Genomic DNA, 41648 nt, shown 5'->3' with positions numbered 1-41648 from the left:
TTGCCCTCTGTCCATTCCCCCCCCTTACCTTTTACAGTAAACCCCCCCAAACCCCACGCGGGTCCGGGCCGGTTTGGGGGGGGTTTTGTGCGGGGGGCTTTCCCCCCCCAAACCCCCACGACGCCAGAGCAGCGGCTGGCTTACCTTGCGAGTTCGGCCGGCTCGTCCAGTCTCGTCAGCTTCCGCGGGTTTCTCACCAAGTAGACCCGGGTGACCTGCCCGTTCTCCACCACGAAGCTCACCGCCGTGGCCAGCTCGCCGTCGATCTCGATCCGGCCCGCAGGTGCGCCGTTGAGCCACACGGCCGTCGTCGCGAGCGCGGCCACTTCCACCCGCCTCGCGCGCACGAGCACCTTCGCCACGAGCTCGACCCCGTGGATCGGAGCCAGAGCGGCGGCCGCCAGCCCGCCACCATCGGCGATCAAGACCACGTCCGGCGCCATGACCTCCACCAGCTCCTGCAACTGCCCAGTGCGCAAAGCGAGCAGGAACCGCTCCACCACGGCCTGCTGCTCCGACCGGCTCACCTGCACCCGCGGCCGCCGGGCCGCCACATGCTCGCGTGCCCGCCGCGCGATCTGCCGCACCGCGGCGGCGGACTTCCCGATGGCCTCGGCGATCTCGCCGTACGGCAGCTCGAAGACCTCGCGGAGCACGAACACCGCCCGCTCCGTCGGCCCGAGCGTTTCGAGGACGGTCAGCATCGCGATCGAGACGCTCTCCGCGAGCTCTACGTCCTCGGCGACATCAGGGCTGGTCAGCAACGGTTCCGGCAGCCACTCGCCGACGTAGTCCTCGCGGCTGCGTGCCAACGTACGCAGCCGGTTGAGCGCCTGCCGCGTGACGGTCCTGACGAGGTACGCCCGCGCGTCGCTCACCCGCGACCGGTCGACCTCGGCCCACCGCAGCCAGGACTCCTGCAGCACGTCCTCCGCGTCGGCCGCGGAGCCGAGCATCTCGTAGGCGACCGTGAACAGCAGGCTGCGATGGGCGACGAACGGGTCCTCGGTCATGCCGTCGACGCTACGCCGGACGTCTCAGGACGCGCAGCCAGCGGGATCTCGCAGGCATCGGAGTAGCCCTGCGAGGTGATCCCATGTGCCGTGTTGCACCTGGCCGCCAGGTTGGCGAAGCCGATGAACACGGTGAGCTCGACCAGCGCCGCCGGGCCGAGCCGGCCGAGCAGACTCGCCGACAGCTCATCGGTGACGGTCGTCGGCGTGTTCGTCATGGCCTCGGCGTACTCCATCACCTCCCGCTCCAACGGCGTGAACACCTCCGACTCCCTCCAGCGCGGCACCTGGCTCGCCTTGGCCAGGTCGAGGTTCTGGTTCAGTGCCGCGAAGTAGTTGATGTCGAGGCACCAACTGCAGCCGACCTGTGCCGCGACGGCCATGTGCGCGAACGTCTTGAGGCTCGCGTCGACCGCGTCCCAGGTGCTCACCTTGGCTGAGAACTCCTGGTTGGCCTCGGCGAGCTTGGGGTTGTGCCACAGCACCTCGTTGGGCTCGGGCACGGAACCGAGCTGCTTGATCAGGTTTTCGCGCAGCTCGGCGGGGAGCTCGGCCTTCGGGACGCGTAGCGCCATGGTGTTCTCCTTGGACGTTTGCCTGTTTGGCATGAAGACACCACCGGGCCCGCGAATGTGACAACCACCATCGCCACTGCGCATGGATCGTCAGCGCGCACAGGCCAAACCGCGGCCGCTCTCAGACGACGGTGACCGGAAGGTCATTCCTCCTCGCCGGCGCGTCCGGGCCAACGGCTGCCTCGCCCCCGCTGGCAGACACCACCGACCTCGCCGAGCTGGACCTCGACATCCAGATTTCGGAGACCGAGGGCGAGGGCCCCGCGTTCGCGTCCGGTGGCGCCACCTCGCCAAGCACGTTCGGGTCGCCCTGCGGAGGATCGTCCGCGTACTGGACGTACGTGGACGACTCCGACAACGCGGCGAGCGCGCGTGCCGGGCGTCACAGGCCAGGCGGGACTTTCGAAACACGCCCTAGTGAACGGGAGGTCGCCCCGCGGTTCAGGGTGACCCGGATGTCGGCGAACCGCCGGCGGCGGACGTTGGCGTCGGGCGGTCGGCAGGCCCTGGTCTCCAAGGGCCCTGGCGGCGCCCGCTGCAAACTCGACGCGGCTGCGCAGTGCCTCCGTCGTCCAGGAGGCGTTGCTGCCGATCCTCACGGCTGTGGATCCGGGATCAGCTGGTACTTGCCGGCCGTGGCGCCGGATCCGCTGCGAGGTGGCCAGACGATTCCATTTCGTGCGGGGCACCGGAGCGGCAACCGCCCAGGCGACCGCGGTGCGCATCGAGGGAGGCGCTGGGACCTTCAGGTGACTTCTCGGACGATCGGCTTGAGCGCTCGACGGGCAGGGCACCTCTGTCTCCGGCCGGGCCGGAACACACGGTTTCGGTCGGCCCCATCCACAGCTGAGGTGTTTCGTGTCCACGGAGAATCGAGAGAATTCAGTCGGCGCCGCTCCGCTCACGGACGATTGCGGCGGCCCGTTGGACGAGGTATGGCTCTGGAAGCAAGTTCAGAGGTGCGTCAAAGAAAAGCCCGGTCCCTGCGAGGAGGTTGACAGCGGTTACGCGGTGATGCGTGGCAAATCTGGAAGCAAGGTGCACTATCTGCTGGTTCCCACCGAGCGAATCAAAGGAATCGAGTGCCCCACAATCTGGAAGCCTGGGGCCACGGACTACTGGCTTGCCGCCGCTAATAGGGTCCCCACTTACTTCCACGGGCAAGGGATGACTGTGGGGCTGGGCATCAACTCCAAGTACAGACGGGATGAAGAGCAACTGCACATTCACATGGTGGCGTTCGCCACCAATGCGGCACAGGACCTCAAGGAAAAGGACAAGAGCATTCCGACGAGCGCAAGCCAATGGAAAAGTGCAATTTTCCCGGTGAGGGGCCATGCCTCGTCTGATACGCGCAACTACCGGGTCCTGCGGGTCGACAATTTTGCCGACAACCCGTTCTCGCTACTCAGGAATCACGTGCTCACGGCCGACAGTCAAATGCAGTACCAGATGATGGTCATGATCCCACGGGCAAAGGGCTACTACATCCTGAACAGTGAGAGCTCTCTTTCCGGCGGCACCGACTCCATCGACCACCTCCTCAAAACCGGGACATAGCCTGGGCGAGGGCGGCGAGCCGCAGGAAAAGGCGGCACCCTTCCAGCCCGGCGGCGACCGGTCCCGCTGACCCGGCGTCGGCGATCCGTCACCTCACGAACCGCATTTCGGCGCTTGCCCGTCCGAGGCGGCAATGTCCACGACGACCAGTCCTGGCACCGCGATGTGTGCGCCCCTGATCGGCCTCATGTCCTGCTCGACACCCCGATTCCCGGACCGCCGCCGTGCCGAGTGCCCGCAAGAGGAGTACCGCGAGCTCACCGAGCAGGAATGACACGCCTTCCAGCAGCAGTTCGAGCCGTTGGAAGGTCTCTCTCGGCACCTGCGGCCGGACCTACGGCACTCCCTGCAAGGGCTCAGGCCCGGTTCTGGCCGAGTGGGACGCCCACATTGCGGCCCACGGCAAGGCCACCCCTGGTGAGGCGAAACGCGATGCCGCCATCGCCGACCTCAAGAAGCGCCTGACCGCGAAGACCCAGGAGTGCACGCTCCTGGAGAAGAAGCTGAAGGCCGCCCAGACAGCGATCGCCGCCCTCTTCCATGACAACGAGGCCCTAGGACAGCAACTCGCCAAGGACGCCTCATCCACCGTCACCCCTTTCCGCCCTCGCGGCCCCCACTAACGCATCAGGTCACATGCACGGATCGCTGCGTTCGGGCACCCCGGCCTCCACCGTCCGAGCGCGCGAGAAGTGCGAGGATTTTTTCCTGTTCCAGTGCGTCGCAGGTCAGCTGCGGGGGAGCGCGCCCAGGAGGGTTGCCGTCAGGGCCAGCTTCAAGTAGTCCTTCAGCTCCAGGTGGAAGCGGGCGAGGTCGGGCTCGGCCTGGTAGGCCGCCTGCAGGCTGGGTGGGGGTGTGCTGTACGCCGGCAGCGCGCCGGCCATGAGCATGGTCTGCAGGCTGAACAGCGTCGCGTTCTCGCCCAGCTCCGGCAGGTACTTCAGGAGCAGGGCGGTCATGGTTGTCAGGCGGTCCAGGGAGGCGCGCTTGTAGCGTGCGACGACCGCGACGGAGACGTTGTGCTCCAGGACGCTGCTCTGTGCGCCGAAGAGGTCGCACAGCACCACTCGGCCGGAAAGTGAGCGACTGAGAATCTCGGCCACCGCTGCCGCTCGCTCGGCCATGGGCAGATCCTCGTCGATGCCGGCGGCCAACTCGCCTGCCAGTTCCGTCAGCCACTCCCGCAGGAGGCGGTCCAGCAGTTCCAGCAGTACCGCCTCGCGAGACTCGAAGTAGCGCAGCACGTTGGGCTTCGCCAGTCCTACGCGGCGGCTGAGCTCGTTCAGGGTGACCGCGGCCACGGGCATCTCATCGAGCATCGCCGACGCCATGTCGAGGATCGCCCGTCGGCGGATCTCCCGCTGCTCTTCGGTTCGCGCCCGCTGGAAAGTCACGATCACCATCGTAACTTAAGTACCTGCGGTACGTTGACAGCGTACCGCGGGTACTTTATCGTCGTGACCACAAGATACCTCCGGTACGTAATTGGATGGGAGTCCGACATGAGTGAAAAGTGGACGACGGCGAATATTCCCGACCAGCGCGGGCGGGTGGCCCTGGTGACCGGGGCCAACACCGGACTGGGGTACGAGACCGCCAAGGCGCTCGCCGAGCGCGGGGCCTCCGTGGTGCTCGCCGTGCGCAACGTCGAGAAGGGCGAGCGGGCCGCAGCGCGCATGACCGGCGACGTGACCGTACAGGCGCTGGACCTGACCTCGCTCGACTCCGTCCGGACCGCGGCGGCGGCGCTGCGGTCCCGGCTCGACCGGATCGACCTGCTGATCAACAACGCCGGCGTGATGTACACCCCGAAGCAGACCACCCGGGACGGCTTCGAGATGCAGTTCGGCACCAACCACCTCGGCCACTTCGCGCTCACCGGGCTGCTGCTGGACCTGATCCTGCCGGTGCCCGGCTCGCGCGTGGTGACGGTCAGCAGCACCGGCCACCGCATCCGGGCCGCGATCCACTTCGACGACCTGCACTGGGAGCGGTCCTACAGCCGGGCCGCCGCCTACGGTCAGTCCAAACTGGCCAACCTCATGTTCACCTACGAGCTACAGCGACGGCTCGCCACGCACGGCACCACCATCGCGGTGGCCGCACACCCCGGCATGTCCAGCACCGAGCTCGCCCGCAATAGCCCCGCGACCCTCCGCCTTCCGCTCACCTGGCTCGCGCCACTGATCACCCAGACGCCGGCGATGGGCGCGCTGCCGATCCTGCGCGCCGCCACCGACCCCGCCGCGCTCGGCGGCCAGTACTACGGCCCCGGCGGACGCAACGAGGTCAAGGGCCACCCCCGGCTGGTCACCTCCAGCCCGCAGTCGTACGAGGTAGCCGTCCAGCAGCGGCTGTGGGCCGTCTCCGAAGACCTCACCGGGGCGAAGTTCCCCATCGCCGAGTTCAGGCAGAACCCGCTTTCCTCCGGATCGGCCGCCACCCCGTAGCCCGCGCTGGTAACAGGCGCTGACCCGTCCCGGCGCAAGCGGATGGTGCCAAGGCCGACGAGGCGCACGCACTCCGCTTCGTGGGCGGCCATCCGCCCGCGTCGCCGTGCAGGCCGCTTGCGGCGCATACGTCCAGGTGGGCAGTACATGGTGGTCTTGCCCTCGGGACCCTGCTGAAAGAACCGCTGCATCAGATGATCGGTCAGAAGTGGCCTAACCGGGGATGTCTCATGAGACATGCTGAGCGCGCAGAATACGACCAGGCCGAGGCGTACGGGAAGTTCGCCGAGGAGCCGGCCCGCCCTGAGCTGGAGCGGTTCTTCTTCTTGGACGACGTCGACCGCGATCTGATTGCGTTGCGGCGCTCCACGCATCACCAACTGGGCTTCGCGCTCCAGATGTGCACCGTGCGCTACATCGGCCGGTTTTTCCCGGACGATCCACTCGACGCCCCGTGGTCGGTGGTCGAGCACTTGGCCGCGCAGCTCGGCATCGAGGACCCGTCGGTGGTGAAGCGGTACACCGAGCGGCCGAAGACGGCCTACGAGCACGCGTGGGAGATCCGGGACGCCTACGAGTACCACGAGTACGAGGGCTCGGAGTGGTCTCGGCGGTTCCGTACGTTCCTGCACGGGCGGGCCTGGACGCACGCCGAGGGGCCGAAGGCACTGTTCGGCAACGCGGTGGGGTGGCTGCGCCGCAACCGGGTGCTGCTGCCGGGGGTGAGCGTGCTGGCCCGGCAGGTGTCGGAGGTCCGGACGGTCGCGGACAAGCGGTTGCACGCCACCGTCGCGGGAGCCGCACGCCGCGTGGATGCGGCGCTGCCCGGCGATCTGGCGGAGACGCTGACGACGCCGGAGGGCTCGCGGTTCTCGGAGCTGGAGTGGCTGCGCCGGCCGCCGACGCGGACCACCGGGACGGCGTTCGCCCGCGCGCTGGAGCGGGTGGACGAGATCAGCACGTACCGGCTCGGGTGGTTGAAGCTGTCGCAGATCCCGCCGAACCGGATGGCGGCGCTCGCCCGGTACGCGTTGGGGTCGAAGGCGGCGTTGCTGGAGCGAGCGGGCGGCGGAGCCGAAGCGCACGGTGATGCTCACCGCGGTGATGCGGCACCTGGAGGCGAAGGCGATCGAAGAGGCTCTGGACCTGTTCCAGGTCCTCATGGCCTCCCGGCTGCTGAACACGGCGAAGCGGAAGACGGAGAAGGAACGGCTGTCCACGATGCCGCAGCTGGAGAAGGCGTCCAGCTTGGTCGCCCGCGCGTGGGAGATGCTGGTCGAGGAGCTGGAGACGGTCGAGGAACACGGCACCGACGTGGACGTGACCGCGCTGTGGGCGGCGCTGGAGGAAGTCGCCCCGCGCGCCGCCGTGACGACCGCCGCGGCCACGGTGGTCTCCCTGGTGCCTGAGGGTGAGGACGCGGCCGGGATCGCGATGTGGGCCGCGCTCGTGACCCGGTACCACACGGTGAAGCCGTTCCTCGCCCTGCTGGGCGAGTCGAAAGCGCTGTCCGCGGCCAGTGGCGGCAAGCGGGTCCTCGCCGAGGTCCGGGCGCTTCCGGTGCTGGCCCGGCGGAAAGTGAGCGTGAAGCCGCCGCTGCCGCGCGAGGTCGACGACAAGCTGATGCCGCCGGCCTGGCGCAAGGCGGTCTGCGCCAACCCCGATCTGCCGCAGGGCGCGGTGGACCGGGACGCGTACGTGGTCTGCGTGCTGGAGCAGTTACACCGGGCCCTGAACAACCGCGATGTGTTCGCCGCCCCTTCGCACCGCTGGTCCAACCCGCGGGCCCGCCTGCTGGAGGGCCCCGAGTGGGAGGCCGTGTGCAAGGACGTCCTGGCGGCCCTGAGCCTGGACTTGCCCGTCGAGGAGCACTTGGCGGAGCTGGTGCGCGGCCTGGACGCGGGGTGGAAGCAGCTCCTCGAACGCCTCGAAGAGGCCGGACCGGCAGCGAAGGTCACCATCGAGGTGCAGGACAACGGGCGGGCGAAGCTGAACGTCGACAAGCTCGGCGCCCTGGGTGAACCGAAGTCCCTGGCCTCGCTGCGCAAGCGGGTCGAGGAGATGCTCCCGAAGATCGACCTGCCGGACCTGCTGTTCGAGGTGCACTCCTGGACCGGCTTCCTCGACGCCTTCGTCCACCTCGGCGACGGCACCACCCGCAGGAAGGACCTGGCCACCTCCCTCGTCGCCCTGCTCGTGTCGGAGGCGTGCAACATCGGCCTGACCCCGGTGGTGAACCCGGCGCACGAGGCCCTCACCCGGGCCCGACTCGTCCACGTCGATCAGTACTACCCGCGCGCCGACACCATCACCGCGGCAAACGCGAAGCTGATCGAGGCCCAAGCCCAGGTGCCCATCGTGCAGTTCTGGGGCAACGGACTACTCGCCTCGGTCGACGGACTGCGGTTCGTCGTCCCCGTGCGCACGATCAGCTCGGCGCCGTCACCGAAGTACTTCGGCTTCAAGCGCGGTATCACCTGGCTCAATGCCGTCAACGACCAGGTCGCGGGCATCGGGCAGATGGTCGTGCCCGGCACCCCGCGCGACTCCCCGCACATCCTGGACGCGCTGCTGAACCTCGACGGCGGAGTCAAGCCCGAGGTGGTGGCGACCGACAACGCCTCCTACTCCGACATGGTGTTCGGCCTGTTCAAGATCCTCGGCCGCAACTTCAGCCCGCGGTTCGGGGACCTGGACGACCAGCGGTTCTGGCGCGCGACCATGCCCGGGGCGGAGACCGGAGTGTACGGAGTGCTGGAGGACCTGGCCCGTAACCGGGTCAACCTGAACAAGGTGATCACGCACTGGCCGGACATGCTGAAGGTCGCCGGCTCCCTGGTCACCAACCAGGTCCGTGCCTACGACCTGCTGCGAATGTTCGGCCGCGAGGGACGCCCCACCCCGCTGGTGCAGGCGTTCGCCGAATACGGGCGCATCGCCAAGACCGAACACCTGCTCCGCGTGGTCGACCCGGTCGACGACACCTACCGCCGGCAAATGAACCGCCGGCTCACTGTGCAGGAGTCCCGCCACAAGCTCGCCCGCGATGTGTGCCACGGCAAGCGCGGCACCATCCACCAGGCGTACCGCGACGGCATGGAGGACCAGCTCGGCGCGCTCGGTCTGGTCCTCAACGCCATCGTGCTCTGGACGACGCGCTACATCGACGCCGCCGTCGCCCAGCTCCAGGCTGAGGGCCACGAACTCCGCGAGGAGGACATCGCCCGGCTCTCCCCGCTCAAGCACCGCAACCTGAACCTGCTCGGCCGCTACAGCTTCACCGCCTCGACCCCCGCCGCCGGCGTCCTGCGCCCGCTTCGGGACCCTGATGCGCCGGAGCTGGACGAGGACGAGACCGGCGGGGAGTGAGTCGGGACCGTCGCTGCCTGCGTCTCTACAGGCCGTCGCCCGGTCGCTCAGAGGAGGGCGCCGCCGGAGACCTCAATGCGCTGGGCGGTGACCCAGCGCAGGCCCTCGGAGGCCAGCGTGGCGATGGCGTCGCCGATCTCCTCAGGTTCGCCGACGCGGCCGAGCGCGGTCTGTCCGGCCAGAACCTGGCGCATCTCGGCGTCGTCCCGCATCGCTCCACCGTTGAAATCGGTGGCGGTCGGTCCCGGGGCGATGGAGTTGACCCGGATTCCGCGCGGGCCGAGTTCTGCGGCGAGGGTACGGCTCAAGGCTTCGACGGCGGCCTTCGAGGCGGAGTAGACCGAGGTGGCGGGGCTGGTGTGGCGGGTCAGTGACGTCGAGACGTTGATGACGCGGCCGCCTCGGTTCAGCAGCGGCACAAGTGACTGGATGAGGAAGAACGTGCCCCGGACGTTGGTGCCCATCACCGTGTCGAAGTCGTCGATCGTGACGTCCTCCAGCGGTCCGAAGATCCCCACTCCCGCGTTGTTGACCAAGATGTCGAGCCGCGAAGTACCCCAGCGCTCCAACTGCTCGCTCAGTTCGGAGGTGAAGGACGCGAAAGAGGAGACGTCGCTGATGTCGAGCCGGAGAACAGCGGCAGTCCCACCCACCGCCTGCACCTGTTCCACCGTCTTCTCAGCCCCGGCCGCATCACCGCGGTGGGTGACCAAGACCCGCATCCCGCGTGTGGCCAGAGCGATGGCCGCGCCACGTCCGAGGCCGCGATTCGCACCGGTCACCAAAGCGATCTTATCGATCGTCATGAACTGTTCCTCCACCGCGCGGCTACCGGAATTCACCCGGCGCCACAGATAGGATGCGAGTCACTCGACTCGCCTTGCTCTCGTACCGTAAGCAGGACCATTGAGGCGAGTCAAGTGACTCGCCTCGGGTCTGCGGCATACTGTCCGCATGGCAGCAGAACTCTCCGCACACCACCGCAGACTCGCTCAGCAGAAACGCGAGGCGATCACCACCGCAGCCACAGAACTGTTTTTGGACCGTGGCTACGACGGCACCTCACTAGCCCGGATCGCCGAAGCGGCCGGGGTCTCGAAGTCCACCCTGTTCAAGCGGTTCCCCACCAAGGCGGCCCTCTTCGAGGCCATCGTCACCGAGTCCTGGCAGCGTGACGCCGGCGACGCTGCCGCGCGGCCACAGACCGGAGATCTGCGCTCCGGACTGACAACCGTCGGCCACCGCTATGCCGACCTGATCGGCCGGCCCGGCATGACAGCCCTGTTCCGGATCGTCATCGCCGAACTGCCTCGTTTCCCCGAACTGGGACGGATGCAGTTCCAGCTCGGCAAACTGCCCTACTTCACCTCAGTTCAGCACTACTTGGAATCCGAGCACGAGGCGGGCAACGCTGATGTCCCGGACGCGGCGAGCGCCGCGAACCAGTTCCTCGGCATGATCGCCAACTACGTCCTGTGGCCCCGCATGCTGCTGACCGACTGGAATCCCGCAGCCTCCGACATCCACGACGCCGTCGAACAGGCCGTCCAGACCATGCTCGCCAGATACACCCCGACCCGCCGGCCTGACCCGAAGCCGGAACGTTGACACTGGCGCGCAATGCTCAACATCCGCGACGCCTCCACTCAGCGGCGCATGTCGGTAAACGATCGTTTGCCGACAGGCGGCCGACGCGTCCAATGAACCCGTGCAGTCCACGGGTTCGCGGCGGCTCGAATCCCATCAGATCCGATGATGATCGCTGACAGGGTTTGACGACAGGTAAGGTCCGATCCTCCCTACGGAAGGGGCCCGCAGTGGCGAACCTGGTCTACAAGCGGGTCTCGACCGACCAGCAGTCGACCGCCCGGCAGAACCTCGTCCCGGACGAGGCCGGGATCGAGGACCCGGTCGTCTTCGAGGAGGACCCGGCGGGCACCTCCAGCCGCCTCCACCCGCTCCAGCGGCCGAAGTTCCGCGAACTGCTCACCTACGCGAGGCCGGGCGACACCGTGCACATCTCCGAGATGTTCCGCCTCGTACGAGACACAGGGCACATCCTCGACGTGCTCGACATTTTTCACCGCGAGCAGGTGGCCCTGCGCATCCACGACGGCGCGTTCTCCGCGATGGACCTCACCGCCCGCCACCCGCGCACCGGTGAGCTGCTGTCCACCGTGAAGTTCATGGTGCAGACTCTCGTCGCCGCCGGCGAACTCCAGCGCGACCTACAGCGGGACCTGACCCACGACGGGCTGCGCGCCGCCGAGGCCAAGGGCAGCAAGGGCGGACGCCGCCCTGCCGTCCCGGCCGACAAGACCGACGCCGTGCGCACCGCGTACCTGGAGAACCGCTCCGTCGCCGCCCTCGCCCGCGACCACGGCGTCAGCCGCGGCGCGATCCGCACGGCCGTCGCCGACCTTCTGCCCGATCACACCGGCGTCGAGGAGGACATCCCCGCCCCGGAGTTGCTGGTCACCCTCGATATGCCGGGCAAGGTCGCCGACTTCCTTCGCTCGGCCGACCTGGAGCCTGCCGAGCGGGCCGCGCTCGACGAGGGGGCGACCGTACGGCGAGGCCAGGGCTACACCCTGCGCGTGACCGCCATCCCGCCGTGCACCGTCAGCTCCTCGACCGCTGCCGGCCGCTCGACGGCGGCCAGGGTGTCCCGGCTGTTCCGGCCCAGCGCAAGGCCCGTCGCGAGTACGAGAACCGCGTCAGCACGCTCGCGCCGATCGGACCATGATCGTTCTCAGCGCCAACGGCTGTACCGATGTTCCTACCGACGCCAATTGCATCGGATGCGAATACGCGACACCCGACCTGGAGGCGGACCCAGAGCCCGCACAGAAACCGCCCACCGGGGGTGTTGGCCTCGCTGACCATGTCGGTGAGCGGCTTGAGCGGCTTGAGCGGCTTGAGCGGCCCCGGCCGCGGTTGCGGTCAAGTTCAGGCCGTTGAAGAGCACCAGCAGCGTCCACTCAAGACCCGCGGGTCGCCCGCCGGTCTCGACGTCCGGTCCTCGTCCCCATGCGGTTTGCCCGACCCCGGACGCCCCCAGCGCGACCGGATATCGCTGGCCAGGGCCAGGGCCAGGGCCAGGGCCAGGGCCAGGGCCAGGGCAACGATGGCGAGAACGAACCTGCCAAAGTCAAACGCAACCAGTCGATGCGGCAGCGACTGCCGGGCGAGCAGCCCGATCAGGACGAGCCCGACCCCCGGAGCAGCCGTCCCCGCCCGCAGCCCGAACGCGGTTCAGCGGGTCAGCGCGAAGCCGGCGAGCAGGACGGCGACCACGCAGAGGGTGAGGAAGACCTGGTGCCGACGCGGGACCTTGATGTTGTCCGTGGCCTCACCTCTGCGCCAGCGTTCGAGCACCTCTTTGAACAGCTTCCGCTGGGGGAGCAGGCCAAATGTCAGGCCGATGTGCGCGCACGAGTACATGACGAGCGATCTGGTCAGGTCAATGCCCTTCAACCGGCAGACATCGACGGGACCGAGGTCCGGGTGCGCCGCCCGGCCGCCGGGCGCAAGCGGGAGAAGTTCATCTCCGGAAAGAACAAGCAGAACGCCGTCAAGTCCGTGGTGGTCACCGACACTGAAGGGCGGCTGCTGTACGCCGCATCAGAGTCGAGCACGGCATCGGCAATCTGAGAGTCCACGGCCCGGATGTCCACGCCCTCACCCAGGACGCGGCAGTTCGAGAGCACGGCCCGCTGGGCGGTGGAGCCGAACTTGCCCAGCACCTCCCGCCGGCGCTCCGGGACGTGCTCACCCATCAGCCAGTCCGCCCAGATCTCCGCCGGGTACTTCTCCGGCTGGTCAGCGTGCAGCCGCTTGGCCACGCGCTCCAGGCCCTCCGCGTACGCCGCGGCCTCTATGGTCCGGTGGTGGAAGGTGATGCAGGTCTGGAGGTTGTGCTGCTCCATCGTGTGCAGCAGCGCGGCCTGGAGGGCGCCCAGGCGCTGCCCGCGGACCTCCTCGGTGTGCCGCTCCTCGCCCATCAGCCGCTCGGGCGTCACCACCGGGTCCTGGAGCTTCAGGGCGATGATCTGGTACCGCGCCAGCAGCTTCCGCGACACCGCCGACGCCAGCGACAGCTTGTAGAGGACCGGCCCGAAGACCTTCTCATCGTCCATCGAGGCCGCCATCTCGCGCGGCAGCGGATCGCGCACCCCCTCGGCGACCTCGCGGTTCAGCCGCTCCTCCCAGATCCGCGGCGTCGCCGTCAGGTACAGCCGCCGGTGCGCCGGGATCTTCGTCTGATCGTGAATGTCCGCCCATGCCTTACCCATTGACCCACTGGTCCGGTGCGCCTCATCGACACAGTGATGGTCTGCAGGGGAGTGGCAGTAGAGAGTCGTCATTTCGATGTCAGTGGCGTAGCCGTAGTGACCTGCTAGATGCCACTGACGGGCCGTGACGGACTAGTGCTGACACTAGTGACGAATGGCCGTGTCATTTTCATGCCGACTCCAACGGCATCGGTGGAGTTTGCGCAGGCCAGAGGTTGTCCGCTTTTTAGTCTCGTGTTCGGCGGACCGAGGAACGCTGGACTGCCCGGATCAATGCCTCGAGAGTGACTCCGTGCAATCTACCCACTACCGCGTACTGGTGGCTGTCTTGGTCGGTCTGCTCGCGGCTGCCGCAGCCGTGATCCTTGCCCACGTCGACTCCGAGCCGGTCACGCAGGCCGTACGGGATGCCGCTGTGGCGTTCGGCGGGACAACAACTCTCGGTCTGCTGCTGATTGGTGAGCTCCGCAGAACTTGTGGTGGAGGAGCCGAGTGAACCGGGTGCTGGGCGGAACACGTCTGGCTGCGCCAGTCCACCGCCGTGCACCGGCACCTGGTGCTTGAAGAGGCGTGGCAGATTCTTCTGTCCCCCGCCACCAGCGAACTCATCCAGCGGCTCCTGAAGAACTCCCGCAAGGCGGGGTTGTCGCTGGACGTGGTGATGCACACGCTGTCCGACCAGGGTGACGGAAGGGCCCGGGATCTGGCGCGTCTGTGCGAGGTTGCGCACGTCGGGCGCCTGGGTCCGGAGGAAGCGGCGATCGTCGGCGCGCTGCTCGGCTTGCCGGCCTGGGCCATCGCCAAGATTCCCACCCTGGATCCGGGGCAGGCTGTGTGGAAGGTCGGCCCCGGCTACGTCGACATCGTCCAGACCATCATCACCGAGGAGGAAGCAGGACTGACCGACACCTCGTCACGGCGCCGCAAGGCGCAGGAGGCCCAGGAAACAGTCAACGCGGCGGACCTCGAAGACGCCGACGAAGGCGTCGATCCGGACGAGGATGCCCTGGCCACGGTTGAACACGACTTCACCGAGCCCGGTGGTGACTGGGACTGGGACATGCCGCCGAATGTCATCGACGGCCGGCACCAGGACGTCCTCCAGGCCGCCAGAGAGGGCCGGTGCGGCGAGGCCGCCGATCTCGCCGCCCTCGGAGAGCGTGAGGACATCACCGTTCACGGCATCAACTCCGATGAGGCAGCGGCCCGGCTGTCCACCCGGGCCCAGGTCGCGGACCTGTGCGGAAGCCCCGCCCAGGCAGCGGGGCTGCGCGCTACCGTCACCCGCATGGGCAAAGACACCTCATGGTTCGAGAACAGTGAGAGCACCACACCGGAGTGGCACCGCGGCCCCGAATCGCCCACCGTCCTGCCTCCCGACGACGAGCCCACACCGACACGCCGACGGTGGCCCTACGTTGCAGCCATCGCCGCCCTGTCCATCGCCGTCGTGGTCGTGTGGCAGACCGCCAACAACGAACAGCACGAGTAAGAAGCCGACCAGAAAACCGCCGCGTACAAAGGCAGGTCGGAAGCGGCCCTCGACATCGACGGCGTCGACACAAACCTGGTCGCAGAGTGGGCCGAAAACAAGAAAAGCGTCATCCTGGAACTGCGGACACCATGGGAGCCGAACGCCAAGTACCTGCGCATCGATGCCTCAGGGCAAACCGCCAGCACCGAGCGCTCCGAAGACGAATCATTCGTCCGGACGCCCGAGGTAGTGCTACCCGTCACCGATCCCTTCGCCGAGGTAACGGTTCGGGTAGCGGTGGGCGGCAAAGGCTGGACGGAAGGAACGCGGGCGCCCTCCCGCACCATTCGACTCTCCCCCACCGGCAAGGCGATCGACGCCGAGACCGGAAAGCAACTGCCCAACTGACCTGATCCGCTACGGCTGATGGCCCGCATCCCCAGAACCCGGGGGTGTGGGCCATCAGCACGTAGCGGCCTCCGGACGCTCTGCCTGGTCCTTGTGTCACCGCCTCCGCGCGGCGGGCGGGGCCGAACATCTGGCGCTTGAGCATCTTGATTCGGTTGACGTGCCCTTCCACGACGCCCGAGCTCCAGGGCAGAGTCAGGCTGGCGATGACGGCGTCGCGGTCGCGTTCGATGCCTGCGGCGAGGGTGTGGAGGCTGGGCAGGTCGTCCCGCCGGACGGCATCGAGCCAGTCGGGCAGGCGCTCGCCCTGGCGCTCGGTGAGTATGGAACCGCCCTGACCACGGCTCATTTTCGGGCGACTTCACATGCTGCCCGGAGAAGCTCAGCCGTCACTCGGCGTGCCCGGAGCACAGAGGTTGAGCCAGAACCCAATCTCGTGAACAAAGCCAGGGGCGGTCATAGCGCCTCGGCGCATTCGTCGACGAACGCGCAAAGCCGACGAATGAGGCTCAAGAAGAAGGGGGTGGGGTCCGAGTCGCCCTGCATGTGAGGTGCATCCTGGAGCCACCGCTGCCACAGGCCACCCGGTTCCCGGAAGCGGTCGGCTTGACCACCTTCAAGGTTCAGGTCGATGAACTGGAGAGCGCCCATGACGATGGTTTGGTCGTATGCGAGGTCAGGGCGGCAGAGGTAGCGATCAAGGTAGGCGGCGAGCAGATCAGCGTCGCGCGCCGTTCCGAAACTGGCCAGGGCCACGCTGTAGGCCAGCCCGACACAGCAGACCTCGCTGGCCAGCAGGAGCTCCCCGAGGCGCTCACGGAACTCGGTCCGGCGGGAGACAGCTATGAGCCAAGCCGCAGTTCTCCGTTCTCTCCAACTGCCCTCAAGAAGCGTGGCGATCTCATCCGGGGTGATGAGTCCCGCGTCCTCACAGAGATCTCGCATGAATCGGTCGTACTCAGGACTTTGCATGCGCAGCAAGCTGCCGCCGAGCTTCAGATAACGCCGCTCGGGTGTGACATAGCGGCGAACCAGGGCCAGCAACTCGGCATCGTCACGAGGATCGCGTATCACACGACCGATCTTGCCTCGCTGATGCGGAACGGAGCCAGCCCGTTGCATGACGGCCCCGGCCTCCGCCGCTCACCGGCTGGCCGCGTGAGCCGAACCCCGTCCCGACCCCAAAGGCGGGGACGGGGCCCGCACAACCCGGGCGGCCGCAGCACTGGCAAAGGCCAGGCCGCCCGCTCTCACTCCTTCGAGATCAGGAGAAACCCAGCATGACGCATCGCTCCGCTCTCTTCGCCGCCGTGCTCGGGCTCGGCCGCGCCGGGTCGAACATCGGCGATCACCCGCTCGGCTCCCCGGACGAACCTCCGCTCTGACGGTCTCCCGTGCCGTCCCGGCCACCATGCGGCGGGGCGGTGCGGAGGGCCGGACAGCCCGGCCCGGTCATCGACGGGAGACGACGTGACGACCACCACCGACACCGACAAGAACCTGGACGCCGCCTGCGCTGCGGTCTCCAGCGAGATCGCCCGCACCGACAGCAAAGCCTCGCTCCTGCTCGCCTTCGCCGGCGCAGTCCTCGCCGGTCTCGCCAGCCTCGCCGACAACCAACTGCCGCTCGCCACGAAGATCTTCGGCGCCCTGGCTGTCATCGCCCTGGGCGTGGCGGCGGTGCTGCTCCTCCTGGTCGTCCGGCCCCGGCTGCACGGCAACGACCGGGCCAGCTTCCCGTACTGGGCGCGCCTGGACGAAGACGAGATCCGCGCCTGTATGCACGGCGACACCCGGGCGGCCCGGGTCCGGGTGCTGTCGAGCATCGCCCTGCGCAAGTTCACGCAGTTACGGCGTGCCGTCGACAGCATCCTCACCGCCCTGGCTCTGCTCGCCATCGCCGCAGCCTGCGCCCTCTGAACCGGCGGCACGCCCGCCCGGCTCCCGGCGCCTCCGCGTGCAGCGGCGGCTCCGGGGCCCGAACAGACCGATCGGCCACTCCCGCCCCTCCCCAGAAGGGACCCGTCCTTGCGTTTCGAACCCGGCACCCTCGCCGTCCTGATCGGCGTCTCCGGATCCGGCAAGTCCACCTTCGCCGCCAGCTACCCGTCCAGCTGGACTCTCTGCCTGGACGCCTACCGGGAGATGGCCACGGACGACTTCTCTGTCAAGTTCACGTGTTGAGCTCAAGTTGATCATCCTGCCCCGGCCCACCATCTAGGAGAACCTCATGCATGGACCTGCCGTGACGGCCTTCTCGGAGACTGCCGCCCTGTACGCCATCGTCAACGAGGACACCGAGGAAGCTGAACGCATCGTGTCCGGGATGCTCCAGAACGAGCGCGCCGAGTTCGCCCGCCAGCTGGACCAACTCCGGGGCATGCTGACCGACCGTTTCGGCAACGACCAGGGAGGCAGTCCCAACCTCGACGAGGTGCCGACCGGACTGGCCAAGGGGGCACCTCACCTGAGCCTGACGGAGGCGTAGGGCGGTTGGAGGGGGTCAGGGTCGCGCCCAGCAGTGTGGCGGTCCTCTTGCGGCCGGCGACCCGCAGGTGTTCTGGATGGCGGGCACCCAGCGCGGGTGTGGAAGACGAGGGTGGAGATCTTCTCCATCGTCTCGATGGCTGCTGCTCTCCGTGTTGCGATGCCGGGTAACCGGCCTGGTGGCAGGCTCGTGGCTTCGGACGGCTCGGGGGTTTCCCTAGGCAAGGTATACGTATAACGTGGTGTGCACTGGTCTTCGTTACATGCCACCGCGCGGAGAGGAGGGTCTCGATGAACGCGTCGCACGGGCCCCTCCAGCAGTACCTCTTCGGTGACCATTCCTTCCGCAGCGATTTCTACGGCTAACGAGCTGATCCGAGTCAAGGGCACCTCTGTGTCCTTTCCCGGCTTCATGGCACGTGTTGTGCCCACTCGTCTCTTCAGCCAAGGAAATTCGTCATGTCTCAGCTTGTGCATGCCCGCTGTCCGATCCTTCACGACGGAACCCAGTGGGCCGCCCGTCACATGCCGCTGCTGGCGGCCACCATGCAGAACGAGGCGTCGGCGTTCGCCGGTCGCCGTATCGGAATCTGCCTGCACATCGAACCCAAGACGGCGGTTCTCGTCGGCTACCTCGCCCAGGCAGGCGCCGAGATCATTTTGACCGGTTCTCCTGGCACCACCCAGGAGGACACCGCGGATGCGCTGCGTGACTACGGGATCACCGTCGTCGGCCACCGCTCCGACGATCTCGCGCAGCACCGCGAGAACATCACACGGGTCCTGGACGCGCAGCCCGACCTGATCCTCGACAACGGCGCCGATCTGATCGAGGGTGTCCATGCCCGCGGAGGGATGCCCGGCCTCATTGGCGCCACCGAGGAGACCACCACCGGTGGCCTGCGCATCCGCTCCTGGGACAGTCAGCCGGAATTTCCTGTGGTCGTCATCAACGACAGCCGGCTCAAGCTCCTCGTCGAGAACGAGTTCGGTGTCGGCCAGAGCGTCGTGCAGGGTTTCATGAACGCCACCAACCTCATGATCCCTGGGGCTCACGCCACTGTCGTCGGCTACGGTCCCTGCGGACGTGGTGTCGCGGACACCCTGGCCCGTCTCGGTGCCCGCGTCGCCGTGGCCGACACAGACCCCTACCGTGCCCTGGAAGCGGTGATGGCAGGCCACCAGGTCGGTGAACTCACCGATCTGCTGCCGCGGACCCAGCTGCTTTTCCTGGCCACCGGCCATCCTGGGGTGATCGGTGCCAGGGAGATCGGTGCCCTGCGCAATGGCACCGTCATCGCCGGTGTCGGGCACATGCCCTGGGAGCTGGACGCGAGCGCGCTGGCCGAGCACACGGCCTCTGTGCACCACTCCGGCCCCAGCGGGCAGGAACGTGCCGTGCACCGGCTGCATGACGGCCGCGAGGTCATCGTCCTCGCAGACACCAAGATGATCAATCTGACTGCGGCGAAGGGCAACCCGGTCCAGGCCATGGACCTCGGTCTGACCCTCCAGGCCCGCAGCCTGGCCGCCATGGCCTCCGACCACGACGGGACCATCCCGGCCGGTGTGCAGGCCGTCCCCGGGCCTATCGACCGCCAGATCGCCTCCGACCTGGTGCACGCCCTGAGCCGTATCTGAGTCAGTGCCCGCCCGCGCGTGGCTTGCACACGCCAGCCCCGGTTCCGTTCCGTGCGGAGCCGGGGCCCCTCCGGGCAGCGTGCTCACCTTGCTTCGGGCCGTGCCGCGAGGGCTCCATGCCGCGCGTGCCTGCCCGTGTCCGTACGGGGCCGCCGTGTGAGGGCGACGATGTCGCTCAGCACAACGATCACAGCGGCACCGGTCAGGGACGCCGCCTTCTGCGGGGCGGCTACGGCGCGGCAGGCCCGAGATCACAGTCCCCATCTCCATTTGCCCAGCCCTCGGCTGGACCGACCAGAACAGGCGCTTACTCATGCCGACCATCGACTTGCACCGGCACCTTGAAGGATCCATCCGGCCGTCCACTGCCCTGGCCTTGGCCCGCAAGCACCAGCACTGGCTTGCCGCCGACAGCCGTCCGCTGCACCGTCTGGTGGCCCCTGTCAGGACAGCCGGGCTGCTGGACTACCTGGAACGTATCGACGTCGCCTGCTCCACGGCCCGCGCCGTGGAGGACTGGTCGCTCATCGCCCAGCAGGCGGTCCAGGACTGCTTCGACGAGGGCCTGGACTACGCTGAGATCCGTTTCAGCCCCTGGTTCATCCACACCCAGACCGGCCTGGACCCGGCCGAGGTCATCGACGCCATCACCGATGCGGCCCGCGATGCCTCCGCCCTCCTGAACCTGCCGGTCGCCTTCATCGGGATCATCGTTCGAGACCTCGGTCCCGATACCGCCATGCGGCAGATGAACACGATCCTGAGTCGCAGCGGCCGATTCTGCGGCGTCGACCTCGCAGGTGACGAGGCCGGTTATCCGCCAGCGCTGTTCACCCCTGCTTTCGCCCGTGCCCACGACGCCGGACTGCGCGTCACAGCCCATGCAGGTGAAGCCGCCGGACCGGACAGCGTGCGCGCCGCCCTCCAGGCGCTGCGCCCCGACCGCATCGGCCACGGCGTCCGCGCCGCCGAGGACCCGCGGCTCATGGAGCAGCTGGCCGACGCCGGCATCACCCTCGAAGTCGCCCTCACCAGCAACGTTCAGACCAGAGCCGCCGCCTCTCTTCGCGAGCACCCCATCAAGCGGCTCCTCCAGGCAGGGGTCCCCGTGTCGTTGAACACGGACAATCCGACTCCCAGCGCCACCGGTGTAGCGGCCGAGTTCCGGCGTGCCGCAACCGAAGTAGGGCTGTCGGAGGCGCAGTTGCAGCTCATCGTCCGCGACTCCGCGGCGGCGGCATTCACCGAGGCCGGTCGGCAACTGGCCCGCACGCGTTCTGCGGCAGACAACTGACCATCACCTTGCGGCAGGCAGCGGCAACACGCCTGCCCAGCTCCTTCTCAACCGCCAGCGACCCGTCCACACGTCACACACAGAAACCAGGGTTTGGACATGGGAAACAACCATTCGACATTGGCCAGGCGCAGCGTGGTCGGCGGCGCGCTCGGGGCAGCTGTCACCTTGTGGGCCGGGCCGGCCGCAGCGGGGGCCGGGGCGGGTGCACAGCCTTCCTGGGGCAGCTACCCCTTCACCCTCGGAGTGGCCTCCGGCGCGCCCCGCCCGGACGGCGTGGTGCTGTGGACACGTCTTGCGCCCGCCCCGCTGCAAGCCGACGGGGGAATGCCGCCGCACACGGTGACCGTGAAGTGGCAGGTTGCCGAGGACGAACACTTCACCCGCATCGTCCGCCAGGGCCGCGCCCTCGCCCGGCCGGACGACGCCCACAGCGTCCACGTCGATGTGCACGGCCTTCGTCCCGACCGCTGGTACCACTACCGCTTCGGCAGCGGTACGGCCATCAGCCGGACTGGCCGCACCCGAACCCTGCCGGCCCCCGGGGCCCGGGTGTCCGCCCTCCGCCTGGCTCTCGCCTCCTGCCAGCGTTACGAGCACGGCTACTACAGCGCCTATCGGCACATGGCAGCCCAGAACCCCGACGTCGTCGTGCACCTGGGGGACTACATCTACGAGAACACTCTCACCGGGCCGCGCCTTGAGGCCATGCCCACTGCCTTGCGTACCACCGCCACGGACCTGACCGCCTACCGGCTTCGGCACTCCCTCTACCGGCTTGACCCGGACCTGCAGGAGGCCCACGCCGCCGCTCCCTGGCTGCTCATCCTCGACAACCACGACGCCGTCGAGGACGGGACCACCACGGCGAGCATGCTGGCCCGCCGTGTCGCGGCCTACCGCGCCTACTACGAACACCTGCCTCTGAGCCCCCAGAGCCGGCCCAACGGCCCCTCCATGCGCATCCACGACAAGATCGACTACGGTCGTCTGCTGCGTCTGCACCTCCTGGACACCCGCCAGCACCGGGACACCGAGCAGATCTGCGGCGGATCCTCCATCGTGGGCGAGGCATGCCCCGCCATCTCCGCCCAACAGCGCACGATGCTGGGTGCCCAGCAGGAGCGCTGGCTCCGGCACAGCATGGGATCCTCCCGCACCACCTGGAACGCCCTGACCCAGACCGTGCTCTTCGCGCCGTACAAATTCCGCTCAGGCGACGACACCAGCAGCATCTACTACGCCTCCTGGGACGGCTACACGGCAGCCCGCCGGCGTCTCCTGGACGACATCGCCACCCAGCGCCCCAGCAATCCCGTCATGCTGTCCGGAGACTGGCACACCGCATGGGTCAACTCCGTCCCCGCGCAGATGCAGGACCTCGACGGACCACCGGTGATGACCGAATTCCTCACCACTGGCATCAGCTCCAACCCGGCCTACACCTCAGCGTTGGCCAAGCCGTCGCTGGCCGGCAACCCCCAGGTCCACTACTACGACGAGCACTGCGGATACACCCTGTGCACCGTCACCCCGGGCACCTGGGAGACGACCTTCGTGACCGCAGATACGACCGCGCGCACCGCACCCGTCATGGCAACAGCCTCATGGACAGTCGAGTCCGGCCATCCGCAAGCCCACCGTGCCTGACTTCAAGGCCCGCCGCCGAGACCGCCCTCAGTGCGAGCCCGGCCCGCGCCGGCCCCTTCCACCGCGCCCTTCGCGAAGGCCGCATTCATGACCGCCGACCCCCTTCCCTCCCCACACCCCGCCGGACGTCCCACAGGACGGGACGTCGCCCGGCTCGCGGGAGTCTCCCAGGCGACCGTCTCCCTGGTCTTCACTTCGCCGGACAGCAGCAACCGCGTCTCAGCCGCGACCCGCGCGAAGGTGAAGGCAGCAGCCCGCCGCCTCGGCTACAGACCCCAGCGCGCTGGCCGACACCTCCGCCTCGGCCGGGCCGAAATGATCCTGCTCGCCGTGCCCGACCCGCTGGCCCCGTTCTTCAGCCGGGTCCTGGACGGAGCCCAGAAAGAAGCCGCCACCCGCGGCCTCGCCGTCGTCGCCAGCGGGACCGCCGACTCCACGGCGCTCGACGACTTGGTCGACGCCGGCCGCTTCGACGGCCTGCTGATCTGCTCTCCCGAAGACGGCCTCACCCCCGGTATGCCGCCTCAGATCGCAGCCGTCTACCTCGACGCCGACCCGGCCAGGGCAGCCGACAGCCCCGTGATCGAGTTCGACTTCGCCCCCGGCATGCAGCAGACCGTGGAGCACCTGCGCGAACTGGGACACCACCGCATCGGCCGGCTGTGCATCACACACCCCTCGTACACCTTCCGTGCTCGGCAGGCCGCATTCACCAAAGCCGCCATCGGATTCGACGTCACGTCCCTGGCAATCCCCCTGTCCAGCGGAGGAACGGAGGCACGCTTGGCAGCACACCGCCTCCTCAGCACCCCCGACCGGCCCACCGTCGTCGTCTGCGACGACAGCGTGGCCACCGCAGGGGTCTACCAGGTAGCCGCAGACCTGGGCCTGCGCATCCCCGACGACCTGTCCGTGATCGGCCTCGACAACGGGTCTTTGGCTGCTCTCGTGACGCCCCCGCTCACCACCATCGATCTACCCGGAGAAGAACTCGGCCGCCAGGGCATCCAGCTGCTGGCCTGCCTCCTTCACGGCACCCCACCGCCGCCAGCATCGACACTGGTCACCTCGTTGAAAATGCGGGCATCGACCCGTGCCCCGCACCGGCACATGCCTCGCAGGTAGCTCTCCCTGGGAGAACCGCAGCAGGGCGACGTCATCACCGGCTCCTCCGCGGGTCCGCCGGACCCGCGGGGAGCTGAGAAGGCAGCGGGCGGAGCACGGACGCACGGTCAGCCAGTTGTCGGCGCAGGAGCTCGTTCTCGGCGGTCGCTTGGTGCAGGGCCCCGACGAGTGCTTCGACGTCGGCCTTGAGCTGGGCAATCTCCTCCGCGTCAGCAGCGTGCAGCTCCTTGAGCCGACGGACCCGCTGACGCAAGCGCTGTTCGCTCTCATCAGGGGTGCCGCCACGCGTGCGGACCACGCCATAGAACTCGTTCTTCAGATCGGGGTGCCGCTGGGTGAGTGCGTTGCGCGGGACACCGGCTTCGAGTGCGAGGGCGACGATCGTCAGCGAGCCGTTGGAACGCTCGGGCGTTCCGCCCAGGATGCGGTCCATCGCGGCACGGATGAGATCGCGCTCGTTGGGGGCGGGGCTCATGACGTCGGCTCCTGGAGGTCGATGCGGCCGTCGTAGTGACGACCGGCCAGGTCACGGAGATGGCTGGCGCGCCAGGCGAGCCGGTCGGCGAGGGGGCCGGGCACTGCCTCCGAGGCGGCCTGTTTCTCCAGCACCTGCGCGTACTGCACGAGTTCGCTGGCATGGCGGTCGGTGCGCGCGATGTTCGCGCATGTCGGCTTGCATCGGTCCAGGCTCGGCGCGTCGCTGGCATCGAGCCGATGACACAGGGCGCGCTCCCGGCGGTAGACGCACATCAGGAACGAGTGCGGGTTGTCGTAGACGGTCAGAGCCGGATTGCCGAGGATGTCCCGGGCCTGCCGGTGCGTGCGAATGGATCCGGCGAAAGTGGGGGCCTGGGCGGCGGCGTGGATCGCCCGCCGTGCGGCTGGCCCTGAGATCCCGGTGCCAGCGGCAAGGTCGTCGTGGAGGGTGGTGAGGGTGTCGGCGGTTGCCCGGGCGGTTTCGATGTCGAGCAACTCGTGGATGCAGCCGCGGCCGCGCGCGGCGTAGCCGGCGCTCACCGCGGTGCGCATGTGCCCGTACTGGATGGCCAGGGCCACCAGCCCACCCGGTCGGCGGGCGATGTGCCAGGCCAGCGACCGGCGAAAGCGTGCCACGCCCAGCGCCCCAAACGGATCGTCCGGGACGGCTTCATGGGGACGGCCAAGGCGTACAGCGAGGTTGGAGGCCCATGTGATGAAGTCCTCGACGCGGTTGCGCATCGCCTCGAAGCCGACGACGCGGCCCGTGGAGATGCGGCCGCGGGGGATGGAGTGGACGGCACTGTCGAAGAGAAGCCCGTCCGGGGCGATGCGTTCCAGCACGCGGATCGCGCTCACCACCGGCGCAATGGCGACCCAGGGAACGTCCCGCACCTGCCCGGCGGAGTAGTGGTTGCCGTCCTGGTCGTGGACGCCTTTGAAGACCCGGCCGTAGATCAGGTGCCGTCCCGGCGATGGTGGTTCGGGGCAGCAGCCGCTCTCCAGGCCCATCACCTCTGCGGGCCGCATGCCGGTCAGGTACGCCAGGACGATGAAACAGGCGACGCTCAGATGCCGCATCAGCTGCGGGACCTCGGTGAAGTCGATCGCTTCGGTCCACGGCTGCCCGGCGACGCGCCCTGTGATCGGTGTGGCGAGCGGGCAGGGGCCGGGGTGGCGCCGGGCGTAGACGCGGAAGCCCTGCCGCAGTTCGGACCGCAGATGGCCGTTGACCTGCTTCGGGGAGCAGCCGACCAGTGCGGCCAGGTAGGTCATGCTGATCTGATGCTCGCCCTTGTGCCAGCGGGTGGGCACGGGTGCACCACGAACTGCGCGTGGTAGTCCTCCCGCTGATCCAGGGTCCATTCCTGGTCGCCGGCGTCCCGTGGCGGGGCGTGGGGTGTGTCGACGAACTGCTGCCATCCGTCCCATGTGGTCAGCGGACTGAACGTGCTCGTGGTGGCGGGCTGGGCCGCTGTCACCATGTCTGGGCCTCCTGGTACGGGTCGTAGATGCGCATGCCGCCCGCCCCGGCGGTGTCCGGCGTCTGCTCGGCGGCCTGGTCCCGGGCTGTTTCGGCCGTCGGCACGGATGCTTCGGCCTCATCCGCGTGGCCTGCCGCGGCGTCTGGGCCGTCGGCGAGGGCGGCGAGAAGGTAGTCCTCGTCGTCTTGGTTGTCCTCGATGTCGTCCAGGCTGTCGTCGGCGTCCCAACCGTCAGCGTCCTGAGGCGGGACGGTGAAGGAACCGGGCAGCCCGAACGAGGCCCCCGGTGCGAGAGGTGCAGGCCACTGCTGCGGGGCGGTGGCGGGGGAGGGGTCGGTCATCTGCGCGGCCGCCTGGGCCCGGGCGGCTACCGTCCGCTCTCGCCTGCTGCCCACTCCCTGGCTGGCACGGCGCAGCAGCGCATCGAGTGCCTGGGCGATCGCCGCCTCGTGCTCTTCACGGCCATGCCGACGTTCCACGGTGCGGCGGACGTGGTCGAAGGTGAACGCGGTGAACGGGCGCCTCACCGCCGCCGCGTGGGCCCACGGCACTTCGAGCCATCCCTCGGGCAGGCGCACCCACACCCGGTTCGGATCGTAGGGGTTGTGGTGGACCTCCCAGCGTCCGTTCTTGTCCGCCCGCGGTGAGCGGCGCCGCCGGTAGGGGTTCAGGCCGGGGTGGTCGTAGGTGCGGTAGCCGAAGCGGATGCCGTAGTCGTTGATCGCCTGCCACCGCACCGGCAGCAGCTCGACGTAGTCGTCGGCGGACAAGGGCACCGGTACATGCCCCGTCACCGCCACGAGCGCCGCCCACATTTCGTTGGGTGAGACGGCGACCCGCGGCATCATCGGGTGCCGCAGCGCCTCGTGCCGGCGCTCCTGCCATCCGGCGATGACCCATTCGTCCAGCAGTTCCTGAAGCTGCGTCAGGCTCCAGCATGCATCCTGCTCCGTGGCCGTGCCGCGCTGGGAGACGTCCGAGCCGGTGTGGCCCGGCAGGTACTGGCTGAACCCGTCGGCGATGGCGCGGAAGGTCCGCTCCACGTTCCCCTTGGCCGGGCCGTTCGCCGGGGGCACCGGCTGCACCGACACCCCCAGGCTCTCGCATGCCGAGACGAACGACGCCGACACATACACCCTGCCCTGGTCCACGACCACCGTCTCCGGCATGATCACCGGCCGGGCAGCAGCCCCCTGAAGGCGCGCGTCCAACGCGATCAGCCGTTCGTAGGGGATGACCGATCGCTGCATGGACAGTGCCGTATCCCAGCCCGGCCGCATCGCCGTCGGCACCACCATCTGCGCCAGAAGCATCGCCGCGTCCACCGACGTCGTGCCCACCGGACGCACCACCGCCGCGCAGATGCTGCGCGTTGCCACGTCCAGCGCGATGCACAGTTCAAGACGGCCGGTCACACCGTCGTCCAGGACTGCCAGTACATCCAGCGGCGTGCTGTCCAGCATCACCAGCTCACCCGGCCGCAGTGCCACTGTCGGCGTGAAGGGGGGTGCCGGCCGCGACGCGTGCCACCGCCGCTGCGCCGCCGTCCCCAGCAGCCCTTGCCCGTTAGCCACCGCATGCACCAGCCGGTTGAACGTCGACACGGGCGGCAGGATCACTACCCCCGCGCCGTACTCCTCCTCCAGCAGCCACCCCACCCGGCGGCGCAGCCGCACCAGCGTGCCCGTCGACCGCTCCCGCTGCCCCTCCAGCACTGTCCGGACCGCCGCGACCACCCGCTCATCGGCCCGCCCCACCGCCGACCGCTCCCGCACCGCCCGGCCGTCCACCAGCCCCCACAAGCCCTCACTGCGGTAGCGGGCCCGCATCCGCCGCACCGTGGCCACACTCGCCGTCCAGCCCGCCGCCGTCAGCTCCTGTCCTGAGCCTTCGCCTGCTCCCGCTGCGCCAGGCTCTGTGTCGCCGGATCGAACTCCTCACGCGGACGGCTTTGCCCGACCGCATCCGGGAAGCCGGTCTCCACCTCCCGCACATGCCGCTGCCACGCCAGAGCCCGCTCCCGCACCTCGACCGGCAGTGCCTCCAGCAGCCCGAACGGCGGCACTCTGGCTGGCGCCGGTCCGCCTTCCACCTCGAAGGACGGATCGGCGAACAGGTAGGGCAGCAATACCACCGCCGAGGTGCCCTCGTCACTCACCAGCGTGGCCCGGGCGCCTTCCAGCACGGCGAGCGTCCATACCCGTCTGTCGTAGCGAAGGCGCGTCCCGACTTCGACAATCGCCTGCGTCATGCCGCGTCGGCCTCCTGTCGTGCGACCGAGACGACGGCGCGCTCGTGCAGCGGTTCTTCCAGCCGTACCCGCAGCACACCGCTCCACAGCGCGTGAAAGACCGCAGGCCATACGGCGATCGGGTCACCCAGCCCCTGCACCGCCTCCACCGCCGGCCGCGGACTGGCGAACACCTCCGCCAGAGCCGGCATCCACGGCCCGGCGGCGTACCGGGGATGCCGGTAACCCGCCAGCCACCGCACGTTCGCCACCACCACCGGATCCGGCGGTCCCGCGAGCCGGTAGGACCAGCCCGCTGCCTTGGCGGCAGCCGCCACAACCCGTGCCCGCGCCGCCAGCCGGGCAGAGGGCCCGCTGCGTCCCGCGCAGTCGAGCAACAGGCCGCTGCCGTCCTGCAGCCTGGCCATCAGCTGCGGCGCATGACCGACAGCCTTGCCGTCCTCACGCCACACCAGTTCCACCGGCCGGCAGGCCAGCGCCACCACCGCCGGATCCCGGTCCAGCAGCATGAGCTGGGTCCGCATGACACCGGACCCGTACGCCACCAGCCGCCCGCTGGTCGACGACCACCACCAGCCCGGAGCCACCCGCCGCCCGGGCCGGACGGGGAATGGCCGTACCACAGGAGAGTCCTCGAAGGGGACGTCCTGAGCAGCCTCAAGCCACGGGACCTGACGCGAGCACCCCAGAGGGTCTCGAAAGCGCACATCGATCAGGCTGGCATCTACAGCCGCAGCTTCTTCGCGTCGAACAGCACCACTCGTACTGTGCGGCTCGGGGATGCGGCACCCGGCGCCGGGCACCGCGGACGATGCGGCCTCCTGGCTGCTGTCGATGATCACGTACTCCACACAACGCCATGCCTGACCTGCCGCGCAGGAGAACCGGCCGGTAACCGCAACATCGGTGCAACCGCCGGATGTTGGGCTGCGCGCGGCACCCAGGGTGCCGCGCCCGGGCACCGGTGTCAGTGCAGAGTCCCGCACTTTCACGTTCCACTGCAGGCCGTTGGGTCAGTCCTCGCCCTCACCCAGGGCGAACACCGCGGCCAGGTCCTCGGCGGGCAGACGGGACCACTGAGCCACCTCCTCCAGCGTCACCCCGGAGGCGACGGCTGCGGCGGCGGTATGCACGAGGGCCTGGTCGATCAGATCGGCACTGTGGCTGAGGTGCTCCAGCAGGGTGCGGGCCACCTCGGCGGTGGTGCCGCTGTGCATGCCGCGCAACTCCACCAGCTGTTCGCGCGCCTCGTCGACCAACTGCGTGATGCGGAACCGTTGTTCGGCAGGAACGGTGGCCCGCCACCGGGTTCCCGAGCCGCCCGATTGGGCTTCTGCCGCCATGACGCGCAACTGGCCGGCCATCGTGGCGGGCTGTTGTTCCCGCTTCAGGTGCCACGGATCCTCCCGCCAGCCCGGCGGCCCCGTCTCGTGGCGGCGGGCGCGCACGATCGCGCCCTTCCAGCCGTTCAGCGGGTTGCCGTGGTCGGCCGCAAGTTCGGGGCCCAGCCAGGTGCGGTCCAGCCGCTCGCCCAGCCGGCGACAGAACGCATCGTCGGCGCCCCGCACCCGAGGCCGCATCCCGCCGCTTGCCTGCCAGGCCACCTCGGCCATGGCCGGCTCCAGCAGCGCCTGCGCCACGGCCACCACCTCCGGGAAGATCGCCGCGTCCCGGCCCACGATCCGCCACCACGCAAGCCGTGACCCCGCGTTGCCGCCCGCCAGCTGGTGCAGACGGCGTGGCCAGATCTCCTCCTGCTCCCAGGACAGGGCCTGCTCCCACCAGCGGGCCACCACCGCATGCGCCAGCGTGAACGCCTGCTCCGGCTCCACCCCGGCGCGCACCGCACGCCGTGCCACGCCCGGCCACCGCCGCTGCGCGGCCACCACCTCCGGCAGCCGTCGCAACTCCAGGTGCTCCAGCGGTTGGTCGGCATCCGCGTCCAGCAGCCAGCGCCCGTGCCGCAGACAGGCCCGCTGCCAGTGCGGTACGTACCGCACTGTCCGCAGCGCCTGCCCGGTACGCCGCGCGGTGCACAGCCGGCAGCCGTACGCGGCCGGACCCGCCACCGCGCCCGCCACCCGCCACCGCGCCTGCGCCACCCCGGCCTCCCGGCCGGTGCTGATCTTGGGGTCGTCCATGGTGAAGGCAGGCAAAGCGCGCGCCAGTACCCTGGGCTCCACCCTGCACAGCTCGGCGAGCACCCGCCGCCCGTCCCCGTTGAGGACGACCTCCGCGTCCGCCCGTGCACCGCCGCCGTCGTGCCGGGCGGGGGAGTTGCGGCATGTCCACAGCCGCAACACACCGGCGGTCGGGAGACCGTAGCGGGCCGCCACACGGCTGATCAACGACGCGGTCAGCTCCCCGGCCAGCGGTACGGTCCGCAACACCCCCGCTGCCACACCACACCCCCGATGCCGTCTCCTGCTCAGCGCCAGCCCCACACGCGCCTCACAGCCAGCCTGCGGCTCCTGCCTGGGTGGCTCGCGCCCGGCGGGCTGGCCGGGTTCCGAGGGCCGACTGCACAAGGCTAGAGGTCACCGCCCAACTTCAGCTGCGGAAGGCCCTCGCTGAGTCACTGTGTGCGCCAGCGTCAGGTCAGTAGTCGAGGTCGAGGTAGTCGATGTCGTTGAGGGTGACGTCGGAGAGTCCCAGAGCGCGGTTTCCGCTGTCCTGGAAGTAGATTGCTTTGAGTCCTTCGGCGATGATCTGGCGCATCTGCTGGTCGTCGGCGCCTGTGTTGCGGGCGTCGAACAGGCGTTGGGCGTACGCCGGGGGGAGATGCACGGTCAGGCGCCGGAAGCGCCCGTCGTCGGTCGTGCCGATGGGCGCGGTGTACCCGAACCGGGCCCGTGTCTCCACCGTGATGCCGCGCGTGGTGGCGGCCTGCTTCTGGCGGCGCTTGCGGACCTGCGGCTGCCACCGCTGCCGTACCGCGTCGTCGATCCGGTCCGCGATCGCCTTGGGCGGGTGCTTGCGTTCGCCCTTGCGATAGCGCTCCACCGACCGTTGGCTCACCCTGAGCTCCGCTGCGACGGCTTTGGTCGTCTTGAGCTGCTTTATCAGGAAGTTGATGCGTGCTTGGAGTGTCTTGGGCGGCTGGCGGGTGAAGCCCTCCCGGTCGGCGCGTTCGATGGCGTCGTCGATCTCTCCCACAGCGCCTACTCTCCTTCGTCGAGGATGGCGTCGCCGCCTTTGATGTGGCGGGCGGGGTTGTATCCCTGTTCCATGAGGTCAACTGCCCACAGCATCGACTGGACGCCCTCCAGCTTTGCCAGACCCGGCGTGGGCCCGAGACGGAACCCGCCCGGCTGCGGCTTGCCCGACGCGGCGTAGGGGAGGAAGTCCAGCGGGCTCTCCCCTGGAGAGGGGTAGACGACGCAGTCGGAGAGCACGGCGAGCGGGTACAGGCCGGTCATGGTGGCCATGTTGCGCAGTTTGCGGTGCATGTTGACCCGGGCCTTGGAGATGACGGCGGCGCGGATGTCGGGGCGCCAGGTCGGCCGCTGGAGGGCCGGCCACGGCTCGCCCTCCTTGTACTTCTTGCCCTGCGGGCGCTCGCGGAGCTTGCCGATGCCGCCCTTGACGGTGGCCTTGATGGCGGCCAGGACGGCCGCCATGCCCGGGTCGGTGTCCTTGTGTCGTTCCATCGCGGCGAGGAAATCGGTGTCGGACAGGTCCCGGGTGACGCCGAGGTCGGCGAGGGTGTCGACGTAGGCGGTCTTGAGGTGGTCGTGCCACGGGTCCAGGTACGCGCCGGTTTCCCGCCGCAGGTATCCCTCGAGGGGGGCCACGTTGTAGCCCAGCTCCTGGGCGTAGGCGACGGTGTGTGTCTGGTACCAGGCAGGTTCCGTCGGCCGGGTGCCGTCCGGCGTGAACGGCGAGGGTAGGCGCGCGTCGACCTCGACGTGGGACAGGTCGACCAGCCAGCTCCCGGGGATCTTCGGGTTGAACTTCGGGCCCACGAAGTGGTCGGGGGCGGACAGGCCGACGACCAGGCGGGCCGCGGCGGCGAGGAACGCGGTGTTGAGGTCCAGGCCGACTGCGAAGGGCAGCGTGCACTCCTCATCGGTGAGCAGGTCCACCGGCCGCACCCACTGGTACGCCTCTTCATTGATGAAGCCACCGGTCCAGCCGCTGTCCACGACGACGGGGTGCTCAGCGGTGGCCTCCGGCGGCGCCGGGTCCATCGGCTCCGTGCCCAGCGAGCCCGGGTTGTAGGCGGACACCCAGTTCCCGGTAGCTTCGTCGCGCACTGCACGAGTGGGCGGGCGCAGCGCCGTCATCAGCTCCAGCCCCGAGACGGCGGTGGAGCCGCGCGGGGTGATGACCCGGGTGGCGTAGACGCCGAGGACACGGGCGATGTCGGCCGGCTCCATCTGGCTCACGCCGGGCCAGGACCGCTCATCAAGGGCGTCCCAGGACAGGACCGCCAGTTGTACGCACTGCCGCTCACGCCCCTGCGCCTTGCGGTAAATGCGTGCCCACGGGCCGAACCCCCGCTGAGTGAGCCGCCACTTTGCCTTCACCACCTGCTTGACCACCGGATGATCCTCCGGCAGCCGAAGGGACCGGCGCTGCTCATAACCCTCGAGGCGCTCAGGCAGTCCGAGCTTCACGGCGGCTGCGGCGGTGAGGACGATCAGCGGGTCGCTGTCCTTGCCGTTGCGGTGCAGGCGCGGCGCACCGAGGCCGGACTTGCGCAACGTCCACTCCACCAGCTCCACCACCGTGGTCGCCGGGCAGTCGAGCACGATGCCGCCGACGCCATACGCGCAGTCGTCACCGTCCAGGACCGCGAGCGGCCCGTGCAGGAAGCGCGGGTCGGCCGCGGGCTGCGCCGCCGTCTTCGTGGCCGGACGCCGCGGTGACGCAGTGGGTCGGAAGGGCGGGCGCGCCAGCGCCTCAGCTGTAACGGCGGGAGCCTGCGGGGCATCTGCCGTCTCCACCCGGGACGCAGCCGGTCCGGTAGACGCCGCGGGCGCCGTTGCGGCAACCGAGGCTGTCGGAGCCGCGCCGGGAGCGGGGTACTTCGCCGCCCACCCGTTCAGCAGCCGCTGGTATGCGTCCAGGCGCGGCGATTTCGGCTCGCTGCGGCCGTTCTCCCAGTTCTTCACCGACTGGGTCGTCGTCTTCAACGCGGTGGCCAGGCGGGCCTGCGTGATGCCGGCGGCCTCCCGCAGCCGGGCCCGCTCCGCCGGAGGCGGCAGGTGCGGCTCCTCGTTCAACAGAGCGTCGACGGACGCGAACAGCTCTTCCTCAGATGCCATGCCTGCACCCTCACCTCGATACTGCTTATCCAACAACTTATCCCAATACTTAACCCTATCCTGTGCGCAACCCTGGCGCGGCGAACGGCGGCGGTAAGTCAGCGCCCCCGCGCTGCGTCACCGTCAGACGCTTCCTCACGGGCTCGCAGGCGTTCCCTCACCAAGCCGTTCTGTGCGGCGGGTTTCATGGTGCTGCACTTAGGGCAGTACATGTGCTGTACTTATCTACAGCAACTTCAACTTGAGGAGTACAGCACGATGTATCGTCTTGAGCCGGTCGCCAACGGCCTGCACACCGACCACCCCGTCCCCGGGCTGCCGTTCGTCGACGACAGCCACATCCCCCTCGACGACCCTGCTGCGATCGAGGCCATCGGACGCCACGAGGAGGCAGGCACGTGGGGACGCTGGGATCGGGTCTCTGGTACGCAAGGTTCATGGCTTGCCTTCACGACCGACCCGATCCGCCACGATCTGGCCTGGGTCGTCCGCCATCACCCTGAGCACGGCCGCACCGTGCTCCTGGTTCCGGACAGTGACGCTTCCCCCTGGCACAGCAACTGGTGGGGCCCCCAACTCCTGTTCAGGCAGGGCGGCTACTGGTGGGACGGCACCACCTGGTACCGGCCCGACCAGGTGTGGGACGTCCCCGGCGAGCGTTTCGACCACCGGCCCGTCAAGGCCGCGACCACCATCACCGCCGCAGACCTGCTCGACGACAACGCCCACCCCGGCGGCGGCCGCCTGCTGAAGGTCGCCAACTTCGACCCGGCATCCGTGCCTCCCGACCCCTGGAACGACCATCTAGCACTGTGGGCTTCCCACCGGCCTTCCGACACACGCCCTCTAGAACGGTGCGTGGTGCGGTTGTCCGCGCCTGAGCTGGCCGCAGACCAGCTCATCGGAGTGCCGGAGATGGCGAAGATCGCCAACATCGCGGCTTCCACTCTGCGCGCCTACATCGCCCGTAACCAGCGCGACGTACCCCCGCCCCAGGCCACCGTGAACGGCCGCAGCCTCTGGGCGCGCCCGGTGGCACAGGACTGGGCGGAGGAACGCGACCGATCCCCCGAGAGCGCGGCCGCCAAGCTCGATTCCGGCGACGGTGATCTATCGATCGGCCTGTCCGAGCTGCGTCAGCGGCTCTCCCGCCGGTTCTTCGGTGCACTGTGGGAGCGGCCTGACTGGCGCAAGCGATGGGCGCTGCGGTTCCGCACCGAGAGCGCCGTCCACGAGATCGCCGACGATCTCGCCCTCAGCGTGGCCACCGATACCGACAGCATCATCGACGTGCACGACCTGGCTGTCACCGTGCGGCACGCCGTCCTCGACGAGTTCGCCTACGGCAAGAAACTCGACGAGTCCTTGGGCGACACCGGACCGACGACCTTCTACGGCATCACGACGCCAGTGACGAAGATGCTCGACTGGATCATCCGCCACCACCCCCGCACCGCCCACCATCTCATCGGTGAGATCATCGGTGACGCCGAACAACGCCTTGAGATCCCGCGTGATGCCAGCGCCGACTCCATCCGCACCGCTCTCGGACTCGACAGCGCACTGCCCCGCCAGGCCCGGCTCGACTTCCTCGAACGCGCACTCCCGCCTGCCTCACGCTGACCACACATGGTCGTGATGTCCGGTCCCTAGCCGCAGGCCGACGGGCAGCACAATCCGGATCGGGACGTTGCACGCCTTCGCGCTCCGCTCGTCAGCGGTCACGTGGTGGCCACCTACCGGGACGGCCGAGGACCCGCCATGCTGAAGCGGGGCGAACCAGCACACACCACGTGACCGAACTTGCGTGATCAGCACGAATCACGCTCCGCCCTAGCTCTAGCCCCAGCGCCGCCTGGGCCGCAACGGCAAGGCCACGATGCTCGCTGAAAGGAGCAGAGCCGTGCTGGACAGTCACAGTGAAGACGATATTGAGCCCGAGAGCGATGAAGAGCTGTTTCGAAACCCCGTCTGCTACGAGCCGGCGGGACGCGACCTGGACCTTGAGAGGGACGATCTTGGGATCCCTGAAGTGCCGGGACTGCTGGAGACGCTTCTGAGTATGCGTGGACGGGTCCCCGTCGACCGGCGGGGACTCATCTGCCCGGACTGCCGGAAACTTCGAGGCAGACGTGTTGCCATGTATCTCGTCCAGCGTGACGGCGTGTGGCTGGCATCCCACTACCGGAAGCCAGGCGAGAAGCCCATCAGCCACGAGTCCGACGAGCATCTGGCCAGGAAGGAACGGGTTGCCAAAGACTCAGAAGACCATGGCTACCGAGCCGATATCGAGTCGGCCACACCGGACGGTCGTGCTCGGCTCGACGTTCGCATCAAGGGGGACAACGGAATTGTCCTGGGCTACGAGCCCCAGCTGAGCCTTCAGTCCGCCCGCACCATGCGTCGCCGTGAGGGTTTTCGCCGCCGCGCCGACATCCGATCCGTCTGGGATTTCGCGGACCCCGATCACGACGGCCTCGGCACGGTCCCATACGTGCGCACGCCCAACCTGCCGGCATCCGTCATACGCGTGCAGAAGAACCCGATCGAGATCCGGGACGGGAACTATGTGATCGAAGATGTGCGATGTAGCCCTACCGGAGCCATCGCCCGTTGCCCAGAAAAGCCGTACGACCCGCAGAACCCCCTGTCCGACGCCTACTGCGGTCGTCAGCACCTGATCCTTACGCCTCAGCACCAGTCCAGCGCCGCCTACGAAACAAGCAAATCGGCACTGACCCTCACCCGGTTCATTGTCGAAGCGGCCGGCGGAGCGCGCGTGCCCTTTCGCCGAAACGGCATGTACGGCTGGCTCCCCTCCGACCAGTGGGACCGATATCTGTCAGCGAACGGGCCGGAGGAGCAGTCTTCGAGCGAGGACCGTAGCGCAGTCCGCCGTGGCGACCGGCGAGCCTTGTGCACGGAAGACCGGCCAGCCACGGAAGTCCGCAACGAGCCCAAGCGGCGTTACGAGAGTCGCACCGTCGTCCTGGATACCCGCGAGGTGACACCCCAACCCGTCCGGCCCGCGATCGACGCCTCCGGCCAGCTGATCCCGCCTTGCCACATCTGCGGTCAACCGGCCAGCCTCCGAAACGCAGAAGACAAGCCCGAGCACTATTCGTGTCGGCAACGGCAACGTGCTCCCTCCTGAGACTCCAGGACGCACGCCCAGAACGAAACGACAGCTGCGCCCAGAGCCGCCCTGTCTCGTGCGGGCCCTTCACGAAGGACCGCCTCACAGAAGCCGGAGGGGGCCACCTTTGCCGTCCCGTTGCCGCAGAAACGAACACGGCGCCCGCCCCGGGTCAGGCAGCCCAGTTGAGTCCGAGGTCGGCCAGTAACGGGAGTTTGCCGGCGCTGAGTTGGCGCGGCGGCTCTTGCTCTTGGAGAGGAATACCCAAGCCGGACCTCGGTACCGCCCGCCATCTACCTGGGTCCTGGGGTTTTCACAGAGCCCGTCCGGGCCTCGCCTGCGCCGGGGCCGCCATACCCCACTCTCGGGACGGACACAATCACAATATATATACCTTTTGTTCCTTCCTTCGGAAGGCTGATGTCAGTGGCATGGGGAAGAATCTATGGCAGTGGAGGGAGGCTTTGATGTCTGCACCAGACAGTAGTTCTGACCTGCATATACCTTTGCCGAGTGGGTGTCGCTGGTGCGGGGTGGACGAGCGGGAGCACATGCAGCGGTACAAGCCGCCGGTGGGCTGGCACAAGTGGGAGCCGCCCACGCTGGAGCAGCGCAAGGAGAGGATGCTGGCCCGGCGGCGTCGTGCGTCCGGTAACCAGCTTTTGCGTTTTGCGGCTATGCCGCTAGCTTCCTGAGCTGGCTGAAGACGAGACGCAGCTGCTCCGGGACGTCCTGAGGGTCCTCGAGCGCTGAGGCGAGCTGATACATCATGTCGGGCTTGCCTCCAGGACCGCTTTCGCTCTGCTCCCGCAGCGTCTGCTTGACCGCATCACTGAACTTGCCCCCGCGCAACTGCAAGAAGTCCTCGGGTGCCCAGAGTCCTTCGATCCTGGGCCAGATCTTGTTGGCGACACGAGCCCAGACCTCGTCGGTGAAGGCCTCCTCGAGCTCGTTGAACTTCTCCCCGCCGGGGAGGTTCGGGTCGGGCTCGCCGATGAACTTGACGTAATCAGCCGCGCGCGGACCGAAGAACTGGGTCAGCTTAGCGGGCTTGAAAATGCTCTTGGGTAGATTGCGGCTGTCGGCGTCGACCACCAGCATGAAGGACCGCTCGTGCTCGGCGAGGTAGCGTGCCAGATGCAGCGCTCCCTCATTGTTGAAGCACGCCCACAGGGCGATGCCGGCTGCCTGGAGCGACAGCCTCTCGCAGAGCTTGAACAGCAGCGGGAAGGCGCGCTGCTCGGTGTCGCCTTCCACTGCGAGGAAGCAGCGTTCGTGTAGCAGCACGGAGTTCCGCAAGCCGAGTCCGGCAGCAATCTTCCAGAGGTGCTGCTCGAGCTCGTCGCCGACCACTCCGGCTCCGATCCGCTCGATGACGGTGCGGTGGTTCTCCAGCTTGAGGTGGACGACGTCGGAGATCTCGACACCGTCGATCAGGTTCAACGAGTGGGTGGCGACGATGACAGAGACGTGTGACAGCGCGCTCTGGTCCTGGATGAGCTGCATGACGCGTCGCTGGTGGTGGTAGTCCAGGTGGGTGTCGGGCTCGTCGTAGATGACGATCGTCTGCACCGCAGGGGGCTTGGCGTCTTCTTCTTCGGTTGGGACCGCGGGCTGCTCCTCTTCCTCCTCGGCTAGCAACTCGCTGGTCCACTCCCACACGGCCAGGGCGACTCGTCTGCTGCGGCCGAGCCCCGAGCCCTCCAGTCCGACGGACTCGCCGGCAGCACGGGCCACCCGAAGCGGGGCGCCGCGAAAGCCATGCTCGAACGAGACGTCCGGATCTACGTATACGTCAGTCAGGTCCGGGCAGCGCAGCTGGATGTGATCGCAGAGAGACTTGGCTTCGGTCCGAAGACGATCTTTTACCTGGTCTTCCAGCTCACTCAGCTTGCCTCTGAGCTGCGGATCCTCCATGTACTGCTTGAATCGGCCGCTCAGGGCACTCTTGATCTCCGCATCAGGGTGAGCGATCTTGCCGTCAAAGGGCAACAGCCGTGGCATCCGCTTATCGAGCAACGAGGGCGCGGGGAGCCATGTCTCGCCACTGGAGTGCTCACGCGCGTAGGCGCGCAGTGCCTTCTGCAGGTCTTCCTTCTTGCCGCTCGCCGGGTCTAGCTCGTACTCCTTGACCAATGCCTTCAGCGCCGGGACCAGAAGCGACGACAGGTCACGCAGTCGCTCGTCATCAGGAAACGAGCCCCAGTACTCAAGGTGCCCTACACGGTCTTGACCGGCCCGGCGGCGAATCCGTACCAGTGCGGGCAACTCAAGCTCCACCCGCTCCCACTCGTCGAGCTGGAACTCCCCGACCACCACGGTCTCTTCGCACCGCTGAGGAGGAGAGCCAGCCTTCAGCTCCTGTCCGCCGGGCTGCGCCACGAACGTACGGTCGTCTTCCTTGAGCTTCTGCGATCCGGTGAGAAAATGCAGGGAGTCGAGCACAGCGCTCTTGCCACCGTCGTTGTGGCCGGCCAAGATCGTCGGTTTGCGGACCGGGATCTCACGGACATCGGTCAGTGAGCGGAACCCGCTGACGGAGAAGCTCTTCAGGTACAACGCGCCTGCTCACTTTCCTGACGTACGCCACCGCAGGCAGCCAGTCAGCAAATGACCGCGGTATGCCACCCGGCGCCCCTCGCGCCATCCTAGAACGAAGACCACAACCGTTACGTCCGTCCCATTCAACTCAGCACCGCTCCCCGCCGACTCGGCTACGCAACCGCCCATCTCGTGCTACGCCGCCCAGTCGAGTCCGAGTTCGGCGAGAGCGGCGAGTTTGTCGGGGGCGAGCTTCGCGCGGCGGCTCTTGGCGTTGGTCAGCCACACCCCGAGCCTGACCTCCGTGCCGTCCTCCAACTGCTCTACGTGGCCCCTGGGAACCGTCACGGAGCCCGTCCGCGCCACGTACTGTCCCAAGGCCGCAACACCGCGATCGAAGGCCCGGGAAACGCCCTTGGGGGCCTTCGCGGGCGTCTCCTGCTCCGCCTGGAGCGGCACGACGCCAATAGCCTCCAGGCGCTCGCGCTGCCCCTCCATCAGCTCCTGCCAGACGGCATTCTGACGGTTTTTCTGGAGCCACCGTCCGACGTCCATCCCGTGCACGGTGACGCCGGGCAGGACCTCCACCTGGCCGGCTTGGCCTTCTTCGTCGGCGACCAGTTCGCGCAGTGCGGCGTAGTGGCGCTGCCATTCGGCCGGCCATTGCGGGTTCCAGTCCGGGTCGATCTCCTTCAACGCGGCTTCCCACTCGGAGTGTTCGGCCAGTGCACCGGGGCGGCGGAGGTTGGACAGCCATTGCCCCACCTTCCGGTCCAGCGCAGTCGCGGTTCGGGGCGCACACAGCGTCCAGTAGTCGGCGTAGTAGGCGCGGGCCGCCTCGAGGTTCTCCTGGAAGCGTTCGTCCGCGACGGACCACACCATGCCGAGTTGCTCCAGCCGCCGGGCGCGCAGCCCGGTCATCTGCCCAGCCCCGTACGCGCGTCGTTGTTCCGCGACCCACTGCCCAAGGGGAGTTGCGCCCTCGCGGTGTCCGTAGGGCACGCGGGCGTTTCCGACCCGCTCGACGTATGTCTTCAGCTTCGCCCAGCCGCGGGCCCAGTCCTGGCGTTCGGTGTCGATCACGTTGAAGCTGACCCAGTCCGCGACCATCACCGGATCCCGGGGGGCCGCGAAACGGAGCAGCAACCGGGATTCTTCCTCGCCTTCCTCCGGCGGGGTGCCGATGTTCTCGGAGGGCTGGGCCATGTCCTTCTGCGGCTCCTGAGGAATGGCAAGCAACTCCACGGCCTCTTCATCGTGAGCTCGGAGACCTTCAAGAACTTTTACCAACGGCCGGTAGGAGCCGGAGGTGAACATGTCCTCCGGCTCTTCTCCGGGCTGGAGAAATACCGGCACGATGAGAGAAGCGATTTTCCCTTGTCCGGGCTTTTGACGGAGCGCCCGGCCGATGGCCTGGACGATGTCGTGCGGCGCTCCCTTGGGGTCCAGCAGGGCGACGCTGTCCACGCTTCTGATGTCGACGCCCTCGCCCAGGACACGACAGTTCGAGAGCACCGCCCGCAGCGTCGTGGACCCGAAGCTGCCCAGGACTTCCCGCCGACGCTCGGGGACGTGCTCGCCGCACAGCCAGTCCGCCCAGGTCTGCGCGGGGTACTTCTCGGGCTGGTCGGCGTGCAGCTTCGCCGCGACGCGCTCCAGGCCTTCCGCATAAGCCTGTGCCTCTATCGTCCGGTGGTGGAAGGTGATGCAGGTCGACAGGTCGTGCTGCGCCATCGTGTGCAGGAGCGCGGCCTGGAGCGCCCCGAGCCGCTGCCCGCGAACCTCCTCGGTGTGCCGCTCCTCGCCCATCAGCCGCTCCGGCGTGACGACCGGGTCCTGGAGCTCCAAGACGATGATCTGGTACCGCGCCAACAGGCCCCGGGACACGGCCGACGCGAGCGAGAGCTTGTACAGGACAGGCCCGAAGACCTTCTCGTCGTCCATGGAGGCCGCCATCTCACGCGGCAGCGGGTCACGCACCCCCTCCGCGACCTCCCGGTTCAGCCGCTCTTCCCAGATCCGCGGCGTGGCCGTCAGGTACAGCCGCCGGAACGCAGGGATCTTCGTCTGGTCGTGGATGTCCGCCCACGCCTTACCCATCGACCCCGAAGTCCTGTGCGCCTCATCAACCACCGCGAGGTCTACCGGGGCGAGCTGCTGGCCATAGACGCCCTCGAACGCCTCCGTGAGCACCCCCAGCGACGCGTAGGTGGCATAGATGGTCACCGGCCCGGAGCCGTGCCACAGCGCCAGCTGTACCGGGTTTGTGGTGGAGCGCACCTTCATGCTCCACAGCTCCGGGTCGTCCTGGAGCGAGCACACCGCAACCGCCGGCCCCTTGTGCCCGGCGTCGTGCCACGCCTTCACCGTCTGCGCCAGCAGGTCCAGCGTCGGCACCAGCACGAGAATGCGCCCCTTGGGCACAAGCCGCTTAGCGGAAGCCGCCGCAATAATCGTCTTTCCCGTGCCACACGCGGCGTGCACCTGCCCGCGAAGGCCGTTCCAGGGAATACCGCCCGGCGGGATATCGAAGCCCCGCACAATGGCGGCAACGGCTTCGACCTGATGGTCACGCAGTTTCACGGCCATGCCCGTGTTCTCCTTTTAGCGAAATGCGGCACGTAATCAGAAAGGGAATCGCAGCACGAGGTGCGCGGCGCTGGGGTGTGGTGTCTGATCCCAAATTCTACACAGCCATGACCCGTGATGCATCAATCGCACGCCAACTTCGCTCCCCAGGGTGATAGATGACTCATTCTCGCCCACGGTCGACCGGTTGTCCTGTATGCTAACCGAGCATTGGTGAAGGCGTTGGGACAGTTTTGACCACAGGAGAGGGGTTCGGGTGGAGCGCAGCGGAACCCGTCACTACGGTGAGGCCGGCACCACGTTAGGCCGACGATCCGTCACATCCGTTGTAGGGGTGTCGGCTGGGAATCCCAAGCCCTACACAGGCCCGCGCGTGATGCACCCCTCACTGCCAGCCCCGGCGACCGCGCTTGCGCGGGTGCCTTCAATTCGCGCTTGCGCGAATTGACTTCCTTCTTTCGAAATTCCGTTTACGGAATTCTATTCCCGCGTTTACGCGGGAATTCGAATTGCGCTTGCGCAATTCGCGCTCTATGCCCCGGCTTGCCGGGGCATAGCC

The 41648-nt window shown here is 68.2% G+C and carries 32 protein-coding genes and 3 pseudogenes; 16 read left to right on the top strand and 19 right to left on the bottom strand.

Annotated features, from left to right (window positions below):
• Window positions 1-140: 140 nt before the first annotated feature.
• Together ACFRMN_RS15755 and ACFRMN_RS15750 are read right to left on the bottom strand one after the other, a co-directional pair.
• Window positions 141-1013: an RNA polymerase sigma-70 factor gene (locus tag ACFRMN_RS15755; protein WP_383019172.1), complete on the bottom strand. Its 873-nt coding sequence runs from the start codon at window positions 1011-1013 to the stop codon at window positions 141-143.
• Complete coding sequence (locus ACFRMN_RS15750) at window positions 1010-1588, bottom strand: carboxymuconolactone decarboxylase family protein (RefSeq protein ID WP_383019169.1); 579 nt, start codon at window positions 1586-1588, stop codon at window positions 1010-1012. Before ACFRMN_RS15750 ends, ACFRMN_RS15755 begins: the two co-directional genes overlap by 4 nt.
• Window positions 1589-2446: 858 nt before the next feature.
• Between ACFRMN_RS15750 and ACFRMN_RS15745 the strand changes: the two genes are divergently transcribed.
• Window positions 2447-3148, top strand: a complete 702-nt coding sequence (locus ACFRMN_RS15745; RefSeq protein WP_383019166.1) for a CDP-diacylglycerol diphosphatase — start codon at window positions 2447-2449, stop codon at window positions 3146-3148.
• Window positions 3149-3241: 93 nt separating this feature from the next.
• On the opposite strand, the gene ACFRMN_RS15740 is transcribed toward ACFRMN_RS15745, so the two are convergent.
• A complete protein-coding gene (locus ACFRMN_RS15740) occupies window positions 3242-3337 on the bottom strand; it encodes a DUF6207 family protein (protein WP_383019164.1) in 96 nt (31 codons plus the stop codon).
• Between the two features lie 35 nt (window positions 3338-3372).
• Between ACFRMN_RS15740 and ACFRMN_RS15735 the strand changes: the two genes are divergently transcribed.
• Window positions 3373-3771 carry a hypothetical protein gene (locus ACFRMN_RS15735; protein ID WP_383019162.1) on the top strand — a complete coding sequence of 133 codons (399 nt, stop codon included), beginning with the start codon at window positions 3373-3375 and terminating at the stop codon, window positions 3769-3771.
• A gap of 105 nt (window positions 3772-3876) precedes the next feature.
• On the opposite strand, the gene ACFRMN_RS15730 is transcribed toward ACFRMN_RS15735, so the two are convergent.
• Window positions 3877-4542, bottom strand: coding sequence for a TetR/AcrR family transcriptional regulator (locus ACFRMN_RS15730; RefSeq protein ID WP_383019159.1), 666 nt, complete (start codon window positions 4540-4542; stop codon window positions 3877-3879).
• Window positions 4543-4650: 108 nt separating this feature from the next.
• Between ACFRMN_RS15730 and ACFRMN_RS15725 the strand changes: the two genes are divergently transcribed.
• Window positions 4651-5598: an SDR family NAD(P)-dependent oxidoreductase gene (locus ACFRMN_RS15725; RefSeq protein ID WP_383019157.1), complete on the top strand. Its 948-nt coding sequence runs from the start codon at window positions 4651-4653 to the stop codon at window positions 5596-5598.
• Window positions 5599-5828: 230 nt separating this feature from the next.
• Window positions 5829-8967 (top strand): annotated as a pseudogene (locus ACFRMN_RS15720) (Tn3 family transposase).
• Between the two features lie 47 nt (window positions 8968-9014).
• Here the strand turns inward: ACFRMN_RS15720 and ACFRMN_RS15715 are convergent.
• Window positions 9015-9773, bottom strand: a complete 759-nt coding sequence (locus tag ACFRMN_RS15715; protein WP_383019659.1) for an SDR family NAD(P)-dependent oxidoreductase — start codon at window positions 9771-9773, stop codon at window positions 9015-9017.
• A gap of 148 nt (window positions 9774-9921) precedes the next feature.
• On the opposite strand from ACFRMN_RS15715, the gene ACFRMN_RS15710 reads away from it, so the two are divergent.
• Together ACFRMN_RS15710 and ACFRMN_RS15705 are read left to right on the top strand one after the other, a co-directional pair.
• Entirely contained in the window at window positions 9922-10575 is a 654-nt protein-coding gene (locus ACFRMN_RS15710; protein ID WP_383019154.1) for a TetR/AcrR family transcriptional regulator, read from the top strand.
• Between the two features lie 209 nt (window positions 10576-10784).
• Window positions 10785-11849: a recombinase family protein gene (locus tag ACFRMN_RS15705; RefSeq protein ID WP_383019152.1), complete on the top strand. Its 1065-nt coding sequence runs from the start codon at window positions 10785-10787 to the stop codon at window positions 11847-11849.
• Window positions 11850-12222: 373 nt separating this feature from the next.
• Here the strand turns inward: ACFRMN_RS15705 and ACFRMN_RS15700 are convergent, their stop codons facing one another.
• Together ACFRMN_RS15700 and ACFRMN_RS15695 are read right to left on the bottom strand one after the other, a co-directional pair.
• A complete protein-coding gene (locus ACFRMN_RS15700) occupies window positions 12223-12444 on the bottom strand; it encodes a hypothetical protein (RefSeq protein WP_383019150.1) in 222 nt (73 codons plus the stop codon).
• Window positions 12445-12584: 140 nt separating this feature from the next.
• Window positions 12585-13304: pseudogene (locus ACFRMN_RS15695) on the bottom strand (helicase); the annotation flags it as partial.
• A gap of 499 nt (window positions 13305-13803) precedes the next feature.
• Here ACFRMN_RS15695 and ACFRMN_RS15690 point away from each other — a divergent pair.
• Window positions 13804-14754 carry a hypothetical protein gene (locus ACFRMN_RS15690; RefSeq protein ID WP_383019147.1) on the top strand — a complete coding sequence of 317 codons (951 nt, stop codon included), beginning with the start codon at window positions 13804-13806 and terminating at the stop codon, window positions 14752-14754.
• Between the two features lie 505 nt (window positions 14755-15259).
• Here ACFRMN_RS15690 and ACFRMN_RS15685 read toward each other — a convergent pair.
• Together ACFRMN_RS15685 and ACFRMN_RS15680 are read right to left on the bottom strand one after the other, a co-directional pair.
• Window positions 15260-15451, bottom strand: a pseudogene (locus tag ACFRMN_RS15685) (transposase); the annotation flags it as partial.
• Window positions 15452-15600: 149 nt separating this feature from the next.
• On the bottom strand, window positions 15601-16218 hold the full coding sequence (locus ACFRMN_RS15680; RefSeq protein WP_383019145.1) for a DUF6000 family protein: 618 nt from the start codon (window positions 16216-16218) through the stop codon (window positions 15601-15603).
• A 396-nt stretch (window positions 16219-16614) separates the two neighbouring features.
• On the opposite strand from ACFRMN_RS15680, the gene ACFRMN_RS15675 reads away from it, so the two are divergent.
• From ACFRMN_RS15675 to ACFRMN_RS15645, 7 genes are all read left to right on the top strand, one after another.
• Window positions 16615-17064: a Pycsar system effector family protein gene (locus tag ACFRMN_RS15675; RefSeq protein WP_383019142.1), complete on the top strand. Its 450-nt coding sequence runs from the start codon at window positions 16615-16617 to the stop codon at window positions 17062-17064.
• Window positions 17065-17172: 108 nt separating this feature from the next.
• Window positions 17173-17328, top strand: a complete 156-nt coding sequence (locus ACFRMN_RS15670) for a hypothetical protein (RefSeq protein WP_383019139.1) — start codon at window positions 17173-17175, stop codon at window positions 17326-17328.
• 46 nt (window positions 17329-17374) lie between these two features.
• Window positions 17375-17632: a hypothetical protein gene (locus tag ACFRMN_RS15665; protein WP_383019136.1), complete on the top strand. Its 258-nt coding sequence runs from the start codon at window positions 17375-17377 to the stop codon at window positions 17630-17632.
• Between the two features lie 458 nt (window positions 17633-18090).
• On the top strand, window positions 18091-19272 hold the full coding sequence (locus tag ACFRMN_RS15660; RefSeq protein ID WP_383019134.1) for an adenosylhomocysteinase: 1182 nt from the start codon (window positions 18091-18093) through the stop codon (window positions 19270-19272).
• Between the two features lie 313 nt (window positions 19273-19585).
• Window positions 19586-20566 (top strand): adenosine deaminase, encoded by a 981-nt coding sequence (gene add / locus ACFRMN_RS15655; protein ID WP_383019132.1) that lies wholly within the window; start codon window positions 19586-19588, stop codon window positions 20564-20566.
• Between the two features lie 99 nt (window positions 20567-20665).
• A complete protein-coding gene (locus ACFRMN_RS15650) occupies window positions 20666-22216 on the top strand; it encodes an alkaline phosphatase D family protein (RefSeq protein ID WP_383019129.1) in 1551 nt (516 codons plus the stop codon).
• Between the two features lie 87 nt (window positions 22217-22303).
• Entirely contained in the window at window positions 22304-23341 is a 1038-nt protein-coding gene (locus ACFRMN_RS15645) for a LacI family DNA-binding transcriptional regulator (protein ID WP_383019127.1), read from the top strand.
• 34 nt (window positions 23342-23375) lie between these two features.
• On the opposite strand, the gene ACFRMN_RS15640 is transcribed toward ACFRMN_RS15645, so the two are convergent.
• The 8 genes from ACFRMN_RS15640 to tap all read right to left on the bottom strand — a co-directional run bounded on the left by ACFRMN_RS15640 (window position 23376) and on the right by tap (window position 32823).
• A complete protein-coding gene (locus tag ACFRMN_RS15640) occupies window positions 23376-23816 on the bottom strand; it encodes a hypothetical protein (RefSeq protein ID WP_383019125.1) in 441 nt (146 codons plus the stop codon).
• The gene (locus tag ACFRMN_RS15635; protein ID WP_383019122.1) at window positions 23813-25132 is read right to left on the bottom strand and encodes an integrase; all 1320 of its coding nucleotides are present in this window, start codon (window positions 25130-25132) and stop codon (window positions 23813-23815) included. The genes ACFRMN_RS15640 and ACFRMN_RS15635 overlap by 4 nt, the downstream gene beginning before the upstream one ends.
• 163 nt (window positions 25133-25295) lie before the next feature.
• Window positions 25296-27149, bottom strand: coding sequence for a transposase (locus ACFRMN_RS15630; RefSeq protein ID WP_383019119.1), 1854 nt, complete (start codon window positions 27147-27149; stop codon window positions 25296-25298).
• A 23-nt stretch (window positions 27150-27172) separates the two neighbouring features.
• Window positions 27173-27553, bottom strand: a complete 381-nt coding sequence (locus tag ACFRMN_RS15625) for a hypothetical protein (RefSeq protein ID WP_383019117.1) — start codon at window positions 27551-27553, stop codon at window positions 27173-27175.
• Window positions 27550-28176 carry a TnsA-like heteromeric transposase endonuclease subunit gene (locus ACFRMN_RS15620; protein ID WP_383019114.1) on the bottom strand — a complete coding sequence of 209 codons (627 nt, stop codon included), beginning with the start codon at window positions 28174-28176 and terminating at the stop codon, window positions 27550-27552. Before ACFRMN_RS15620 ends, ACFRMN_RS15625 begins: the two co-directional genes overlap by 4 nt.
• A 390-nt stretch (window positions 28177-28566) precedes the next feature.
• On the bottom strand, window positions 28567-29955 hold the full coding sequence (locus ACFRMN_RS15615; protein WP_383019112.1) for a DNA-binding protein: 1389 nt from the start codon (window positions 29953-29955) through the stop codon (window positions 28567-28569).
• Window positions 29956-30151: 196 nt separating this feature from the next.
• The gene (gene tpg / locus ACFRMN_RS15610) at window positions 30152-30709 is read right to left on the bottom strand and encodes a telomere-protecting terminal protein Tpg (protein ID WP_383019109.1); all 558 of its coding nucleotides are present in this window, start codon (window positions 30707-30709) and stop codon (window positions 30152-30154) included.
• Window positions 30710-30714: 5 nt separating this feature from the next.
• Window positions 30715-32823: a telomere-associated protein Tap gene (tap, locus tag ACFRMN_RS15605; protein ID WP_383019107.1), complete on the bottom strand. Its 2109-nt coding sequence runs from the start codon at window positions 32821-32823 to the stop codon at window positions 30715-30717.
• Between the two features lie 258 nt (window positions 32824-33081).
• On the opposite strand from tap, the gene ACFRMN_RS15600 reads away from it, so the two are divergent.
• Together ACFRMN_RS15600 and ACFRMN_RS15595 are read left to right on the top strand one after the other, a co-directional pair.
• A complete protein-coding gene (locus tag ACFRMN_RS15600; protein ID WP_383019104.1) occupies window positions 33082-34446 on the top strand; it encodes a hypothetical protein in 1365 nt (454 codons plus the stop codon).
• Between the two features lie 280 nt (window positions 34447-34726).
• On the top strand, window positions 34727-35977 hold the full coding sequence (locus ACFRMN_RS15595) for a hypothetical protein (RefSeq protein WP_383019102.1): 1251 nt from the start codon (window positions 34727-34729) through the stop codon (window positions 35975-35977).
• Between the two features lie 657 nt (window positions 35978-36634).
• Here ACFRMN_RS15595 and ACFRMN_RS15590 read toward each other — a convergent pair.
• Window positions 36635-38518: an ATP-dependent endonuclease gene (locus ACFRMN_RS15590; RefSeq protein WP_383019100.1), complete on the bottom strand. Its 1884-nt coding sequence runs from the start codon at window positions 38516-38518 to the stop codon at window positions 36635-36637.
• A 177-nt stretch (window positions 38519-38695) separates the two neighbouring features.
• Window positions 38696-41089: a Helicase associated domain protein gene (locus ACFRMN_RS15585; RefSeq protein WP_383019097.1), complete on the bottom strand. Its 2394-nt coding sequence runs from the start codon at window positions 41087-41089 to the stop codon at window positions 38696-38698.
• Between the last annotated feature and the right edge of the window lie 559 nt (window positions 41090-41648).

This window comes from Streptomyces sp. NPDC056835, from assembly GCF_042789485.1.
Classification (GTDB): Bacteria; Actinomycetota; Actinomycetes; order Streptomycetales; family Streptomycetaceae; genus Streptomyces.
The sequence above is the reverse complement of the archived record's forward strand: the minus strand, read 5'-3'. Positions and strand labels throughout refer to the sequence as shown.

Bases quoted from the DNA above. Each gene is read 5' to 3' on its own strand.
- ACFRMN_RS15755 (WP_383019172.1), bottom strand. From the start codon at position 1,013: ATGACCGAGGACCCGTTCGTCGCCCATCGCAGCCTGCTGTTCACGGTC.
- ACFRMN_RS15750 (WP_383019169.1), bottom strand. From the start codon at position 1,588: ATGGCGCTACGCGTCCCGAAGGCCGAGCTCCCCGCCGAGCTGCGCGAA.
- ACFRMN_RS15740 (WP_383019164.1), bottom strand. From the start codon at position 3,337: ATGAGGCCGATCAGGGGCGCACACATCGCGGTGCCAGGACTGGTCGTC.
- ACFRMN_RS15725 (WP_383019157.1), top strand. From the start codon at position 4,651: ATGAGTGAAAAGTGGACGACGGCGAATATTCCCGACCAGCGCGGGCGG.
- ACFRMN_RS15715 (WP_383019659.1), bottom strand. From the start codon at position 9,773: ATGACGATCGATAAGATCGCTTTGGTGACCGGTGCGAATCGCGGCCTC.
- ACFRMN_RS15710 (WP_383019154.1), top strand. From the start codon at position 9,922: ATGGCAGCAGAACTCTCCGCACACCACCGCAGACTCGCTCAGCAGAAA.
- ACFRMN_RS15665 (WP_383019136.1), top strand. From the start codon at position 17,375: ATGCATGGACCTGCCGTGACGGCCTTCTCGGAGACTGCCGCCCTGTAC.
- ACFRMN_RS15660 (WP_383019134.1), top strand. From the start codon at position 18,091: ATGTCTCAGCTTGTGCATGCCCGCTGTCCGATCCTTCACGACGGAACC.
- add (WP_383019132.1), top strand. From the start codon at position 19,586: ATGCCGACCATCGACTTGCACCGGCACCTTGAAGGATCCATCCGGCCG.
- ACFRMN_RS15650 (WP_383019129.1), top strand. From the start codon at position 20,666: ATGGGAAACAACCATTCGACATTGGCCAGGCGCAGCGTGGTCGGCGGC.
- ACFRMN_RS15645 (WP_383019127.1), top strand. From the start codon at position 22,304: ATGACCGCCGACCCCCTTCCCTCCCCACACCCCGCCGGACGTCCCACA.
- ACFRMN_RS15640 (WP_383019125.1), bottom strand. From the start codon at position 23,816: ATGAGCCCCGCCCCCAACGAGCGCGATCTCATCCGTGCCGCGATGGAC.
- ACFRMN_RS15625 (WP_383019117.1), bottom strand. From the start codon at position 27,553: ATGACGCAGGCGATTGTCGAAGTCGGGACGCGCCTTCGCTACGACAGA.
- tap (WP_383019107.1), bottom strand. From the start codon at position 32,823: ATGGCATCTGAGGAAGAGCTGTTCGCGTCCGTCGACGCTCTGTTGAAC.
- ACFRMN_RS15600 (WP_383019104.1), top strand. From the start codon at position 33,082: ATGTATCGTCTTGAGCCGGTCGCCAACGGCCTGCACACCGACCACCCC.
- ACFRMN_RS15585 (WP_383019097.1), bottom strand. From the start codon at position 41,089: ATGGCCGTGAAACTGCGTGACCATCAGGTCGAAGCCGTTGCCGCCATT.